Consider the following 57036-nt stretch of genomic DNA (forward strand, 5'->3'; position numbering starts at 1 on the left):
ACGATGTCCGGCAGATCGCCGCGGACATCTGCCGTGGCCTGGCAGCGATCCACGAGGCCGGCGTCCTGCACTGCGATCTCAAGCCGGCCAACCTGATGCGCAGCCGTGACGGGCGCATCCTGATCACCGATTTCGGCGCCGCCCTCATGCCCGGCCAGGCCACCGGCATCGCGCGCGGAACGCCACTGTGCATGGCGCCCGAAGTGCTGGAAGGCGCCCCCGGAACGGTGCAGTCGGATCTCTACAGCCTGGGCGTGGTCCTGTACTGGCTGGCAACGGCGACCCTCCCGGTGTCGGCGAGCAGTCTCGAGGAGCTGATCGCCCTCCACGGCCGCAGACATTCAGGAAAGGAGGGCAACGGCCTGGCGGGCGCATTGCCCTCCGGGCTGGCCGACCTGGTGCAGGCACTGCTCGATCCCGATCCCCGGCAGCGGCCGGCCAGCGCCGACGAGGTCGGACGCGTCCTCGCCGAGCGCGTGCCGACCGCACTGGCGGTGACGCCACGACGGCTTCCGACCCATGCGGCGCCCTCCGGGCCGGCGCGCTTCGACCGGCTGGTGGCACGCGACACCGAGCTCGCCTACCTGCGCCAGGAATTCCAGCGTGCGGTCGCCGGCCATGCCTTGCCGGTGCTGCTGGCGGGCGAGTCCGGCGCCGGCAAGAGCTCGGTCATCGCGCACCTGGGCGACTGGCTGTCCGTGCGCGGTGGCGTGCTGCTGCGCGTGGCGGCCGCGGCGCATCCGGCACCGGAACGGCTGGCGACGCTGGTGCGCCGGGCGCTGTCCATGCTGCCCGCTGCGGCGACGCCGCGATCCGACGACGCGGCTGAACTGGCGGCGGCGTTCCGCGGCGCCCGGCGACATGTCGTCCTCGCACTGGAAGACCTGCAGCACGCCGATGAAACCGACCGCGCCTGGCTGCGTCGCCTCACCGTCGAACTGCGCGGCCTGCCCGTGCTGCCGGTCGGACTGGTGCGCACGGACGCCGGCGAAACGCCGCCTGTGGCGTCGCTGTTCGGTGACGGCCCGGTCGGTGTGCTGCGCCTGCATCCTTTCTCGCCGCCTCAGGTCCGCCTGGCGATCGACGAGTTGCTCGGTGCACCCCAGTGCGGCCACGACGTCCCCGATGAGGTCAGCCATGCGCTGTACCGGCTGACCGGTGGGCGGCCGTTCTTCCTGGTCGAGCTGCTTCGGCACCTGATCGCCTGCGGCAGCCTGGAACTCCACGACACGCCACCGGCCTGGCACTGGCAGGGCATGCCTGAAACCTTGCCGTCCAGTCTGGAGCTGGCACTCCTCGAACGCTGTCGCACGCTTCCGGCCGGCCATGGAAGCGTCGTCGAGGCGGCAGCCGTTCTCGGCGAACGCTTCTCGCAGTCCCGCCTGGCCGCACTGCTGGACCGGGATGAGGAGGACGTGGCCACGGCGCTGCAGGCGGTGGCCGATCTGGGCATTGTCGAACAGGAGGCGCCAGGCCGATGGCTGTTCCGGCACGGGCTCATCCAGCAGGCGCTCTACCGTTCGCTGGCCGACGCGCATCGGGCGGACCTCCACCGTCGCTGCATGGGCATTTTCGCGGACGCCGGTTCCCGCGCCGAGCTGGCCGCGCTGAGCATCCACGCCGGTCATGCCGGTGATCGCGACCTGGCCTTCCGCGCGGGATATGCCGCCCTGCGTGAGGCGGGTCTGGAACAGGCCGATCCAGGCGAACTGCAGCGACTGCAGGAACTGGTCGACAGCGGGGTCATGGCCGGCGCCGAAACGCGCTGGGCCCTCGGTCTGGCGCGCATCCGCGCCCTTCGAGATCTCGGTCGCCTCTATCCGGCGCAGGAGGCTGCAGCCCGGCTGGGGACGGCGATGCGACCGCGCGCGGGCAGTCGATACGATGACCTGCTGCGCATGGAGCGCGCGCGCACCGCGTTCGCGCTCGGCGAGCACCGCCAGGTGCTCGACGAACTTTCACCGATCCTCCTCGCCGCCCGGCCCGGTGCGCCTTCGTCGACGCTGCGGCGTGCGGCGCGCCTGCTGGAGGTCCAGGCACAGGCGGCGCTGGGTGACTACAGGACGGCGGAACGCAGCCTGGCGGATCTGCTCGACGGCCCATCGGGCCGCGACCGGCAGGCGCAGACACTCGCGCTGTACGGATGGTGCCTGGCGCTGCAGGACCGCCTCGACGAAGCCGGCGAGGTCTTCCAGCGTGCTTTGGCGCGGCAGCGGCGCGGCCGTACCGCGGCGCGCGCGGACCTGTTGCGGCGCTACCACTGGGTGCTGCTGTGCCAGGGACGATACCAGGAGGCCTACCGGACCGCCCTCGATGCGCACGAGTCGTATCGCGGGCTGGGTGATGCCATGGGTCAGGCCAAGGCACGGATGGGCCTGGCGCAGGTGCGCCTGGAACAGGGCCTGATGGAGGAGGCCATCGGCTTCCTGCATCGCACGCTGCACGACCTCGATCGGGTCGGCGACCGTCACTGTCATGCCGAAACCCTGTGGCTGCTGGCAGCCGCGGATATCCGACTCGGCCGGCTCGCCGAAGCCGAAACGCATCTGCAGCGCGCGCTGGCCCTGATCGTCGAAATCGGCGACCGCGACGATGAATTCCGCTTCCTGACCGAGCAATCGCGACTGCGCCGTGCCCAACGGCGACCGGAGGCGGCCCTGGCCTGTGCACGGGAAGCCGCGGCCATCGCGACGGAACTGGGTAGTCCCACCGGCGTGGCCCTGGCGCAGGTGGAAGCGGCGGCGGCGCAGCTGGAACTGGGCGATCCGGAACCGGCGCTCGAAATCTGCGAACCGGCATGCGTGCAATTGCAGCGCCTCGGTGCCGGTGAGCGCTGGCGCGCGCACTGGATCGAGGCGCGGTGTCGGCTCGCCCATGCGCAGCCGTTGAAGGCGGTGGTCGCCTTTGCCCGGGCGCAGGCCGTGGTCGACGGTATCGTCGGCGAGTTCGGCCGTGGAGAACTGGCGCGCCGGCGCCGTTTGGCGCAGGCCTGGTCGCCGTTGCTCGAGGAACATGCCGCGGCGCTGTCGGCCCACGCCGATGTCGGCGTCGCGGAACGCCTGCGACAACGCTGGTACGCAGGCTGATCGTCGCAGCGAACGCTCAGAGCGCGTCGATATCCTCTTCGCCAGTGCGGATGCGCACGACGCGCTCCAGCGCCGTGACGAAGATCTTGCCGTCACCGATCTTGCCAGTGCGGGCGGCCTGGGTGATGGTCTCGACGACGCGGTCGGTGAGTTCGTCCGGGATCGCGATTTCCAGCTTGATCTTCGGCAGGAAATCGATGACGTATTCGGCGCCCCGGTACAGCTCGGTGTGGCCCTTCTGGCGCCCGAAGCCCTTCACCTCGCCGACGGTGATGCCCTGTACGCCGATTTCCGACAGTGCCTCGCGCACGTCGTCGAGCTTGAAGGGCTTGATCACGGCCGTCACCATCTTCATCGTGTGCCTGTCCTGCGCGGATATCGGAAAATTCCCAGGCCATTCTAGCCACGGCGCCGACGCCCGTGGTCCATCCTTCAAGCACGCTGTCCATCCCTGCGAGGCCGCCATGATCCGTCCCGACCACATCGAAGCCCTGAGCCAGCGCATCGGCGAGCTGCTTCCGCCAGGCCTCAAGGAAGGCGCCGGCGACCTGCGCCGCAACCTGCGCGCCGCCATCGGTGCGCAACTGAACCGGCTCGACCTGGTCAACAACGATGACTACGAGGTGCAGCGGGAAGTCCTGCTGCACGCGCGCGAGCAGCTCGACCAGCTGCGCGCGCGCGTCGATGCGCTGGAGGCGGAGCTGTCCCGCCTCCGCGGCGGCGACTGACCGCATGGGCCTGGCCGTCGTCGCCAGCCGGGCGCAGCTCGGCGTCCAGGCCCCACCGGTCGCGGTGGAAGTCCATCTCAGCGGTGGACTGCCCAGCACGACCATCGTCGGCCTGGCGGAAACGGCGGTGAAGGAAAGCCGCGACCGCGTCCGCGCCGCCATCCAGAACGCGCGGCTGGAATTCCCGGCCGGCCGCGTCACCGTCAACCTGGCGCCTGCCGACCTGCCCAAGGACGGCTGCCGCTTCGACCTTGCCATCGCCCTCGGCATCCTTGCCGCCAGCGGGCAGATTCCCCGCGAGCGCCTGGATGGCCACGAATTCCTCGGCGAGCTGGCGCTGTCCGGTGCCCTGCGGCCGGTGCAGGGCGTGCTGCCGGCCGCGATCCGCTGCGGCGCCGAAGGCCGCACGCTGATCGTGCCGGGAGGCAACGCCGGGGAAGTGGCGCTGGCCCGCAATACCCAGGCGCGGGCGGCGGACAGCCTGCTGGCCGTCTGCCGCTATCTGCGGGACGGCCTTGGCCTGCCGGACGCGGCATCGCTGGAGGCGTCGACGGTTGTCGATGACAGTACGCGGGCGGCGACGGACATGGCCGAGGTCCGCGGCCAGTTGCGCGCCCGCCGTGCGCTGGAGATCGCTGCCGCCGGCGGTCACAACCTGCTGATGATCGGGCCGCCCGGCAGTGGCAAGACGCTGCTGGCGTCCTGCCTGCCGGGCGTGCTGCCGCCGCTGGGCGAAGACGCGGCCCTGGAAGTGGCCGCGATCGCATCCGTCGCCGGGCGTCCGCCGCGCGACGCGCGGTCTTTCCGGCAGCCGCCGTACCGCGCGCCGCACCACACCGCTTCGGCGGTCGCACTGGTCGGCGGCGGCAGTCGGCCGCGGCCGGGCGAGATCTCCCTGGCGCATCAAGGCGTGCTTTTCCTCGACGAGTTGCCGGAATGGAACCGGCAGGCGCTGGAAGTGCTGCGTGAACCACTGGAATCCGGTCGCATCGTCATTTCGCGGGCGGCACGGCAGGCCGAATTTCCGGCCGCGTTCCAGCTGGTCGCCGCGATGAATCCCTGTCCCTGCGGTTATGCCGGCGATCCCGCTGGACGATGCCGTTGTTCCGCGGATGCCATCGCCCGCTATCGCGGACGCGTCTCGGGCCCGCTGCTGGATCGCATCGACCTGCATGTCGAAGTACCGCGCCTGCCGCAGCAGGAACTGCTGGCGCCAGGCATGCGCGGGGAATCCTCGCAGTCCGTGCGCGATCGCGTCTGCGCCGCGCGGCAGCGGCAACGGGCGCGCGCGGGCGTGGCCAACGCGCGCCTGGGCGGCGCCGACCTGCGTCGGGATGTCGTGCTCGATCCAGCGGCGACCGCGCTGCTGGAACAGGCGGCGGAGAAGCTGGAGCTGTCGGCACGCGCCTGCCATCGCCTGATGCGCGTGGCGCGCACGATCGCCGACCTGGCCGGCGCCGCAAGCGTGGACCGCGCGCACCTGGCGGAAGCGGTCAGCTACCGCAGCCTGCGGATGTCGCCGAGCCGGGTGTAGAGGCGGAAGCGCAGTGGCCCTCAGGGCAACTGCGCGCGCAGCTTCGCCAGGTCGACGTCGTCCGGATAGAGCTGTGCCAGCTTGTCGATCAGCGGCCGGGCCGCGGCGACGTTGTCGAGGCGGAACGCCAGCAGACGCGCCAGGCGCAGGCCGGCGTCACGATGCGCCGCATGGGCGCGGTGCCGGTTCACGAACGCCAGCAGCAGGTGGCTGGCCGGTTGCGGCTGTTCCGCCGCGACCAGTTGCCGGGCGACGGCCAGGGCGGCGTCCGGGCGATCCATCAGGAAGCCCTTGTCACGCTTCAGCCCGAAGCGCACCAGCCAGGCCAGATCGTCGGCGCGGCCGGCGGCCTGCCACTGCGAGGCCAGGTCAGCCAGCTCCGGGAGCAACGCCGCATCCGCCGGCAGCACCTCGACGGCGGAAAGGAAATCCGGACGGCCCAGCCGCCGCTCGCGCAGTGCGGCGACCAGCTCGCGCGCGGCGGCGTCCACGTCGCCCGCGTCAACCAGGGCGCCGGCCCGTGCGCGCGCCAGTTCCGCCGCCGACGGGGCAGCCGGCGGTGCTGCGACGGCCGCGGTCACGTCGCCTTCGTTCGCCGGCACGGCCGCTGACATTGCCGCCATCGCGGCAGGTGCACTGGCGACAACAACGCCAGCCGCTTCGACGTCGTCCACCGGATCGAGGTCATCCTCGACACCCAGCTGCGGACGCAGGGCGCGCTCCATCACGAACCACCACGGCAGCGAGATCAGGCTCAGGATGCCAACCACGATCAGCACCACCGACGCGGCATCGCGGGCGGCCAGCATGATCAGGTTCCCGCCCACCATCTTGATGATGGCGTGGATGACCACCAGCAGCGACGAGGTGATGGCCAGGGACGATTTCACGAACCGTCCTGCCTGCCCGAACACGACGCGGAAGCTCTGAACGAACAGGTCCGCAATCGGTTCCTTGCCTCGCAGCGCTGCGATATGCGCCATCACGCCGGTGGCGGACAGCATGAATATCAGGGGCGAGAAGATCAGGGTGAAGAGGTAGACGCCATAGACGTCGAACCGGAACAGCAGCCGGATGAAAAGCTGCGCGATGAAGGGGGTGGAGAGGATCTCCCGCAGCAGCAGGCCGATGACCCAGGTGATCGCCGCCCACGCGGCGGTGACAATGGCCACGCGGACCAGCGCCGCTTGCGGTGGCAGCAGGGCGCCGACACCCCAAGGCCGCCCTTCGCTGCGCGCCAGAACCGCGAAACCGGTCATCATCACGCCGGTCAGCAGTGCGTGCTGGAGGATGTCGTCGAAGACACTGCGCCAGCCGTCGTCGAACGGGCCGGCCAGCCGGATGTGTGGCGTCAACCATGTCAGCAGCACGACGGCCGCGGCAAACGGCGCGATCTGCCTGAAGCGTCGACCCAGCAGCTGGAACGTCGGCGCCAGCCACTGCAGCATCGGCGTCTCGTCCAGCTCCAGGTCGAGCGGGTGCGTGCCGACACGCTCTGGTGTGTCCATCCCTGTACTCCCTCGGGGGGCATCCCTGCAGCGGCGGAGTGTAGGCGGCCTCAACGGGGCCGACAAGCGGATCGCGTGATCGCGCAGGCGCCGTCGCGCGGCCGGATTTCCGCCGCTCAGCCGGTGTCCACGGCCGACTTGCCGCGGGCGCCGCGCCAGGGTTCGTAGAACGCGCGCAGCGTCGCGATGTCCGCTTCCATGTCGTCACCCGGCCACAGCATCGGCCCCAACCCGATGCGCTTGTCGGGATAGTGGAAATAGGCGGGAATGATGGGCACGCCGGCGGCCTTGGCAATGCGCCAGAAACCCGTCTTCCAGCGCGGCACGACCTTGCGCGTACCTTCCGGCGCAACACCCAGCCAGAACTTCTCGTTCTCGGCGAAGCGTTGGACCGCACTCTCGATCAAGGCGCTGCCGCCGCTGCCGCGGTCGATGGGGATGATGCCGAAATGGCGGAGGATCGATCCCAACGGCCACCAGAACAGCTGGCGCTTGGCCAGGAAGCGCGCATCGAGACCGAGCACCTGCTTGACCGCCAGTCCGTGCAGGGCATCCATGTTGCTGGAATGCGGCGCGGCGATCACCACGGCTTTCGGCACGTCCGGAAACGCGTCCACCATGCGCCAGCCGGACAGGCGCAACCACCACGCACCGAGCCGGCCGGAGATGGGCGCGCGCACGCGGGGCGCCTGCGGCGGCAGGGGTGGCGCGTAGGGCAGCGGCAACTTCGAACTCATTCGTCAGTCATCCAGTCGCGGTCGGCCGCGATTGCGTTTGATGGCGCCACGTCCGACCTTGCTGTCGACACGGCGTTGTTGCGAGGCGCGCGTGGGCTTTGTGGCAATGCGCGCCTTCGGCACGTGCAGTCCGGCGCGGATGAAATCCGCCAGGCGCTCGCGGGCGTCCTCGCGGTTGCGCGACTGGTCGCGATAGCGCTGTGCCTGGATGACCAGCACGCCGTCATCGGTCAGTCGCCGGTCGCGCCGGCGCAGCAGGCGTTCGCGCAAGGGTTCGGGCAGCGAGGGCGACAGGCGGATGCTGAAGCGCAGCTCGACCGCACTGGCGACCTTGTTGACGTTCTGGCCGCCCGGTCCCGAGGCGGTGACGAAGCGTTCCGACAGCTCGCCTTCCGGAATCGCAATGCCCGGCGCGATGTCGACGGCATCAGTACCCATCGCCGCTGGCCTCAACAAATGCGGCGCACCGACGCCGACGCGGCGCGCAGGACGCGCTCGCGGGAGCGAAGGGCTGGCGGAACCGGCAGGACATGGCCGCGCATGATACGCGACGCGGCTGCGCGGACGCCGCGGGTGCCGGGCATGGCCCATCGTCGTGGCCCGCGACGGAAACGGCTCATGGCATTCCATCCAGTCCTTCGCTGACGGTCGGATCGGGAAATCCACCCGGTGTCGCCGGGGTTTTCATCCAGGCCGCCCGGCACGCCTGCCGGCTCTGGCTTGCATGCCGACGCCGGCGCCCCGGTGCCGGCACGGCGGGCAGGTTCCCAGGTGCCGTCGGCCGGCCGTCAGTGCGTGGTCGCGTCGTCGCCGGCGAGCGCCGACGTCCAGCCGAAGCGCTCCAGCAGTCCCGTCCAGGTCGCATCCAGCGGTGCTTCAAGCCACAGCCGGGTGCCCGACACCGGATGTTCGAACGACAGTTTCCAGGCATGCAGCAGCATGCGGTGGCAGCTGAAATGTTGCCGGAACAGCCGGTTGTGCTCGCCACGGCCGAGCGTGCTGTCGCCGATGATCGGATGGTGGATGTGGTGCAGGTGCCGGCGCAGCTGGCGGTAGCGACCCGTCTGCGGCGACAGCGCCAGCAGTGCATAGCGTTGCTGCGGATAGCGTCCCAGCGCGATCGGAACTTCGACCGTCGCCAGCCGGCGCCAGCGCGTCAGCGCCGGCTTGCGTTCGCCGGTCATGCCGCCGACGCTGAGCGGATAGTCGATCTCGCCGGCCTCGTCGGGCCAGCCGCGGACCACGGCCAGGTAGGTCTTGTCGACGCTGCGCGACATCAGCTGTTCGCCCAGCGCACTGGCCACCTCGCGCGACCGCGCCACCAGTACCAGGCCGCTGGTCGCGCGGTCCAGGCGGTTGACCAGGAACAGAGGTCCCCCGGCCTGCGTGCGCAGGCGGTCCATGAGGTAATCGCCGTCGCGCGCGACCATCCGGCTGCGGTGTACGGCCAGTCCAGCCGGCTTGTCCACGGCCATCAGTCCGCCGTCCTCGAAGACCAGCGTCAGGGGCGGATCGGGGAAGTCCATGTCGACGTGTAGAACCTGCAGGTATGCGCGCCGGTCCGGCGCGATGGCCGGCAGTGTAGAGGTGATTCCGCCGGCCCGGGCGGATGCCGGGATCGGGGGCGGTGCCGCACTTCAGGGTGGCCCGGCGGTGCTAGCATCGCCGCATGCCCCGCGATCGCCGTGACGCCGATGACCTCGCCGTGGACCAGTTGCGGCTGGCCCTGCTTGTGGATGCCGACAATGCCTCGCCGGCAGTGATCGAAGGCGTGCTGGCGGAAGTCGCGCGCTTCGGCATCGCCAGCGTCCGCCGCCTCTACGGCGACTGGACCTCGCAGCGGCACGCAGGATGGAAGAAGGTGCTGCTGGATCATTCGCTGGCGCCGGTGCAGCAGTTCGCCTACACCACGGGCAAGAACGCCACCGACAGCGCGATGATCATCGACGCGATGGACCTGATGTACACGCGCCGCTTCGGTGGTTTCTGCCTGGTGTCCAGCGACAGCGACTTCACGCGCCTGGCGCAGCGACTGCGCGAGGAAGGCCTGCTGGTCCTGGGATTCGGCGAGCGCAAGACGCCGGCGCCGTTCGTCGCCGCCTGCGACAAGTTCATCTACACGGAAGTGCTGACTGCAGGGCGCGACGCGCCGGCTGCCGCGACGTCCGGAGAAAGCGACGGCGACGCCGCGCCAGTGGCAGCGGACTCGGCCATCGCCAGGCCAGCGGCGCAGAAGGCGCCAGTGCCCTTCGACCTCATTGAGCGCGCCATCGGCGAATCCGATGACGATGACGGCTGGGCGCACCTCGGTCCCGTCGGCGGCTATCTCACCAAGGTGCGCCCGGATTTCGATCCGCGCCTCTACGGCTTCAAGAAACTGAGCGACCTGCTCCGTGCCCATCCGCAGCGCTATGAACTGCGCGAGCTGGTCCAGGACGGCGCCGGCAGCCGGATGATCCATGTTCGCCTGGCGCGGCCGGTGAAGAAGGCGGCGCCGGCGCGTCGCGGTCGCGCCGCCAAGAAAGCGACGGCACCCTGACGGATGCGTTCATGAGCGATGTCATCGTCATCGGCGCCGGGCACAACGGCCTGGTCTGCGCCGCGTACCTGGCTGCCGCCGGCCTGAAGGTGACCGTGCTGGAGCGCCGCGATGTCGTCGGTGGCGCCGCGGTCACCGAGGAATTCCATCCCGGTTTCCGCAATTCGGTGGCGTCGTACACGGTGTCGCTGCTGCAGCCGAAGGTGATCGCCGACCTGCAGCTGCACCAGCACGGGCTGCGCATCGTCGAGCGGCCGCTGGCGAATTTCCTGCCGCTGCCGGACGACCGCTACCTGAAGGTCGGCGGTGGGCGCACCGCCTCGGAATTCGCCAGGTTCTCACGCCGGGATGGCGAGCGCCTGGCGGCCTACGGGGAACGCCTCGACGCCATCGCCGACGTCCTGCGCGCGCTGGTGATGGAGACCCCACCCAACGTCGTCGAAGGTGGCTGGCTGCAGGCGCTGCCGCAGCTGTTGAAGTCGGCGAAGCTGGCCAGGCGGCTGCGGCCGCTGGGGTTGGATGGGCAACGCGAGCTGCTCGACCTGTTCACGCTGTCGGCGGCCGAGTACCTGGAACGCTGGTTCGAGAGCGATCCGGTGAAGGCGGTATTCGGTTTCGACGGCATCGTCGGCCACTACGCCAGTCCTTATACACCCGGCTCCGCCTATGTGCTGCTGCACCACGTCTTCGGCGAGGTCAACGGACGCAAGGGCGCCTGGGGCCACGCCATCGGCGGCATGGGCGCCATCACCCGGGCGATGGCGCGCTGCTGCGTCGCGCGCGGCGTCGACATCCGCACCGGCACCGGCGTGCGCGAGGTCATCGTCGAGCGCGGCCGCGCCACCGGCGTCGTCACCGCCGGGGGCGAAACGCTGCGTGCGTCGCGCGTCGTCTCGAACCTCAATCCGCGCCTGCTGTTCGAACAGCTGGTCGATCCGGCAGTCCTGCCGGCCGATTTCCGCGTGCGCATCGGGCAATGGAAATGCGGTTCCGGCACCTTCCGAATGAATGTCGCGCTCAGCGAGCTGCCCGATTTCCGCGCGCTGCCCGGCAAGGTCGCCGCCGAACACCATGGCTCGGGGATCATCATGGCGCCCAGCCTCGACTACATGGATCGCGCGTACCTGGATGCGCGCGCGCATGGCTGGTCGCGCCAGCCGATCGTCGAGATGCTGATACCTTCGACGCTGGACGATTCGCTGGCGCCGCCCGGCGCGCATGTTGCCAGCCTGTTCTGCCAGCAGTTCGCGCCGCAGCTGCCGGACGGGTCGAGCTGGGACGACCACCGCGAGGCGGTCGCCGACCTCATCATCGACACCGTCAACGACTACGCGCCGAACTTCAGGGCGTCGGTGATCGGCCGGCAGATCAACAGCCCGCTGGACCTGGAACGCACCTTCGGCCTGGTCGGCGGTGACATCTTCCACGGCGCGTTGTCGCTCAACCAGCTGTTTTCAGCGCGGCCGATGCTGGGCCATGCCGACTACCGCACGCCGATCGCCGGCCTCTACCAGTGCGGTGCCGGCACCCATCCCGGGGGCGGCGTCACCGGCGCGCCCGGACACAACGCGGCGCGCGAAATCCTCCGCGACCGCCGCCGTTGACGTTGCCTGCGCAGGCCGTCGTCCACCGGACCGTCCATGGGCACCTTGCGTTCCTTCGGCGGGCGCCAGCCGGTGCCGTAGGCGCGCGCTCGACGGCGAGGTCTGTGGGCTTGCGCGGTGGCGTCAGGCGCCGAGCGCGAGCTGCTGGTGCAGGAACGCCTTGGCCGCGCGCGTGTCGCGCTTGATGGTCGGCTCGGACACGCCCAGCAGCTCGGCGATGTCCTTCACTTCGAGGCCGGCGAAGAAACGCAGTTCGACGACCTTGACCAGGCGTTCGTCCAGCGCCGCCAGTTTCTCCAGCGCCTTGTCGATGGCGAGCAGCTGCTCGGCCTGCGCATCGACCGGCAGCGGCTGGCCTTCCAGCGCATCCAGCGCGACGTGTTCGGCGCCGCCGCCCCGACGTTCGGCCAGTCGTGCGCGGGCATGGTCGATCACCACCTGGCGCATGGCGCGCGCGGCGGTGGCATAGAAGTGCCGACGGTTCTCATAATCCAGACCGGCGCCTTCGAACAGCTTGAGGTAGGCCTCGTTGACCAGCGCGCAGGTGTCCAGCGTGGCGCCGCGGCGATGCCGGTTGAGTTCAGCGCGCGCGATGCGCACCAGGTCGTTGTAGACCAGTCCGAGGAAACGTTCGCGGCCGGCCGGCTGGTCGGCTTCGGCCAGGGCGAGGGTGATCGCGGGCGACGGATCGATCATGGGTCGATCATAGCTCGGTCGGCGCGCAGTGGGTGTGCGCGCGGCCTCAGTCGCCGCGGCGGCGGAGGGCCAGTGCGAAAGCGGCCAGTCCCGCGCCCAGTGCCGACAACGGCAGCAGCGGCAGCCCGTTCCAGGACGGTCCGCCGGCATCGCCGGCCAGGAGAACGGCCGCCGCCACCAGCAGCCCGGCGCCGCAGATCGCCAGCACCTGGCGGCGCAGCAGCGACTGACGTTGCTGCTGCGCCTGGGCCTGCGCCACGGCGACCAGCGCCAGTTGCTCGCGCTGGCGCTCCAGAGATTCGCGTGCCAGCCGCGGCAGCGATACCGCCTGTTCCATCCAGTCCGGCATGCGGATCTTCGCCGCGCGCAGGAGCGAACCGACGCGGCCGTACTGCTGGCGCATGATGTCGTCGAGTACCGGTTGCGCGACCGACCAGATATCGATCTGCGGATCCAGCCAGCGGCTCAGGCCTTCGACATTGAGCAGCGTCTTCTGCAGCAGGATCAGCTGCGGCTGCAGCGTGAGCTGGTAGCGCTGCGCCATGCGGAACAGCTTGAACAGCACTTCGCCGAGATTGATCTGCGACAGCGGCCGCGTGAAGTACGGTTCGCAGACCGCGCGCACGCCGGCTTCCAGCGCCTCGACGCGGATGTGCCGCGGCATCCAGCCGGCTTCCAGGTGCAGCTCCGCCACGCGCCGGTAGTTCATGGTGAACATCGCCATGAAGTTCTCGGCCAGGTAGCGCTGGTCGGCCGGCGACAGCGTGCCGACCATGCCGAAGTCGAGCAGCACGATGCGTGGCGGCGCACCCTCGCGAGGCTGCACCAGCAGGTTGCCCGGATGCAGGTCGGCATGGAACAGGTTGTCGCGGAACACCTGCGTATAGAACAGCTCGATCAGCCGCCGTGCCAGGGCCGGTTTGTCGATCCCGGCGGCATCCAGCGCGGCGCCATCGGCGATCGGAATGCCGTGCATGCGTTCCTGGGTCAGCACCGTTTCGGCGGTCAGGTCCCAGTTCACCCGCGGCACGGCCACGGCGCCGCCGGCGTTCCAGATGCGCCCGATGGCGCTGGCGTTGGCGCCTTCATGCTGCAGGTCCAGTTCGTTCGCGAGCGTCGCCTCGACTTCCGCCACGACTTCGCGCGGCCGTATCCGGTCGGCGCGCGGATGGCGTCTTTCGGCCACGCGTGCGATGGCGTGCAGCAGTTCCATGTCGCGCTGGACCAGCCCGTGCACGCCGGGTCGCAGCACCTTGACGACGACATCGCTGCCGTCATGCAGGCGGGCTGGATGGACCTGGGCGATCGAGGCCGCCGCCAGCGCGGTTTCGTCGAAGGCCGCGAACAGTTGCGACACCGGCCTGCCCAGTGCGCGCTCGACCTCGGCGCGCGCCTGGTCGCCCGGGAACGGCGCGACGCGATCCTGCAGCGCGGCCAGCTCGTCGGCCACCGCCGGCGGCAGCAGGTCGCGGCGCGTGGACAGGATCTGCCCGAACTTCACGAAGATCGGACCCAGGTGTTCCAGTGCCAGGCGGGCACGCTGCCCGGCCGGCAACGCGTCGATATCGGGTCGCGCCTTGCCGACCAGCGGTTTGAGCAGGCGCAGCGGCCAGGGCAGCTGGCGATCGCCAAGCAGGCCGTCGAGCCGGTAGCGCAGTGCCACCACCAGCAGGCGCATGACGCCGGTTGCCGCGCGGCGACTGCTCATGCGCGCGGCAGCCCGCGTTCTATGCGGCCGACGCGCGCCGCCAGGCGCTCGACATCGTCACGCAGGCGGTCCACCGCATCGACGAAGGCATCGATCTCGCTGCGCGGGGTGATCACGCCGGCTTCCTCGGTCAGGAACTCGGCGCCGCTGGCCGCCAGTTCGCCGGCCTGGCGCCGCGCCCAAGCGAGCGCGCCAGCGAATCCGCGCGCGATCTGCGGACCCAAGGTGCCGCCGAACACCTCGACGAACGGCAGTTCCCAGTCCGGATCGAAGTCGCGCAGCGCGCTTTCAAGCAGGCGCGCCAGTTCGAGGTCGCCATCGATACGGACGCCACTGGGCAGGCCACGATCCGCGCCCGGCGTCGCCAGCCAGGTCACCAGGCCGGCCGGCTCCAGCGCCAGGCCCAGGTCGGCGTCACCGTCATGGTCGGGAACCGGCCGCACGCGTCCGCTGGCGATGCGCAGGCGCAGGCCGCGACGGGCGCCACGCAGACGCAGGCGCAGTTCCCGCCCGTCCAGGCGCTGCAGGGTGCCGGTCGAGCCCGGATCCAGGCGCAGGAAGCGGTCCAGCGCGGCCTCCACCACGCCGGCCAGCGCATCCAGCGCGCGTTGCGGCACGTCGCGATTCAGGGCGTCCTCGTTCATGTCCGCGATTGTACCTGCGCGCCGCCAGCCTTAACCGCGACGCGCCCGCGGCTGGCGCGCGGCGGTGAACTGCGGTAAACCGTCGCTTCACTTTGAGCGGAAGTACACCGTGCACCTTCGTCACGTTTCCGGTCTCCTCCTGCTGGCAGCGCTCGCGCTGGCGGCCGGGGTGGCGCGAGCGGCTTGGGAGCGGCAGGGACAGACGCCGTCCGGCGCGGTCTACCGGATGGCCGTGCCGGAAGGCTGGCGGTCCGGAGATGGCCTCGTGGTCTTCCAGCGCGATCTGAGTTTCGAACTGGACCTGGCGCCCGACCTCGGGCCGCTGGCGCAGTTGCAGCTGGAGCAGGGCTACGCGGTGGTGGCGTCCGGCTACAGCCAGGCCGGCTGGGCCGTTTTCGCCAGCGGCCGGGACAATGCCGAGCTGGTCGAGCGCTTTGCGGCCGATGTCGGCGAACCGGGGCGGGTACTCACCTACGGCACGGCGATGGGTGGGTACATCGCCCTGCAGATGGCCCAGGATCCGCGCATCGCCGTGGACGGCGTGCTGGCGCTGTGTCCGCTGGCAGCCGGCCACCGTCGCTGGGATGAGGCGCTGGACCTGCGCGTCGTCTATGACGCGGTCTGCAATGGCGTGCCTGGTGGCGGACTGCCGGCCGCCGCCGACCAGTCCTGGCTGCTGGAGGCCGGCCAGATCTCCGCCGCCGGACTGGCCGACATCGTCGGCCGCGCCGGGGTCTGCCTCGGCATCGACGTGCGCCCGGAACAGCGCGAGCCGGCGCAGCAGGCGCGGCTGGACGTTCTCAAGGCGCGCAGCGGGCTTGCGGACGATGCCGCCGTGCTGCCGCGGCTTGCCTGGGCCACCGTCGGGCTGAGCGACCTGCTGCGCGATCGCGGCAAGCTGGCGGGCGCGGCGGCGGTCGGCAATAGTGGCGTCGACTATGGCGATGCCGCCATCAATGCGCGCGTGCACCGGGTCGCCGCCGACGCCTTCGCGGCCCTGGAATTCCGCCTGCAGTCCGGGTTGCGGCCGGGCGGGCAGGCGCGCGTGGTCAGCCTGCATGGCCAGGCCGACGAAGTGGTCGGTGCCGCGCACCAGGCCTCGCTGCGTGCGCTGTGGCCGGATGCCCGGCTGCTGTTGGCGCATGCCGCCACCACCGAGCCGGCGGGCTGCGGCCTCTCGGCCGCCGAGATCGAGTCGGCCTGGGACACCTTGCTGGCCTGGGTGGACGCGCCACAGGCACCGGCGCCCGATGCCGTCGAGCTGCAGGCGCGTTGCCTGGAACGCATCGCCAATGGCGACTCGTCCGGCGAGTGCCGCATCGATCCCGCTTTCGAGGGCGACGTGGACGGTGCCGCTTTCCGCTCGCGCGGACTGGCCGTCGACCGTCTTGATGCACGTTTCAGCGGCGACTGGATCGATACGGACCATCCCGGGGAGCAGTGGTCGCTGGAACTGCTCGAGGGTGGCGGCGCCCTGATCTATGGACTGACCTTCCCGGCTGCCGGCGAAGGGGGCGAGCAGTTCTGGCTGATCGGCAGCGGTCGCGCCGATGGCAACGGCATCGCCTTCGACGAGGTGCACAGCCTGCAGGGCGGTGGTTTCGGTGAGGATTTCGATCCCTCGCACGCGCGCTTCCGGCCGTGGGGAATGCTGCGCATGGTGTTCGACGATTGCGGTGTGGCACGCCTGCGCTACAGCGCCGGCGCAAGCTTCGGTCGCGGCGAGCGGCGCCTGCTGCAGGCACGCGGACTGGCTGGCGGCGACTGCGACAACGATGGGGCGAAGGCCGCGGAGGGCCTGGCCGCGCTCAGCGGCAGCTGGTACGACCCGCAGCGTCCGGGCCAGGGCGCGACGCTGAACATCGACGTCAATGGCAGCGCCCGCCTCGTGCTGATGGGCTACGACCCGCGCCAGGGCCAGCCGGCATGGCTGCAGGCGGGCGGGCACATCGATTTCCTCGGCCGCGCCCGCTTCGAACGCGTGCAGCGCGCGCTGGGTCCGCGCTTCGATCGCGAACAGGGCGGCACGCTGCAGCTGCGGGACTGGGGCCGCATCGAGATCGACTTCCCGGACTGCGACCACGCCGTCCTGCGCTATCGCGGCCCGGACGCGGAGTGGGGCAGCGGCCGCCTGCAACTGCAGCGGCTGACCCGGCCGCTGGGCGTCGGCGACTGCGGCCTGTAACCGCGCGTCGCCGCCGCCCGGAATCAGGGCATCGGCACCTGGTAGAGGCGATTGCCGCGCAGGATGGTCAGGTTGACCAGCGGCGGCTTGCCGGCGAGCACATCGCGCAGGGCTTCCAGGTCGGCGATCTCGGTGTCGTTGACGCGCACGACGATGTCGCCGCGGCGGAGGCCGGCACGCGCCGCGCGCCCACTCGCCGCGCTGACAGCGGCGCCGGTGATGCCGTTGGCCACGTACTGCTGGGGCACCGGTACGAAGTGCGCACCCCCCAGGCGGGCATCGAGGTTGTCGCCCAGCAGCTCGCTGAGCGTCGCCACAAGGCGCACGCGCAGCTGCCGCGTCCGCGTGTCGCGCAGCACTGAGACCGGCAGGTCCTGCTGCACCGGCAGCAGGCCTTCGATGTTGCGCAGGTCGCGCACGGTGTTCACCGCCTGCCCGTCCACCCCGGTGATCACGTCGCCGACCTGCATGCCGGCGCGTGCGGCGGCACTGTCGGCGCCGACGCGGGTGACCACCACGCCGCGGCCGGCGCGCACGCCCAGCGTGCTGGCCAGCGACTCGTCGATGTCCTGCACCTCGATGCCCAGGCTGCCCCGCTGCACGACGCCATGCTCGACCAGCTGCCGCATCACCTCGCGTGCCAGTGTCGCGGGAATGGCGAAGCCGATGCCGGCGCTGTCGCCGCTGCGCGAGTAGATCGCCGTGTTGATGCCGATCAGCTCGCCGCGCAGGTTGACCAGGGCGCCGCCGGAATTGCCGGGATTGATCGAGGCGTCCGTCTGGATGAAGTTCTGGTAGCCGGCGCCGCGCAGGCCGCTGCGACCCAGCGCCGAGACGATGCCGGAGGTGACGGTCTGGCCGAGGCCGAAAGGATTGCCGACGGCGACGACGAAATCGCCGACGCGCAGTTCGTCCGACACCGCCAGCGGCAGCGCCGTGAGGTTCTCGGCCGGCACCTTGACGACGGCGATGTCGGTGCCGGGATCGGCGCCGACGCGCTCGGCGGTCAGCGTGCGGCCGTCGGCGAGCGTGATCGAAATGTCATCGGCGCCCTCGATCACATGGTGGTTGGTGACGATCAGGCCTCGCGCCGCATCGACGATCACGCCCGATCCCAGCGAGCGCTCGATGCGTTCGCGCGGCATGTCGGGAATGCCGAAGAAGTGCCGGAAGAAGGGGTCGTCGAACATCGGCGACTGCCGTACCTGCACGCGGCTGGCGGTATAGACGTTGACCACCGCCGGCATCACCCGTTCGAGCATCGGCGCCAGCGACGGCAGCGGCTGGCCATCGATGCTGGCCGGCAGTCCGGCGGCGTGGGCGGGCGCCGCGACCAGCGACTGCAGCGGCGCCGGCGCGCGCCCGTCGTGCAGCGCCGCGCCCAGCCAGCCGAAGCCGGCGGCAACGAGCGCGAAGACCAGAGTGGGGAGACGTGGGCGGTTGGCGGTCATGGCGGATCCTGGCGGGCAATGGAAAGCAGGCTGCACGGACAGGCGGGCCGGTTGCAAGGTTCCGGACGCCGGGCTTCCGGGTCAGTGTGCGTTGCCGACGGTGGGGCCGGCGTCGCGCATTGCAAGTCGCCGCGGAGCGGCACTTTCGTCCAGATCGTTGACGCGGTCCCCGGAGCAGCGTAATGTCCCGTTCCGCCCCAACATCTAGTGGCGCTCCCGTCGGGCCGACACTAGAAGTTGTGAGAACAAGTTAAAGCATTGTCTTGAATACAGGGAGCCCGCCCAGACATGAGCACCGTCCGCCTGGAAGCCGTTGCCTCGTCGCGTACCGTCCCCATGCAGCCCGCTTCCTGGGACATCTGGGACAAGAAGTACCGGCTGAAGAGCAAGCAGGGCGAACCGATCGACGGCAGCATCGACGAGACCTACCAGCGCGTCGCCAAGGCCCTGGCCGAAGCCGAGGAAGGCAGCGAGAAGCAGGCCTACTGGGCCGAGCGTTTCCTGTGGGCGCTGCGCCGCGGCGCGATTCCCGCCGGCCGCATCACCTCGAACGCCGGTGCGCAGGCGCACAAGCCGGCGACCAGCACGATCAACTGCACGGTGTCCGGCACCATCGAGGATTCGATGGACGGCATCCTCGAGAAGGTCCACGAGGCCGGCCTGACCCTGAAGGCCGGCTGCGGCATCGGCTACGAGTTCAGCACGCTGCGCCCGCGCGGCGCGTTCGTGGCCGGCGCCGGCGCCTACACCTCCGGCCCGATGTCCTTCATGGATATCTACGACAAGATGTGCTTCACCGTGTCCTCGGCCGGCGGTCGCCGTGGCGCCCAGATGGGCACCTTCGACGTCTCGCACCCGGACGTGAAGGACTTCATCCGCGCCAAGCGCGAGGACGGCCGCCTGCGCCAGTTCAACCTGTCGCTGCTGATCACCGACGACTTCATGAAGGCGGTGGAAAGCGACGGCGACTGGCCGCTGGTGTTCCCGGTGCACGTCAAGGAGCGCGACGAGCTGGACCTGGAAGACGCCAGCCAGGTGGTGTGGCGCGACTGGCCGACGACGCGCAACTACGTCACCCGTGACGACGGTCGCGTCGCCTGCAAGGTGTACGGACATATCCGCGCCCGGCACCTGTGGGACATGATCATGGTGTCCACCTACGACTACGCCGAGCCGGGGTTCATCCTGATCGACCGCGTCAACGAGATGAACAACAACTGGTGGTGCGAGACCATCCGCGCCACCAATCCCTGCGGCGAGCAGCCGCTGCCGCCGTATGGCGCCTGCCTGCTCGGCTCGGTGAACCTGACCACGTTCGTGCGTGATCCGTTCACCGACAAGGCCTCGTTCGACTGGGACGAGTACCGCGAGGTCGTGCGCGTGTTCACGCGCATGCTCGACAACGTCGTCGAGGTCAACGGCCTGCCGCTGCCGCAGCAGCAGGCGGAGATCCGTCGCAAGCGCCGTCACGGCATGGGCTTCCTCGGCCTGGGCAGCACGCTGACGCTGCTGAGGATGAAGTACGGCTCGCCCGAGTCGCTGGCCTTCACCGAGCAGGTCGCCCGCGAAATGGCCGTCGCCGGCTGGGAAATGGGCCTGGAGCTGGCGCGCGAGAAGGGTCCGGCGCCGATCATGGACGAGGACTTCGAAGTCACCGCGCAGATGCTGCGCCAGCGGCCGGAGATGGCCGCCGACGGTTATCGCGTCGGTGACCTCGTCAAGGGCCGCGTCCTGCATGCCAGGTATTCGCGCTACATGCAGCGCATCGCCGGCGTCGCGCCGGAGCTGGTGCACGAGCTGGCGGAAACCGGTGCCCGCTTTACCCACCATTCCTCGATCGCGCCGACCGGCACCATCTCGCTGAGCCTGGCCAACAATGCCAGCAACGGCATCGAGCCCAGCTTCGCGCACCACTATTCGCGCAACATCATCCGCGAAGGCAAGAAGTCCAAGGAAAAGGTCGACGTCTACAGCTACGAGCTGCTCGCCTACCGCGAGCTGGTCAATCCGCGCGCCATGCCGCAGGGTGAAGACCCGCAGTCGCGGCTGCCGGACTATTTCATCGCCGCCGACGACATCAGCCCGAAGGAGCATGTCGACGTGCAGGCCGCGGCGCAGAAGTGGGTGGACAGCTCGATTTCCAAGACCGCCAACGTCCCGACCGACTATCCCTACGAGGATTTCAAGGACATCTACACCTACGCCCACCGGCAGGGCCTGAAGGGCTGCACCACCTTCCGCTTCAATCCCGCCGCGTTCCAGGGCGTGCTGGTCAAGGAAACCGACCTGGAGAACACGGTGTACCGCTTCGAGCTGGAAGACGGTTCGGTCATCGAGGCGCGCGGCAACGAGGAAATCGAGTACGACGGCGAGATGCACACCGCTGCCAATCTCTTCGATGCGCTCAAGGAAGGCTATTACGGTAAATTCTGATCGCCCGACCGATCAGGGCGCGGCCGGCAGCTTCGCCGGTCGCCCACGCCACTGCCAGGAGTCGCCGACATGGCTGCACGCAAGTCAAAGGACAAGGTTGAACCCGCTGTTGCTGCAGAGGAAGAGGTTGCACACGGAACCGACGCGATCAAGGAAGCCCTGGATCACGCCAAGGCTTCGCTGGGCCTGATCGCTGGCAGCGTGCGCGACGTGGCCGTCACCGCGGCGACAGCCGTCAAGGCCCAGGTGAAGTTGCGCAAGGCACAGGTCGAGGACAAGGCCGATGACGTGCGCGAAGCGGTCGAGCCCACCGTGCGCGCGGTCGCCGGCAAGGCGCGCGAGGTCGGCGAAGCCGCCGCCGGCGCCGTCGCCAACGTGGTCCGCAAGGTGCGCGCCCGGGTCACCGGCGATGCCGCAGCGGCGGCCGAAGACGCCGCCGGCGCCGTCGGCAAGGTCGCCAGCAAGGTGCGCAAGGTGATCACCACCAAGGTCGCCGCCAGGAAGGCGGTCGCCAAGGGCGTCAAACAAGCGGCGGCGACCAGGGTCGCGGCGGCGAAGAAGGCCGGCAAGGCGGTGAAGAAGGCGGCGGCGAAAAAGGTCGCCAAGGCCGGCAAGGCGGTCAGCAAGGCCGGCGCCACCGTCGTGGCAAAGGCGACAAAGGCCGCCAAGGCAACCAGGGCGACGCGGGCGGCGAAGCCGGTGAAGAAGGCCGCGAAGAAGGCGATCGCCAAATCCACCGCCACGGCGCGAAAGGCGACGGCGGCGGCGAAGAAAGGCGCCGTCCGCAAGGCGGCGACCTCAAGGTCGCCGGTGAAGAAGGGCGCCGCGAAGAAGCCAGCCGCCAGGAAGGCGGCGGTGAAAAAGGCGGCACCGAAAAAGGCGGCACCGAAAAAGGCGGCGGTCGCCAGGACGCCGGCGCGCAAGGCCGGCGGTGGCCGGCCCGCGGCGAAGAAGGCGCCCGCGCGCAAGAACTCCGCGACACGTGCCGCCAGCCGGCCGGCGAAAAAAGCCGGCAGCCGGCGGCGCTGATTCCACATCGACCGGGACAGTCCCGGCCAACGCGCGGCCGCCCGCCAAGGGCGGCCGGGCAGGAAAGAGACCATGAGCATCAGGATCGACAAGAAGATCAAGGCATACACCGTCGTCAAGCCGGACGACGCCAAGGCCGCCGTGCCGCCCACCGTGCAGCCGGATCCCGCCGACAGCATCGACGTGCCCTGCGCCGAGGTCATCCAGATGCACGAGCGCGTCGAGCGCCCGGAGCGGCTGGAAGGCCACACCTACAAGATCAAGTCGCCGCTGTTCGAACACGCGCTGTACGTCACCATCAATGACATCGTGCTCAACGAGGGGACCGAGCACGAGCTGCGCCGGCCCTACGAGATCTTCATCAACTCCAAGAACATGGAGCACTTCCAGTGGACCGTGGCGCTGACACGGATCATCTCGGCCGTGTTCCGCAAGGGCGGTGACGTCACCTTCCTGGCCGAGGAGCTGAAGGCCGTGTTCGATCCCCGCGGGGGCTATTTCCGCGCCGGCGGCGTGTACATGCCGTCGATCATCGCCGAGCTCGGCGTGGTCATCGAGGACCACCTCAAGAAGATCGGCATGATCGTCGGCGACGAGCTGACGCCCGAGCAGCGCAAGCTGATCGCCGAGAAGCGTGCCGCCTACGAGGCGCGTTCAAAAAAAAACAGTAACGCCGCCAGCGCGCCCGCTGCCGCCGTGAGCGAAGAAGCGGAAGGCGGCTCGGGCGAGGTCTTCCCGCCGTCCGCCACCGTCTGCAACAAGTGCAGCGCCAAGGCCGTCGTGATGATGGACGGTTGCGCCACCTGCCTGTCCTGCGGCAATTCCAAGTGTGGCTGAGCGCCTCGTGCCGTGATGGCACGGGCGCATCCTCGAGCGGACGCTGCGGCGGCTGAGCTGGATGCACGCGAGGGCCGCCGGCTTTCGCGCGTTCTGGCCCGCCGTTCCTCCCCCGGAACGCATCGTCCCGCATGGCGCCCCGTCCGCAGGGGCCCATTCCGGTGCACCGGAATGCGCGGCGGATCCTCGCCGGTACGCCGTCACTATGGCGGTCGGGAACCCGCCTCCACCGTTGTTGCCGCGATGCCGGCACCCCCGCTGCGGCGCTTCAGGTCGCTGCTGCCGTCGCCGTGCCGGTTTCGGGATTCCGACCCTCCGGCAGCGCTGCCTGCGTACGACCGAGCCGCCAGGCGCCGTAGCCCATGCCCAGCGCGGTGACGATGCCGGCGCCGAATACGACGGTGGAACCGCCCATCGCCAGCAGCTTGTGCAGCCAGACGAAGCTGAGGTCGCCACCGCGATAGACCACGGTGTCGATCATCGCCTTGCTCTTGTAGCGCAGCTCCGGTGACACCCGCGTGTAGATGGTTTCGCGCGCCGGCTTGCCGATCGAGAACTCGCCGGCGCGGGTGACGATCTGCACCAGGGCGACCATGGCCGGCACCGGCGATGCCGTCAGCAGGGCGAAGCCGGCAAGGATGGCCAGCGGCGGAAGCAGCAGCACGCGCGCCACGCCCAGGTGGTTGAGCAGGCTGCGCGTCAGCAGCAGCTGGATGCTGAGGCTGACGATGTTGATGGCCAGGTCGATGCCGGCATAGAACGCCGTCCGGGCGTCGCTGTCGGGATAGAAACGCTGTGCGATCGCCGCCTGCTCGTTGTACAGCAGCGTGCCGACGCCGACGCCGAAGAACATCAGGATGGCGAAGGCGCGCATCACCGGTTCGCGGAACGCCAGGCGGATGCCGGCGAGGACGCCGCCGCCCATGGCGAAGTCCTGGCCGCCACGCTCGCCACGCTCGCGTTCGCGCTGCCTGGCCCACCAGCGCAGGCGGATGATGCAGAACAGGCACAGGCCGAGCAGGGCGGCCGAGATCAGCAGCAGGTTGGCCGTGCCGATGCGCTCCGCGAGCAGGCGCGTGATGCTCGGGCCGGTCACCGCGCCGATGGTGCCGGCGGCGCCGATGTAGCCGTAGATGCGTTTGGCCTGGACGTTGTCGAACACATCCGACATGAAGCTCCAGAACACGGTTACGGCGAACAGGTTGAAGACGGCGACCCAGACGAAGAACAGCACGCCGCGGCCGGACATGCCGCTGTCGAATATGAAGTAGAAGCCGACCAGGCAGGCGATGAAGAACAGGTAGATCACCGGCAGGAACACGCGCCGCGCGTAGCGGCTGACCAGCGCGCCGTAGGCCGGCTGGATCACCAGCATGACCAGGAAGGTCAGCGTGAACAGCACCTGCAGGGTGAATTCGCCCAGGGCGATGCCGCGTTCGGCGAACCACTCGACCACGCCGGCGGGAAACACGGCGGCGACCTCGCTGGTCGCGCCCATGGCGTCGCGCACCGGACGCAGTACGTAGTAGCCGGTCAGCAGGCAGAAGAAATACAGGGCCGACCACCACAGCGGCGGCATGGACAGCAGCTCGCGCAGCTCGGCCACCAGGCGGCGGGTGGCGATTCGGATCGACAGCATGTGTCGGGCGGTCTCCGGACGGGTTCAGGTCGGGCAGGCGGCGAATGTAGACCCGGCAAGGGCCGGCAGACCGGTGGCAGCGTCAGGTGGACGGGCGATCACGCCGGGGCGAACGGGCCACGGCGAAGTGGACGGTATCATGCACGAATGGCAGTCTCCCCGAAAATCCATCCGACCACCCCGGCGGGGTTGCGGCGTCAGTTCTGGCTGCTGCATACGCTTGGATGGCTGGGCTACGGTGCCCTGCATTATCTGTCGGCGTTGAGCTACGGCAAGCACTGGAGCTATTTCGTCGTCAGCCTGGCCTCGGCGGCGATGGGCTTCGTGCTGACCCTGGGCCTGCGGGCGGCCTGGAAGCGCTTCTGGGGAGCGCCACCCGGCTGGCTGGCGACCGCGGTCGCGGTCGGCGTGCTGGTGGTCTCGACGATCTGGGCCGTCGCCTATGTGGAGGTGGCCACGCCGTACTGCCTCTGGCTGCACCCGGCCAACGAATGCGTGATGAAGGCGCCGTGGGGCTACGTCGGTTACATCGGCTCGCTGCTGTATGTCTGCCTGAGCTGGACCGGCCTGTACCTGGGCATCAAGTACTACCGGCAGATGCGCCAGCAGACAGAGCAGACGCTGCGCGCCAACGCCACCGCGCACCAGGCGCAGCTGAAGATGCTGCGCTACCAGCTCAACCCGCACTTCCTGTTCAACACGCTGAACGCGATCTCGACGCTGGTGATGGAGCGGGACACCGATACCGCCAACCAGATGGTCACCAGCCTGAGCGCCTTCCTGCGCCATTCGCTGGACAGCGATCCCATGCAGCGGGTGACGCTGAAGCAGGAACTGGACGCGCTGAACCTGTACCTGGGCATCGAGAAGATCCGCTTCGCCGAACGCCTCAGCCTGCGTTCGTCCATCGACGAGCCGGCCTACCGCGCGCTGGTGCCCAGCCTGATCCTGCAGCCGCTGATCGAGAACACGATCAAGCATGCCGTCGCCCATCGCATCGAGGGTGGCTGCATCGACGTCAGCGCCCGCGTTGAAGGCGACCGCCTGGAGATCACCGTCGCCGACGACGGACCGGGCGTCGTCAACCTGCCCGCCGACGGCGGCCTGCCGCCGGGCAACGGCGTCGGCCTCGCCAACATCAGCGAGCGCCTGCGCGTGCTCTATGGCGAACGCAGCAGCTTCACCATCCGGAATCGTGAACAAGGTGGCTGCGAAGCGACCATCGTGCTGCCCTACGAGACCGGCTTGGTGGCATGATGGCTGTCATGAGCGACCAGACCCTTAGAACCCTGATCGTCGACGACGAGCCGCTGGCCCGTCGTGGACTGCGCCTGCGCCTGGCGGGCGAAACCGACATCGACATCATCGGCGAGTGCACCAACGGCGAGGAAGCCGTGCGCGTGATTGCCGCCGAGAAGCCCGACCTGGTGTTCCTGGACGTGCAGATGCCCGGCCTGGACGGATTCGGCGTGCTTCGTCGCCTGCCACTGTCGAACCTGCCGATGGTTGTCTTCGTGACCGCCTTCGACCATTACGCCATCGGTGCCTTCGAGGCCAGTGCCGTCGATTACCTGCTCAAGCCGGTCGAGGAGGCGCGCCTGAGCCAGGCGCTGTTCCGCGTCCGCGAACAGGCGCAGGCGAGGGCCGCCAGCGAGCAGCGCGACCAGCTCCTGGAGCTGCTCGGCAGCGTGACCGGTCGTCCGGAACTGAGCCTGGAAGACGCGCTCGCCGCCGGCGCCGCGCTGCCGGATTCGCGCCGGCCGGTGCGCCTGGCGATCCGCGACGGCGGCAAGACCGTCCTCGTCGAGGAGACCGACATCGACTGGATCGATGCCGCCGGCGACTACATGTGCATCCACGCCAAGGGTGACACGCACATCCTGCGCGGCACCCTGCGCGAGCTGGAAGCCAAGCTTGATGCCGACCGTTTCGCGCGCATCCACCGTTCCACCATCGTCAACATCGCCCGCGTGCGCGAGCTGCGCCCGCACATCAATGGCGAATACTTCCTGACGCTGGATGGTGGCCACGAGGTCAAGCTGAGCCGCAGTTACCGCGACCAGCTGCGCCGCTTCCGCGACTGAGTTGCAGCCGCGCCGGCCACCTTCGCCGATCCCTGCCGGTCACCCGGGCGCGGCCGGGATGCGCCGGCGCCCATGACGTTCCTTCGCTGCTGCCGGGCGGGCGGTGGCGCGGCGTGCGGCACCGGCATCGCGCAGGCGGTCGAGGAATCCCTGTCGCCATTGCTCGAGCGAATGTCGGCGAAGCGTGTCCATCGCCGCCGTCCAGCGCTGCTGGCGCTCCGCCTGCGGCATCGCCAGTGCCGTTTCGACGGCGTGCGCCACCCCGGTGAGGTCGTGCGGGTTGACCAGCAGCGCCGAATCCAGCTGCCGTGCCGCGCCGGCCATCTGCGACAGCACCAGCACGCCGGGGTCGGCGGGATCCTGGGCGGCGATGAACTCCTTGGCCACCAGGTTCATGCCGTCGCGGAATGGCGTGACCAGGCCGACGCGCGCCATGCGGTAGAAGCCGGTGAGCGTGCTCTGCGCGAAGCTCTTGTTGACGTAGCGGATCGGCACCCAGTCCGGATCGGCCCAGGCACCGTTGATGGCGCCGGCCAGCTGGTTGAGTTCGTCGCGGATGAGCCGGTATTCGCGCACGTCGCCGCGCGATGGCGGGGCGATCTGCAGCAGCGACACCTGGCGCTGCCGTTGCGGGTGCCGCTGCAGGAATTCGCCGAAGGCGCGGAAGCGCTGCGGGATGCCCTTGCTGTAATCGAGGCGGTCGACACCGATGGCCATCTGCCGCTCGCCCATGCTGCTGCGCAGCCGCTGCACCGCCGGCAGCCGTGGCGCGCGCGCGGCGGCGGCCTGCACGCTGTCGACGTCGATGCCGATCGGGAACGCGTCGCACTGGAAGCGCTGCCCGCGTGATTCGTACAGGCCGGACTCGCGATCGAGCAGGCGGGCGCCGAGTTCACGGGTGACGTAGTCGTGCAGCGCGTGCAAGTCGGCATCGGTCTGCACGCCGATCAGGTCGCAGGCGGCAAGGGCGCCGATCAGTTCGGTGTGCCGCGGCAGGGCGCGCAACTGGTCGACACCGGGCAGCGGCGTGTGCAGGAAGAAGCCGATGGCCTGTTGTAGTCCGCGCTCGCGCAGGCGTTGCGCCAGCGGCAGCAGGTGGTAGTCGTGGATCCACAGCGTGTCGCCGGGTTGCAGGCGTTTTTGCAGCACATCGGCAAACAGATGGTTGACGTCCTGGTAGTGGCTGTATTCCTCGCGCTGGTAGTCCACCAGGTCGCCGCGGGCATGCAGCAGCGGCCACAGCACGCGGTTGGCGAAGCCGTTGTAGTAGGCCTGTCCCTGTCTGCGGGCCAGTGCGAAGGTCACGAACTCGATGCCGTCGTCGCTGTAGTGCTGCGTCGTGCCGGCGCGGGCGTCATCGAAGCGGCCGTTCCAGCCGAGCCAGACGCCGCCGCGTTCGCGCAGCGCCGCCAGCATCGCCGTCGCCAGGCCGCCGGTGTTGGCCTGCCGCGGATCGCCGACGCGGTTGGAGACGACGACGAGCCGGCTCACAGCACATCTTCCCAGCGCCGGCTCAGGCGGATGGCGGCGTGGATGAGGCCAACCATCGAATACGCCTGCGGGAAGTTGCCCCACAGTTCGCCCGACGCCACGTCCATGTCCTCCGAGAGCAGGCCGAGGCGGTTGCGACGCGCCAGCATCGATTCGAACAGTTCGCGCGCCTCGTCGCGGCGGCCAATGGTGGCCAGCGCTTCGATGTACCAGAACGTGCAGAGGATGAACGAGGTTTCCGGCAGGCCGAAGTCGTCGGCCTCGACGTAACGGAACAGGCTGTTGCCACGGCGCAGCGCGCTGCCGATCGCTTCGACGGTCGCGATGTAGCGTGGATCGTCGGCGCTCACCAGGCCGACGTCGGCCATCAGCAGCAGGCTGGCGTCGAGGCGCTGGCCGTCAAAGTCATCGGTGAAATGGCCCCGCTCCGCGTTCCAGGCGCGCGCCAGGATGGTCTGCCGCATGCCGTTGGCGACGCCTGCCCAGGCCTCGGCCTCGTCCTCGAGCCCGAGATGGCGGGCGATGCGACCGAGGCGGTCGCAGGCGACCCAGCACATCGTTGCCGAATAGGTATGGGTCTGCGCGCGCTCGCGGTATTCCCAGATGCCGGCGTCCGGCTGGTCGAACAGCGCCGCCGCGGCATGGCCCAGCGGCACCAGTCGCCGGTATTCCGGTTCGCCACCGCGCTGGATCAGGCGGTGGTCGAAGAAGCGCTGCGTCGATGCCAGGATCACGCTGCCATACACGTCATGCTGGCGCTGCGAATAGGCTGCGTTGCCGACGCGAACCGGACCCATGCCGCGATAGCCGGCCAGGTGCGGCACGCTGGTTTCCGTCAGGCGGCTGTCGCCGTTGAGCGCATACATCGGCTGCAGCGTGTCGGCATCGACAGCGATGTTGAATACGTAGCGAAGGTAGTGCTCCATGCTGTGTGTCGCGCCCAGCCGGTTGAGCGCGCGCACCACGAATGCGGCGTCGCGCAGCCAGCAGTAGCGGTAGTCCCAGTTGCGCCCGCTGCCGGCGGCTTCAGGGATCGAGGTCGTCGGCGCGGCGATGATGCCGCCGCTGTCCTCGTCCTGGCACAGCTTCAGCGTGATGGCGGCGCGGATCACCGCGTCCTGCCAGTCCACCGGCAAGGCCAGGTAGCGCACCCAGTCCTGCCAGTAGGCGATCGTGCGTTCCAGTTCGTGGCGGCCATGTTCGGCGACGCTTTCGCGCAGGGTTTCGTCCGGTCCCAGCACCATCCAGCATTCGCGGTCGAGGACGAACGGAGATTCATCGACGATGTACGACACCGGGATGTCGGTGCTCAATCGCATGCACACGCTGTCGAGCAGGAAGCGCACATGGTTGCTGCCCCAGGTCCGCTCCGGGACGCGCGCGCCCCAGCCGGTCAGTGGCCGCAGCTGCACGCGGATGCGCGGCGTGCCGGCGCGCACGCGCAGCCGCCGCAGCAGCGCCAGCGGGTGGTAGAGACGTCCGTACTGCCAGTGGCGAGGAGCGAAGTCGAGCACTTCGACAATGCCGCCGTCGCGGTCTTCCAGCTCGCTCACGAGGACGGCGGTGTTGTCGATGTAGTACTGCCGGCTGGCGACCAGGTTTTCCAGGACGACGGCATGGACGCCATGGCCATCGTGAGCCGGTTGCATCAGTTCGCAGAAGGCCGGGTCTCCATCCATGCGCGGCAGGCAGGACCAGACGATGCGGGCACGGCCATCGACCAGCGCGGTCAGCGTGCCATTGCCGACGATGCCCAGTTCCAGCGAACTCATCGGCGACTCTCCTGAAGCGGTTGCGCCATGTCGGCCAGCCAGGCACGGACAGCGGCTGGATCGGGCAGGCGGAAGCGTGCCGCGCTGGGTTGCCGATGGCCAACCAGCACGCCGTGTCCACCCAGCGTCGCCGCCATGTCGAAGGCGTGTTCATCGGTCAGGTCGTCGCCGACCATCAGCGGAACGCGGCCGTCGAAGGGCGCCTGCCTCATCAGTGTTGCCAGTGCCGTGCCCTTGTCACGGCCGACGGGCCGGATCTCGACCACCGCCTTGCCGCGCTGGATCTCCCAGCCCGCGCCGAGCGTGGCCAGCCAGCCTCGCGCCAGCGCATCGACGGCACCTTCCGCATCCGGCGCCAGCCGGAAATGCACCGCCAGCGTGTGCCGCTTGTCCTCGACGATCACGCCCGGTCTGCCCGCCGCGAAGGCGAGGGCTTCCGCGCGCACCGGACCGGCCAAGGCTTCGCCGGCTGGCGACGACCGCGTGCCATCGGGCAGGCGGATCTCCAGGCCGTGCAGGCCGGCAGTGGGCAGTTGCAGCGGCGCGAAAAGGCTGTCCAGTTCATCGATGGCGCGGCCGCTGACCAGCGCCAGCGCGCCATCCAGGCGGTCCGACAACCGGGCCAGCACGGTGACGAGTCCGGCCGGAACCCGTATCGCGTCCGGCCGCGCCGCGATGTCCAGCAGCGTGCCGTCGACGTCCAGGAACAAGGCGCGGCCATGCAGGTCGGCCACAGGCGCCGGCGCCGCCGACGGGGCGGCCCGGCGCATGATGGCTGGCGTGACAGTGGAAATGCGGTTCACCTCGTCGCACGGGGTCGTTTCCACCTTATCGCAACAATGCTGCGTCCCGGAAACGCGGCGCCGGAAACTGTTCAGGCGTGGCGGTGGTAGTACCAGCTGCCTATCGCCAGCAGCAGCACCGCCGGCAGCGCGTTGATCAGTGGCAGGCTGTAGCCATAGACGTCGGCGACATTGATCAGCGATCGCTGCAGGAAGAAGAAGCTCACGGCGATCACGATGCCGAGGAACAGGCGCTTGCCGAAGCCGCCGGAACGCAGCGCGCCGAAGGCGAAGGGCGTGATCGCGAATACCAGCGCCAGCGTGGTCACCGGGGTGAAGCCGCGCGCCCAGAACGCCGAGCGCACGGCCTGGGTGTTGAGCTGGTTCGCCGACAGGTAGCGGTACTGTTCCCACAGCGCCCACATGCCCTGGTAATGCGGGCGGATGGCGCCCTGGCTCACCACTTCCGGGTCCAGCGTCGAACTCCAGCTTTCCTCGTCGGCCAGGCCGGCGGCGATGCGCGTGGATTCCAGGCCGAAGCTGCGGACCTTCTCCAACCGCCATGCGCCCTGGTCGTACATGGCGCGCTCGGCGCGCGTGATACCGGCGAGGCGGCCGTCGGGTTCGAAGCGGAACAGGCGCACGTCGCGCATCTGCAGCTTGCCTTCGATGACCAGTACGCTCTTGGCATTGACGACGGTCTCGCCGTCGCGGGCCCACAGGCCGATGCCGGACACCGCGTAGTCGCGGTTCTTCGCCTGCACCGCCATGGTCTGGGCCCAGCGTTCGCCTTCCGGTGCCACCGTTTCGCCCATCACGAACACGACCAGCGCCAGCGCCGCGACGGTGCCGGTCGCCGACAGAGCGATGCGCCGCTTGGAGAGGCCGGCGGCGCGCAGCGCCGTCAGTTCGCCCTGGCCGGCGAGCATGCCCAGGCCGAGCAGCGTGCCGACCACGGCGGCAATGCCGAACAGCGTATGGATGCGTCGCGGCACCGTGTAGGCGACATGGACGATCGCACTCAGCGCGGTGTAGTCGCCATCACCGATGTCCTGGAATTCCTCGTACAGCGCCTGCAGCACGTCGAAGCCGACAAGGACCGCCAGCACCGCGCCGATGCTGCCGGCGATGCTGCCGGCGATCAGCCAGTCGACGCGCTTGACCGCGAACACCGACATCAGCCTACGCCTCCGCCGGGAATGCGCGCATCGCGCCGGTACAGCCAGGCGATCAGCGGGATGGCCAGGGCATAGATCCACCACAGGCCCAGGCCGGTCGGCAGCAGTCCCTGTTGCAGCCAGGCGCGGCCGAGGCTCAGCAGATTGGTCAGCAGCAGGTAGACCAGCAGCGCGAACAGGATCTTCCCGTAGCGGGCGCGACGTGGCGCCGCCCGCGACAGCGGCAGCGCCAGCCAGGCCAGCAGCAGCGGTGCGATCAGCGCGCTGAGTCGCCAGTGCAGCTCGGCGCGCGCGGCCGGCGTGGGATCACCGAGCAGCGTCAGCGTGTCCTGCTCGGAGGTCGGGTTCTTCAGCGGCGTTTCCGGTGCATCGGGAATGCGCAGCGTGTTGCGCTCGAAACGCATCGTGCGGAAGGCGGCGTTGTCCAGCGTGCCCTCGACGCGGAAGCCGTTGTCCAGCTGCAGGTAGCGCTCGTCGATGGCATCGCGGAAATAGTGGCCGGATTCGGCGGTGATGATGTCGACGCCTTCCTCGTTCTCGGCATACACGAACAGCTGCCCGAACTGGTTGCCCTCGGAATTCATCGAGCCCATGTAGATCACCGCCTCGCGGCCGGGGATTTCGACGAACCGCCCCGGCTCCAGTCCGGCAACCAGCATCGAGCGGCTGGCCTCCTGGATCATCCGGTTGCCGGTCTTGGCGGCGCTGGGCGCCAGCCAGAACGCCAGCGCGCCCAGGACCAGTGCGACCGGAATGGCGACCAGCGCGATCGGCCGCAGCAGCTGCCGTGGTCCGTAACCCGCAGCCGCCAGCACGGCCATTTCGCCGTCGCGATACAGGCGGCCCAGTCCCAGCAGCACGCCGAGGAACAGCGCCAGCGGCAGGATCAGCACCAGCGCCTCAAGCGAACGCAGGCCGATCTGCGACAGCAGCAGTGTCGCAGCCACCTTGCCGCGCGCGATCTTGCTCAGGGTGTCGGCCATCACGCCGCCGAGCACGACGACCAGCATCACCAGCGTGACCGCCAGCAAGGCCTGGAACAGCTCGACGAGTACGTAACGATCAAGGCGACGCAACATGAAAACGACCTGTGCAGCGGGCGGAATCCGGCCCGGTGGGCGGCGGCGTGGCTGTTAGACTGTGGCGAAGCCGATCTGTCCGGCTCGACTGGCAGCCCGCGCCGCCAGCTTCCACCGTCTTCCGTTCACCGTAGCGCCGACCCGGTGTCGACGCCAAGTCAGGTACGCCATGTCCATTGAATTTGCATTGAGCCAGGCCCGTCCTTCCACTGCCGCCGTCGGCGCCGTGATCGTGGGCCTGTACGAAGACCGCAGCCTTTGCCCCGCCGCCCAGGAACTGGATCAGGCCGCTGGCGGACGCATCAAGGCGCTGGTCGACGCCGAGGATATCAGCGGCAAGGCCGGCAAGGTGAGCCTGCTGCATCGCCTGGACGGCATCGCTTCACCTCGCGTGCTCGTCGTCGGCCTCGGTGACCGCGGAAAGTTCGACGGCTTCGCCTTCCAGAAGGCGCTGCGCGCCGCGGTCGCGGCCGTGCGCGAAACACCGGCCGCCGATGCCTTTCTGGCCCTGGTCGATCTGGACGTGAAGAGTCGTGACCGGGCCTGGGCCGTGGCCCAGGCCGTGCAGCTCGGTGCCGCCGGCATGTACCAGTACAGCGCCACCAAGAAGCCGCGCAACTTCGCGCTGAAGCGCATCGACCTGCCCGGCCGCGAAGGGGACGATGCCGCCATCGCCCACGCGCGCTCGATCAGCGCCGGTATCGATTTCGCCAAGGAACTGGCCAACCTGCCGCCGAACCTCTGCACGCCGGCACACATGGCGGCGCAGGCGCAGGCCCTGGCGAACGAACTGGACGGCGTCACCTGCGACATCCTCGACGAGACGCAGATGGATGCGCTGGGCATGGGTTCGCTGCTGGCGGTCGCCCGCGGCAGCGCCAACCGGCCGCGCCTGATCGTGCTCAACTGGCGCGGCGGCAACGACGGCGACGCGCCCTACGTACTGGTCGGCAAGGGCATCACCTTCGATACCGGCGGCATCTCGCTGAAGCCCGGCGCCGGCATGGAGGAAATGAAGTACGACATGTGTGGCGCCGCCACCGTGCTCGGCGCTTTCAACGCCGTCGCCCGCGCGCGCCTGCCGGTCAACCTGACAGTGGTCGCGGCGGCGGTGGAGAACATGCCCGACGGCGCCAGTTATCGACCCAGCGATGTCCTCACTTCGATGTCCGGCAAGACCATCGAGGTGCTCAACACCGATGCCGAGGGCCGGCTGATCCTCTGCGACGCGCTCACTTACGCGCAACAGACCTTCAAGCCCAAGGTGCTGATCGACTGCGCGACCCTGACCGGCGCCTGCGTGGTCGCCCTCGGCAAGTATCCGCACGGCCTGTTCACCGCAGACGACGAACTGGCGCGCGATCTGCTCGACGCCGGGGACCATGCACTGGACCGCGCCTGGCGCATGCCGCTGTGGAGCGACTACCAGGACCAGCTGGATTCCGTGGTCGCCGACATGGCCAACCTCGGCGGCAAGTGGGGTGGGGCGATCACCGCCGCCTGCTTCCTGTGGCGCTTCACCGAAGGCCAGCGCTGGGCGCACCTGGACATCGCCGGTACCGCCTGGGACGAAGGCCGCAAGGGCCTGGCGACCGGACGCCCGGTGCCGCTTCTGGTGGAATACCTGAGCCGCCAGGCGCAGGCCTGAGCCGGTCCGGGTTGCAGCCATGGCGCAGACGCGCGTCGAGTTCCATGAGGGCGCCGATGCCGTGACCACGGCGGTGGACCTTGTCGCCGCCGTCGCCGCCGAAGGGGGCGACGCGCTGGTGCTGGCGGCCGATCCGGCGCAGGCACAGGCGCTGGATGGTCGTCTGTGGGACGTCGGCGCCGACGTCTTCGTTCCCCATGCTCTGGCCGATGATCCCGACGTCGCGGCGGCGCGTGTCGTCGTCGCCGCACCCGGCCATCCGGTCGCTCCGTGCACCGTGGTGCTCAACCTTCGCCAGGACGCCGTCGAGGTTCCGTGCTCGCGGATCATCGAGCTGATTCCGGCCGACGAGGCCGGCAAGGCGGCGGCGCGTGCGCGCTGGCGCAGCTACCAGGCGCGGGGCCTGAAGCCCGAAAAGCGCTGAGCGGCCGCCCTGCCCATGCCCGGCGGGCATGACGGCAGCGGCCGGTCAGTCCTCGCCGATGTCCTCGTTCCAGATCTCCGGATGCCGGGCGATGAAATCGCCGAGCAGGTCGATGCAGGCCTGGCTGTGCAGGTCGACCACCTTTACGCCCAGCGACTGCAGCCAGTCCATGCCACCCTGGAAGGTCTGCGATTCGCCGACGACCACAGTGCCGATGCCGAACTGCCGCACCAGGCCACTGCAGTACCAGCAGGGCGCCAGCGTGGTGACCATGATGGTGTCGCGGTAGCTGCGCTGGCGCCCGGCCTTGCGGAAGGCATCGGTTTCGCCATGGATGGAAGGATCGCCTTCCTGGACGCGGCGGTTGCGGCCGCGGCCGAGCAGGCGGCCATCGCGGCGGAACAGGGCGGCACCAATGGGAACACCGCCTTCGGACAGCCCGGTGCGGGCTTCCTCGATGGCGGTTTCCAGCAGGGCGGCGTAATCGACGGTGACGGGAGTGTTCATGCCCCGAGCATACGCGATCGCGCCCTCGCCGCGACGGTCACGAAGACCGTTTCGGCAACACCGCCATGCGCGTGTCGACCAGCGTGTCGTGCAGCGCGCGCCGGTCACGGTCGACCAGGCAATACAGCATGCCGGTGCCGGCCAACAGCAGGCCGAGGGTGGCGTAGAGGTAGCGCAGCCAGGCCAGGCCGAAACCGATCGTGCCGGCGCCGGCGCGTTCCAGTTGCAGCCGCCAGGGCCGCATGCCGAGCGTCTGCCCGCCGTAGCGCCAGGACAGGGCGTAGTAGAAACCCGTCGCCACCCACAGGCCGGCGTAGAGCGCAGCCTGCGCCCACCAGTTCTGCACGCGGACTTCGCCGTCGACGATCGCCGCGCCCACCGGACCGTGGTTCAGCGCCACCGCGATAATGGTGATGAACACCCAGATGCCGATCAGCGCCAGCAGGTCGTATCCGAAGGCGCACAGGCGGCGCCAGAGCGGGGCAGCAGGGAGACGTTCGTCCACGGGACTTGGCAAGGGCAATGCGGGGCGGGGACCATACTGCAGAAGTATCCCGCCTGCACGCGCGGCCGCGCCGCGCGAACGACACATCCTCCGGACATCGCGCATGGTCCAGCTCCACGACAAACCGGCGTTGCCGCTGCCCCCGCTGCCGGATGACCAGGCGGCGCTGGTCGAGCGCTTCCTTGACCAGTACTGGGCCGAAACCGGCGCCAGCGCCAATACGCTGGCCGCCTACCGCCAGGACCTGGGTGGTTTCGCGCGCTGGCTCAGTGGCCGTGGCCGTTCGCTCTCGGGCTTCGAACGCGCCGATCTCTACGATTTCCTCGCCGCCCGCCTCGAGGCCGGCTACCAGGCGCGCAGCAACGCCCGCCTGCTGTCCGGCCTGCGCCGGTTCTGCCAGTGGCAGTTGCGGACCGGCGCGATCAGCGTCGATCCCACGGCGCTGGTGGACGGGCCGCGCCTGCGCCGCGGGCTGCCCAAGGCGCCCGGCGAGGGCGAGGTCGAGGCGCTGCTGGCGGCGCCGGACCTCGACCAGCCCGAAGGCCTGCGCGACCGCTCGATGCTGGAGCTGATGTACGCGACCGGATTGCGCGTCTCGGAGCTGGTCGGACTGGAACTGGCGCAGATCAACCTTCGCCAGGGCGTGCTGCGGGTCACCGGCAAGGGCGACAAGGAGCGACTGGTGCCGGTCGGAGACGAGGCGGCGCACTGGTTGCAGCGCTATCTCGCGGAGGCGCGCCCGAGCCTGGCCGGGCGGGCGGCCAGCCAGCAGCTGTTCCTGGCCGCCGGGGGCAAGGCGCTGACCCGCCAGGCTTTCTGGGCGGTGGTGAAACGCAACGCCGCCGTGGCCGGCATCCGGGGCGACCTGTCGCCGCACGGACTGAGGCACGCTTTCGCCACCCACCTGCTCAATCGCGGCGCCGACCTGCGTGCACTGCAGCTGCTGCTGGGCCACGCCAGCCTGTCGACCACGCAGATCTACACCCTGGTGGCGCGGGAAGGCCTGAAGCGCCTGCATGCCCGCCACCATCCGCGTGGCTGACGAAGGCGCGACACCCGTCGGCCGGCGCCGGACGGGACCGCCGGGGCCGAGCCGGACTAGAATCCCCTTGTTCGCCGCTGCGGAACCATTCCGGCCCGCCGCTGTCCGACGATTTTCACGACCCTCCGGAATCCTGCACATGATGAAGCCCCTTGTCCTGGCCAGCCTGTTCGCGGCCGCCTCTTTCTCCGCCCAGGCCGATGACAAGGTCGTGCGTGAAGCCATCCAGACCCTGGTGCCCAACGCCAGCATCGACAGCATCGCCGAGTCGGCGCTGCCGGGCTTCTATGAAGTCAGTCTCGGCGGCCAGCTGATCTACGTCACCACCGACGGCCGCTACCTGGTCCAGGGCAACGTCTACGACATCGCCAACAAGGTCGACCTGACCGAACAGAAGCGCAACGGTGCCCGCGTCGCGGCCCTGGCCGAGGTGCCGCGCGACCGCCGCATCGTCTTCGAACCGAAGGAAGTGAAGCACCGCATCACGGTGTTCACCGACATCGACTGCGGTTACTGCCGTCGCCTGCACCAGGAAATGGCCGAGTACAACGCCCGCGGCATCGCCGTCGAATACCTGTTCTATCCCCGCGCCGGGCTGGGCAGTGAATCCTTCCAGAAGGCCGTCAACGTCTGGTGCGCACCGGACCGCAACGCCGCGATGACGCGCGCCAAGGCCGGCGAGACGCTGGAAAAGCGCGAGTGCGACAATCCGGTGTCCGTCGACTTCCAGCTCGGCCAGCAGATCGGCCTGACCGGCACGCCGGCGCTGATCACCGAAGACGGCACGCTGCTGCCGGGCTACATGCCGGCCGACGCGTTGCTGCAGCGCCTGGACGGCCTGAAGCAGGCCGCCACACAGTAACCCTGGCGCGTCGGGCAACCGCCCGATGCATGAAGAAGGCCCGCTTCGGCGGGCCTTCTTCTTTTCTGTTGGCGTGGACAGCATTTACCTGGCATGTCCCTGACAGCATCCGGGCGCGCCTGACGTATCCATGGAAGTGCGTCGAAGCCAGGAATCCGCCTGGGTTCCGCCGGCCCGTGGCCGCGGCCGCGAAGGACAGGAGACTGTATGGTCACGCCATTTCAACGCCGCCCGACCCCGCTGTCGCTAGCGGCAGTCCTCGTGCTCGCAGGGCTTGCATCCGTTGCCCAGGCCGGGGTGACCGTCCGCTCCGGCCATGCCGGCCACTGGTTCGTCCCCGAGCGCAGCGGCGAGGGCTGGGTGCTGGAAATGCTCGATGCCCGGACCGCTTGGCTGTACTGGTTCACCTATGACGAGCAAGGTGGCCAGCGCTGGATGACTGCGACCGGCCAGGTGGTCGACGGACCGGACGGACAGGCCATCGAATTCCCGCAGCTGGTGGCGACGCGTGGTGCCCGTTTCGGTGCCGGCTTCGATCCTGCAGACGTAATCCGCGAGGACGTCGGTTCGGCACGGCTGGTCTTCGTTGACTGCGAGCATGGCCGTTTCAGCTATGACGCATTCGGGCAGCAGCAGACCTTCCCGGTTTTGCGGCTCGCCCGCGTCCTCGGCACGCGCTGCGAGGCGCCGCATGGCTACACCGGGCGCGACGAGGGTGTTTTCAGCGGTACGTCCGGCTCGTTCTACGATCCGGCACACAACGGCGAAGGTTTCGCCGTGCACTGGACTTCGGCCGACCTGGCCATTCTCACCTGGTACAGCTACGACAGCGAGGGCAACCCGTACTGGATGCTGGGCACCGGGCAGCGCGATAGTGAAGGAATCATCCGCTTCGATGACCTGCATGCCACCCGCGGCGCTCGATTCGGCGCCGCCTTCGAGGACGACGATGTCGAGCGCTTCGCCTGGGGTCACGTCGAATTCAACGCCGATTGCCTCGGCGGCAGTGCGGCGTACGAATCGGTCCTGCCCGACTTCGGCAGCGGCGGTTTCAGTCTCGCCCGCCTCACGGGCCTGTTCGAAACCGCCTGCATGTGGCATCCCACCGTTCGCGCCCTCACCGATCTCCACGACCTGTCCCTGCAGGTCCTGCCCGCCGCCATCGAGGCTCTTCCGGCGAACTCGTTCCAGGTGCAACGGGTGACGGTCGATGCCGAGGGTGGGCTGTGGGCCTCAACGCCCGTCGACGGCGCGCAACGCGTCATACATTTGGCCCCGGGCGCCGGATCATGGATGCTGGTCGGAGAGCTCCGGCAGCTACTGAGCCATCGGGTCTGGGTCGCGGATGCCGACATCTTCGCAACGGGCTCGCTGGACGGCACCCATCTACCGTTGCCAATGCGCAGGCGCGCAGGCGCGCAGGCGCGTGGACGCCAGCCGCCGCCGGTATTCCGCCGAATTCAGTCCTTACCGGCGTAGGTCCCGATGGGCGGTTGCTCGGCGCAACCGCGGGCGCGACCGGCGTGGCAGCCTGGCAATACAAAGGGGCGCGCGGCTTGCTGAAGCTGCCGGCTCCCGATGACAGCGCGGGAACAGGCGAGCTGTTGCCGCGCTTCGCCAGCACGGATGGTGGCCTGGTGATCGGCAGCCATGCCGACATCGGTGTCCTCGAACCACGGGAAACCCGCGTATGGCGCGGGCCTTCGGCGCCTCACCTCGTCGCCGGCGGCGCGGGCCACGCGCTGGAGGGAGCGGCTGCCGCAGGCCGCGACGGACGCGTCGTGTTCGGGGCCGGCACCAGTGCGGGCCGGCGGCCGTGGTACTGGCTTGCTGATCACGACCACGCCGCCTTCATCGATGGCGCGCCGGCGGGCACGCGCTTCCGGATCGGCGGAGCCAGTGCTGACGGCAACCTGCTCGCCGGCTCGCTGCAGAAACCCGCGGCAGGATCGGGCGCGGAATCGTGGGAAACCTTCGTGTGGACTCCGTTCACCGGGCTGGTCGAGCTGCGAGCGCCCATCAACGGGTTGGAACCGGAGGTGGCGGCGTGGCAGGACCTCGCCGTACTCGGAGTCAGCGCCGACGGTCGGCGCGTGGTCATCGGCGATCATCCGGATTCGGTGAACGGCGGGGCCGGCCGTCTGGCGCTGCTGCGGTTGACGCCACGGAACTGGTGAACGGGGCAAAGGTATCGGCCACCCGATCCACGTTGGCCGCTGCGATGGGCGCGCGGGAGTGTCTTTTGGTGCCGAACATGCCTCCGGTTTCCTGGATCGACCGGCTGTCGATCAGACCGTCGCCATCGCTTTGAGTTTTCCTGCGGTCGTGCCCGGCAAGTGCATGCGCCGGGAAGCTTCGGTCGCGGCCATGCCTCCGGATTCAGCGATTGGGCAATCCTGGCAATTCTGCTCTTCGCGCCGATGCGAGATGGATCGGCGCGGAACATCCGCCACTGCACTGATGTACACTCATTGCAAATGCATGGTGTGCATGCCGCAACGGCAAGGAGGAAACATGTCTGCCAGTCACGTTCCGATGCCACGACGCCTGCGCAATGCCTTGGTGTCGGGCCTGCTGCTCTGCGCCGCGCTGGCGCGGGCCGATGCCGGCATGTCGATCCGCTCGGGCCATGCCGGGCACTGGTTCGCGGCGGATCGCAGCGGTGAAGGCTGGGTGCTGGAACTGCGCGATGCGGGCAATGCCTGGATGTACTGGTTCACCTATGACGAGACCGGCGGGCAGCGTTGGCTGACGGCGGCAGGGCAGGTGGTGGACGACGGTGAAGGCGGCCAGCGCATCGAGTTTCCGCAGCTGGTCGTGACGCATGGCGCCCGCTTCGGTGCCGCGTTCGATCCGGAGGATGTGGTCCGCGAGGCGGTCGGTTCGGCCAGCCTGCGCTTCGATGGCTGCGACAGCGGCGAGTTCAGCTACAACGCCTTCAACCAGAGCCAGACCTTCGCCGTCCAGCGCCTGGCGCGGGTCATGGGCACGCGCTGCGAGACGCCGCACGGCGTTGCCGGTCGCGAGGCCGCGGCCTTCGCCGGCGAAAGCGGCTCCTGGTTCGATCCGGCGCACAACGGCGAAGGCTACGCGCTGCACTGGTCGACGCCGGAGCAGGCGATCGTCACCTGGTACAGCTACGACGACCAGGGCCGGCAGTACTGGATGCTCGGCACCGGCCATCGCGATGGCGACGGGCGGATTCTTTTCAGCGATGTGCATGCGACACGAGGCGCGCGATTCGGCACGGCCTTCGATCCGGCCCATGTCGAGCGCTTCGCCTGGGGTGAACTGACCTTCCAGCTTCAGTGCGGCAGCGGTGCGGTGCGTTACGAATCGGTGCTGCCGGCGTTCGGCGAAGGTATCCTGGACCTGCAGCGCCTGACCTCGCTGCACGAAGTCGGCTGCCCCTGGCAGCGGCCCACCCTGGCCGATCTCTACGACATTGATGTCCAGGCGCTGCCAACGACCATTGACGGGGCGTCAGGCGAGCGGGTTTACGCTTTCGATGCGCTGGTCGATGGCCATGGCACCCTGTGGACGGATTCCTCCAGTATCGGTTTCGGGCTGCCGCTCAGGCTCGAAGCGGGCGAGCCGCACTGGCGGACGGCGGGCGAGCTGCAAATGGAAAGCCTGCATTTCAACCGGTTGATGCTGGCCGAGGATGACACCGTCTATGGCAGCGGCAGGCTGCCGGGCGATGCTGACAGCCTGCTGCCGGTGCACTTCGTGGACAACGCGTGGCGGCCGCTGGACATGTCCCTGCCTGACGGGGCGTACATGACGGGAATCAGCGCTTCGGGTGCGCACCGCGTGGGGATGGTGTCCACGGCGGGCGCGCTTCGACAGCCCTGGCAATGGGCTGCCGACACCGGTCTGGACTGGCTGCGTGGGTCCGACGCCGGCGACCCGTCCACGCCACCGCTGCTGGTGCCGTTGTGGACCAATGAAGTCGGGTCTCTTGTCGTGGGAACAGTCGGCGGCCTGCCTCCAACCGCTCCAATTGATGCTTACCGGACATTTTTCTGGCGCGATGACGATACGCCGCGAATGCTGACCGACGACGACTGGTGGCTGTTGGCGCCACGAGCCTGTGCGCGGGACTGCGGGCTCGTGTTCGGTTCAGCGGCGGGGCGGGGGGATCCGGAGTCGCCTGCGGGGGGCGAGCTGCGCAGGGAACCCTGGGTGTGGGATTCGGCGTCGGGGGAAACGCGGTATCTGGGCCGGCTGGGCCCGGTCGAACATCCGCCTGCGTTCCGCATTGCGGCCGTCGCCACTGACGGCAGCGTTGTCGCCGGCAGCTATGGCAGTTTTGCGACCTTCTCCGGCGACGGAGGCGGCCCCGCCTCAGACAGACGTACGCTGGACGGCTATGTCTGGACACCGTTGACGGGACTCGTGTCGATCGGGGACATCCTCGATCCTGCCGGTGCCGCGCCGTCGCAATGGGAAGTGCTGGATGTGGCAGGCATGTCGCGGGACGGGCTGCGCCTGGTGTTGACGAACGGCCGCGGCGCCGGACCCGATTTTCCGCGTCGGCTGGCGCTTCTGGTGCTGTCCCCGCGCCATTGGCTCTGACCACCCGGGATCCGGGTATCCCCGGGGAACGCAGGTTTGAGGCCGGCGGGAGCCGGCCTCGGCTATCCTATTGCGCCTTCCCGGCCCGACCCTGCCTGAATGATCGTCCTGCACGGCGCCGAAGCGCTTTCCCCGTTCCGCCTCGAGCGCCTGAACCTGGCGCTCGAACAGGCCGGCCTCCTCGTGCGTGTCGCCGGGACGTACTGGCGCTACTACGTCGATCTTGAAACCCAGGAGGATGCCGGGCCGCTGGCGCGCATCGGGCGGATCGTCGAAGGCCGCCCGGTGCAGGCCGATGACGACCAGGCCGGCGATGTCCATGTGGTGCCGCGGCTGGGCACCATTTCGCCCTGGTCATCGAAGGCGACGGACATCCTGCGTGGCTGCGGCCTGCCGGTGCGGCGCATCGAGCGCGGCCTGTGCCTGCGCCTGCGCGGCGTCGTCGGAACGCTGCCCGCGGCGGCGCCGCCGATCCTGCACGACCCGATGACGCAGACGCTGCTGGTGCAGGCGCCCACCGCGGCGGAGCTGTTCGCCAGCGAGGTGCCGCGGCCACTGGTCTCGATCGCGCTGGCCGACCTGGCGACCGCGAACCGGACACTGGGCCTGGCCTTGAGCGCGGACGAGATCGACTACCTGCGCGACCGCTACGCCGAACTGGGGCGCGATCCGTCGGATGCCGAACTGATGATGTTCGCGCAGGCCAACTCCGAACACTGCCGCCACAAGGTTTTCAACGCGACATGGACGCTGGACGGCGAACCGCAGTCGCAGTCGCTGTTCGGCATGATCCGCAACACGCACGCGGTGACGCCGGATGGCACGCTGTCGGCGTACAGCGACAACGCCGCCGTCATCGAAGGCCATGTCGCCGCGCGCCTGCGCGTTGATCCGGACTCCGGCGAGTTCGTGCGCCAGCGCGAGGCGGCGCCCTACGCGATCAAGGTCGAGACGCACAACCATCCCACCGCGATCGCCCCACATCCGGGTGCCGCCACCGGCGCCGGCGGCGAGATCCGCGATGAGGGCGCGGTCGGTCGTGGCGGCAAGCCGAAGGCCGGGCTGGTCGGTTTCTCGGTGTCACACCTGCGCATTCCCGGGCAGCCGGAACCCTGGGAGCAGGCGCGTCCGACGCCGCCGGGTTACGCCAGCGCCTTCGAGATCATGCGCGACGGCCCGATCGGCGCCGCCGCCTACAACAACGAATTCGGCCGGCCCTGCCTGGCCGGCTATTTCCGCAGTTTCGAGCAGGCGGACAGCGGCACGCTGGTGCGCGGCTACGACAAGCCGATCATGATCGCCGGCGGGCTCGGTGCCGTGCGTCCCGGCCATGTCGCCAAGCGGCGCGTGCGACCCGGCGACGCCGTGATCGTGCTGGGTGGCCCGGCCATGCTGATCGGCCTGGGCGGTGGCGCCGCCTCGTCGAAGGCGGCCGGCGAAAGCGCCGAACTCGATTTCGCGTCGGTGCAGCGCGACAACCCGGAAATGCAGCGCCGCTGCCAGGAAGTCATCGACGCCTGCATGGCACTGGGTGATGACAATCCCATCGTCGCCATCCACGACGTCGGTGCCGGCGGTCTCAGCAACGCCGTGCCGGAGCTGCTGCACGACGCCGGCGTCGGTGGCCGCCTGGACCTGGCGGCCGTGCCCTGCGCCGATCCCGCGCTCAGCCCCATGGAGCGCTGGTGCAATGAGTCGCAGGAACGCTACGTACTGGCCGTGGCACCCGCCGACCTCGAACGCTTCCAGGCACTGTGCCGTCGCGAGCGCGCGCCCTTTGCGGTGCTCGGCGAGGCCACCGCCGAGGAACACCTGCTGCTGCGGGATGACGTCGCCGGTGTGGTGATCGACCTGCCGATGCAGGTGCTGTTCGGCAAGCCGCCGAAGATGCATCGCGACAGCCGGCACGGGGCGGCGGCCAGGGGATCGGCCGATCTGGCCGGCATCGACCTTGCCGAGGCGCTGCCGCGCGTGCTGTCGCTGCCGACCGTCGGCCACAAGGGTTTCCTCGTCACCATCGGCGACCGTACTGTCGGCGGGCTGTGCGCCCGTGACCAGATGGTCGGTCCCTGGCAGGTCCCGGTGGCCGACTGTGCCGCCACGCTGGCCGATTTCGACGGCCATGCCGGCGAAGCCATGGCGATGGGCGAGCGCACGCCGCTGGCGCTGATCGACGCCGCAGCGAGCGCGCGCATGGCGGTCGGCGAAGCACTGACCAACCTGATGGCGGCACCGGTGGTCCGCCTGCAGGACGTCAAGCTGTCGGCCAACTGGATGGCGGCGGTGTCGCATCCGGGCGAGGACGCCGCGCTGTACGACGCCGTGCGCGCGGTCGGCATGGAACTGTGCCCGGCGCTGGGCCTGTCCATTCCCGTCGGCAAGGATTCGATGTCGATGCAGGTGCGGCACGGCGATGCCGCGACGGTGTCGCCGGTGTCACTGGTCGTGTCCGCATTCGCCCGCATCGGCGACGTCCGCGAGGTGTGGACGCCGCTGCTGTCGGTCGATGCGCCCAGCGACCTGTGGCACATCGACCTGTCGGCCGGTCGCGCCCGCCTGGGCGGCTCCTGCCTGCTGCAGGCCTGGGACCGCCGTGGTGGCGAGCCGCCGGATCTGGATGAACCCGAGCGCATGCGCCGCCTGTTCGCCCTGCTCGCGCAGGCGCGCAGCCGTGGCCTGGTGCGTGCCTACCACGATGTCTCCGACGGTGGCCTGCTGGTGGCGCTGGCGGAAATGGCCTTCGCCAGCCATTGCGGACTCGACATCGACCTTTCGCATGCCGGCGCGAACAGCCTGGCGGCCGCCTTCGCCGAAGAGCTGGGCGTTGTCGTGCAGGTACGGCGCCAGGATCGTTCCGCATTCGAGCGACTGCTCGGCGAGCATTCGCTGTTCGATCTGGCGCGGCCGGTGGCGACGCCGATCGCCGAGCCGGTGCTGCGCCTGTCCGCTGGCGACCGCGTCGAGCAGTGGAGCTGGACCTCGCTGATGCAGGCCTGGACGCGCACGACGCACGCCATGCAGCGACTGCGCGACGAGCCCCGCTGCGCCGACGAGGAACAACTGGCGCGGTGTGACCTCACCGAGCCCGGCATCCAGCCGCTGCTGACCTTCGATCCCGACGAGGACATCGCGGCGCCGTACATCGCCCGTGGCGTCCGGCCGATGGTCGCGATCCTGCGCGAGCAGGGCGTCAACGGCCAGGTGGAAATGGCGGCGGCGTTCGAGCGTGCCGGCTTCAGGCCGATCGACGTGCACATGAGCGACCTTGCCGAAGGACGGCGCGATCTGTCCGCTTTCGCCGGACTGGCCGCCTGTGGCGGTTTCTCCTACGGCGACGTGCTCGGTGCCGGTCGCGGCTGGGCGACGGCGATCCTCGAGAACCCGGCGCTGCACGACATGTTCGCGGCGTTCTTCGCCAGTCGCGACCGTTTCGCGCTGGGTGTCTGCAACGGCTGCCAGATGCTGTCGCAGTTGCGCTCGATCATTCCCGGCAGCCGCCACTGGCCGGCGTTCCTGCGCAACCGCTCCGAACAGTACGAGGCACGCCTGGCGCAGGTCGAAGTCGCGGAGTCGGCTTCATGGCTGTTCCACGGCATGGCCGGCAGCCGCCTGCCGGTGGTCGTCGCCCACGGCGAAGGCCGGGCCGATTTCAAGGCCACGGGGGCCAATGCAGCGCAGGCGCAGGTCTGCCTGCGCTACGTCGATGGCCATGGCGCGGTGGCTTCGGCCTATCCGGCCAATCCGAACGGATCGCCAGCCGGCATCACCGGCCTGTGCAACGAGGACGGCCGCGTGACGATACTGATGCCGCACCCGGAGCGCGTGTTCCGCAGCGCCCAGATGAGCTGGGCGCCGGCCAGCTGGGGCGAGGCGTCGCCGTGGCTGCGCCTGTTCCGCAATGCCCGCAAGGCGGTGGGCTGATGACGAACACCGGTACCCGTCCCTTGCGGCGACTCGTCCTGGCGGCCGCGCTCTGGCTGCCGGCGATGTTCTTCGTCTGGGTGTACTGGTCCAGCGTCTTCGCCCTGCCGGCGACCTCGATGGCGCGCACCGTCCTGGAGCGCGGCTTCGGCGACATCTTCCACTCCACCTACCTGGGCATGCCCCGCGGCGTCGTCGCCGCCGGCGCGCATTTGCCCGTCCAGCCCGGCACGCCGATGGAGGGCGCGACCGCGCGCGATGACCACATCGTGGTGGTGCGCTTCGCCGAGGGCGCGATGCCGGCGCCCATGCTGGCGGAAAAGCGCAGGAGCGGCGAGGAGCCGCTGGCGATGGTCAATTCGATGATCTTCGGCTACGGCCTGGCGCTGATCTGGGGCCTGGTGCTGGCGACGCCGCTGCCGGCCCGGCGGCGCTGGCTGCAGATGGCGATCGGCTGGCTCGCCATTGCGCTGGTACAGGCATTCGGCGTCGTTACCGGCGCGCTGGCCAATGCCCTGCAGTTCCTCGGCGCCGACAGCCTGCGCGCCAACGGTCTGAATCCCGACCTTGTCGCCGGGCTCTACCAGTTCGGCTACCTCATCCTGCCGGCAGTGGTGCCGGTGGTACTGTGGATGCTGATGAACCGCCGGTTCATCGAATCGATGGTCGCCAGCGCGGAACCCTTGGCGGCGCGGCCGGTCAATGTCCATCCCGATGGCGGACCCGTGCCCGCCGCCGATGTCGAGAAACCCTGATATGTCGGCAGTCCTGCCTGAATCCGAGTTCCATCCGGCGCCGCCCGGCACCGGCGAGCACGAGGCGCACATCTGCGCCGTGCTGGTCGAACGCGGCCGCCTGAAGGAAACCGACCTGGCCCGCGCGCGGCGCCTGCACGAGGAATCGGGCGGCAGCCTGGTGGCGCTGCTGACGCGGCTGGGCCTGGCGTCGGAACGCGACGTCGCCGAGGCCATCGCCACGGTGCTCGACCTGCCGCTGAAGTCCTCGAAGGATGCGCCGGAATCGCCGCCGGAGAACATCCAGCTGCCGCTGCGGTTCCTCAAGCAGCACCATGTCGTGCCCATCGCCGAGGGCGAGAACACGGTCGAGCTGCTGGTCGCCGATCCGCAGGAAGACTATCCGGTGCAGGCGGTGGGCCTGGCCACCGGGCGCACGGTGCAGGTGGCGGTGGCGCTGCGTTCAGAGATCGACGACCTGATCGAACGCTACTACGGCCAGGGCCGCTCCGCGCTGGGCACCATCGTCGAAAGCCTCAGCGAAGACGGCTCGCGTGGCGAGGATGATGTCGAGCACCTGCGCGACCTCGCGTCCGAAGCGCCCGTCATCCGCCTGGTCAACATCATCATCCAGCGCGCGGTCGAAGGCCGTGCCAGCGACATCCACATCGAGCCGTTCGAGAACCGCCTGAAGGTGCGCTACCGCATCGACGGCGTGCTGCACGAGGTCGAGTCGCCCCCGGCATCGAGCACGGCCGCGGTGATCTCCCGCGTCAAGATCATGGCCAAGCTCAACATCGCCGAGCGCCGCCTGCCGCAGGACGGCCGCATCATGCTGCGCGTGCAGGGCAAGGAGCTGGACCTGCGCGTGTCCACGGTGCCGACCGCGCATGGTGAAAGCGTGGTCATGCGTATCCTCGACCGCGAAAGCGTGGTCTTCGATTTCAAGAAGCTCGGTTTCACCGACCACTTCCTGCCCAGGTTCCTCAAGGTGCTGGAGCTGCCGCACGGCATCATGCTGGTGACCGGCCCGACCGGCTCCGGCAAGACCACGACGCTGTACACGGCGCTGTCGCAGCTGAACACGCCCGACGTGAAGATCATCACCGTCGAGGATCCGGTCGAATACCAGATCGAAGGCATCAACCAGATCCAGGCCAAGGCGCAGATCGGCCTCGACTTCGCGCAGGCGCTGCGCTCGATCGTGCGCCAGGACCCGGACGTCATCATGATCGGCGAAATGCGCGACCTGGAAACGGCGAAGATCGCCATCCAGTCGGCGCTGACCGGCCACCTGGTGCTGTCGACGCTGCACACCAACTCGGCGGCCGGCGGCGTCACCCGACTGCTCGACATGGGCGTCGACGACTACCTGCTCGCCTCGACCGTCAACGGCATCCTCGCGCAGCGCCTGGTGCGCCGCCTTGACGCCGAGCACGCACAGGCATACACACCGTCGCCGGAAGTCATCCAGCAGTACCAGCTGGAGCGCTACTGCGAGGGCCGCACGCCGCAGCTCTACCGTCCGATGCCCTCGGCGCTGACACCGACCGGCTATTTCGGCCGGACGACGATCATGGAGTTCCTCACCATGACCGAACCGCTGCGCCGGCTGATCATGCAGCACGCCGACGAGCTGAAGCTGCAGGCCCAGGCGCAGGCCGACGGCATGCGCACGATGTTCGAGGATGGCGTCGCCAAGTCCCTGGACGGGCTGACCACCATCGAGGAGGTACTGCGTGTCACGCAGGAATCCTGATCGCCGCCTTGACCGGAACGCGCCATGACGCTGTACCGCTACACCGCCGTCACGCCAGCCGGCGACACCCTTGAAGGGCAGATGGAGGCGGCGAGCGCCGAAGAGGTGATCGCCAAGGTCCAGGACGCCGGCAACATCCCGTTGTCCGCCGTCGAGGCCGATGCCGCCGGCGGCGCGGGCATCGGCGGGCTGCTGCGCAAGCAGGACATGTCGCCGAAACAGATCACCGCGTTCACCGACCAGCTGGCGACGCTGATGGGTGCCGGCCAGCCGCTGGACCGTGCATTGCAGATCCTGCTCGACCTGCCGGAAAGCGAAAAGGCCAAGAAGCTGATCGGTCGCGTGCGCGACCAGGTGCGCGAAGGTTCGTCGCTGTCCGATGCACTGGAAGCCCAGCACAGCTCGTTCTCGCGCCTGTACATCAACATGGTCCGTGCCGGTGAGATCGGCGGCACGCTGGAACGCACGCTGCGCCGCCTCGCCGAGTACATGGACCGCGCGCAGAAACTGCGCAGTTCGGTGATCAGCGCGCTGATCTACCCGGCGATCCTGGTCGTTGCCGTGCTCGGCGCCATCTTCATGCTGCTGATGTTCGTGGTGCCGCAGTTCGTGCCGATGTTCGAGGACATGGGCGCCGAGCTGCCTCTGATGACGCGCATCGTGCTGGCCTTCGGCGACCTGCTCACCGGCTGGTGGTGGCTGCTGATAGGCGGTGTCGTCCTGGTCGCCGTCTGGTTCCAGCGCCAGATGGCGCAGCCGGACAGCCGGCGGGCCTGGGACGAGCGCTTCCTGCGCATGGGCATGTTCGGCACGCTGGTGCTGCGCCTGGATACGGCGCGCCTGGCCAGGACGCTGGGAACTTTGCTGCAGAGTGGCGTTCCATTGCTGCAGGCCCTGTCGATCGCGCGCAACGTGCTCAGCAACACGGTGCTTGCCGAAGCGGTTGACGAGGCCACCGAACTGGTCAAGACCGGTGACGGCCTGGCCTATGCACTGGGCCAGCAGAAACGGTTCCCGAAACTGGCGCTGCAGATGGTGGCGGTCGGTGAGGAGTCGGGCGAGCTGGACACCATGCTGCTGAAGGTCGCCGACACCTTCGACAGCGAGAGCCGCGCCACCATCGACCGCCTGCTGGCGGCGCTGACGCCGGTGCTCACCCTGGTCATGGCGCTGACCGTCGGCCTTATCATGATGGCTCTGCTGTTGCCGATCATGACCATCATGTCCACCGTAGGAGCTTGAACATGCGACATCCACTGCCCCGATTCCAACGCGCCGCGGGCTTCAGCCTCATCGAAATGATCGCCGTTCTGGTGCTGATCGGCATCGTCGCCACACTGGTGGTGCGCAACGTGATGCCGGGCTTCACCGGCGGCCAGGTCAATGCCGCCAAGGCGCAGGTCAACACCGTTTCGACGGCGGTCGAGGCCTACTACATGGAGAACGGCCGCTATCCGGAAACCCTGCGCGAGCTGGTCGGCAAGGGCCTGAAGGAAGCGCAGCTGAAGGATCCGTGGAAAACCGACATCGTCTATCGCCGTCCCGGCGAAGGTGGCCGCGATTTCGACATCATTTCCTATGGCCAGGACGGCAAGCCTGGCGGTGACGGCAACAACGCCGACATCGGCAACTGGTAACCGGGTTGTCCTTCCGCCCCGTCCCGTCAGGTCATCACCATGAGCGAGCCGAGGCGAGAGCAGCGGACGCCGGCCACCGCATCCGCGCGCTGGCCCGGCTTTCCGGGAAAGGGGCACGGACGCGGCCGGCACGGTCCGGCTGAGCGGGTGGCCGCCCGTTCCGGCGACCGTGCGGAAACGTCACGCTGCCCGCGCGGCACGACGCGACCGCTGCCGACCCCACGCGGTTTCACGCTGATCGAGGCGATCGCCGCCTTCGTGCTGCTGGCGTTGTTCCTCGGCGTGCTGATGTCGTCCCTGAGCGTGTCGATGCGCAACACCATCCGCGCCGAACAGGAATCGCTGGCGGCGCAGTGGGCGCAGAGCAAGCTTGACCTGGTCGGCATCGGCGAGAAGCTGGAAGAAGGCTCGACGCGGGGCGAATTCGACGACGATTTCCGCTGGGAAATGAACGTGGAGGAGTACATCGCCGAACGCGAGGTCGAGTCGGAGATTCCCTTCGACCTGGATTCTCTGGGCATGCGCCTGTACCGCGTCGATCTGGATGTCATCTGGGGGGATCGCGACAACGCCCGCAGGGCGCGCTTCACCACCTTGCGCGCGTACTCGCCCGACCAGGCCGTGCTGTTCAATCAGCTCGACGGCGCCGCCGATGCGGCCAGTGCGTCCGGCAGGTCGGGCACGGCCGGCCAGGCGCGCAGCGGCAACAGCCGTCCGGTCCAGGGAGGCAACGACGGGACCGCCCGGAAATGATCGCGCCGCGCTCCCGCCGGATGGGCTTCACGCTGATCGAGATGATCGCGGTGCTGGCGCTGGTCGGCATCATCGCGGTCGCGATGTCGGTCAGCCTGGTCCGGGGCCTTTCCAGCACCAAGGTGAAGGCCGCCAGCCGCGACCTTGCCGCCGCGATGCGCTACACCCGCGGGCAGGCGATCATCAAACGCCAGGAGCGTGCGCTGGAGGTCGATGTCGAGAACAAGACCTACACGGCGCCGGGCAAGCGACCGGTAAAGCTGCCCGACGACATGCACCTGCGGCTGCTGACGACCCGACAGGAGCTCAGCCACGCGGGCGAGACCGCCGGCCGCATCCGCTTCTTCCCGGATGGCAGCTCCACCGGTGGCCGTGTCCGCCTCAGTTCCGGCACACGCGAATGGATCGTCAACGTCGCCTGGCTGACCGGCGAGATCTCGCTGGAGGAAGCGCAATGACACTCGCCGGCAGCAACGGCCGTGGCAACCCGGCAGGGCGCCATCGCAGCGCGGGCTTCACGCTGATCGAGGTGATGCTGGCGATGATCCTCGTCGGCCTGATCATCGGCATCGGTGTCGGCGGCATCCGCATGAGCCGCAAGGCCGCGGAAACCGGCGAACACCGCATCGAGGCGATCAATGCCGTGCGCACCACTCAGGAATTCCTGCGCAAGCAGCTGGCGCGTGCCCTGCCGCTGGCCTTCGACGTCGACCGCACCGAAGGCAGAAACCATGTCTTCGTGGGTGAAGACCGCGAGGTGACGTTCGTGGCGCCGATGCCCGGCTACCTGAGCAAGGGCGGGCCCTACGTCCAGCGCCTGGCGCTGGAACGCGACCGCCTCAACTTCTACCACCGCATGCTGATCAGCGAGGACGACGGGGAAGAGGAGCCGGTGACGTTGCTCGACCGCATCCGTCGCGGCCGGTTCGAATACCGGGGCATCGACGAGGAAGGCAAGCTGGGCGACTGGGAAGACGACTGGGAAGATCCTTCGCGCACGCCGATGATGGTGCGCCTGAGCCTGGAGTTCCAGGACGGCACCTACATGCGCTGGCCGGTCCTCGAGGTGCCGCTGCTGATCGACGTCGGCGGCGTCAACAACGCCTACCGCTTCTTCGGCCCCGCCGAGGACAACAGCGGGCTGATGGGTGAGGGCCAGTTCGTTCCGGGCGCATCGCCCGCCACTTCCACGGGGAACCGCGGTGTCCGTCGCTGAGCGCCGAGTCGCCATGACGCACCAGCGCGGCGCCGCGCTGCTGTTCGTCGTCTGGGCCACCGCGTTGCTGGCGCTGGTGATCGGCGGCTATTCGCTGATCGCGCATACCGAATACATGCAGGCGCGCAACCTGTTCGACACCACGCGTGCGCGCTATCTCGCCGAGGCCGGCCTGCATCGCACCATCCTGGAAATGCGGCTGCCGGATCCGACCATCCGCTGGATCGCCGATGGCCGTCCGTATGTGTTCCAGCTGGACGAGGCCGAGGTCGAAGTCCAGATCACCGACGAGAGCGGCAAGCTGGACCTGAATGTCGCCGATGAGAGGACGCTGGTGAATTTCCTCAAGGGCAAGGGCCAGGAGGAAGAGCAGGCGGTGGCGCTGGCACAGGCGATCATCGACTGGCGCGACCCGGACGACCAGCCGCAGCCCTTCGGTGCCGAAGACGGCGACTACCGCTCCGCCGGCTATCCCTACGGCGCCAAGGATGCCTATTTCGACACCGTTGCCGAGCTGCAGCAGGTGATGGGCATGGACTACGAGCTGTTCAGGAAACTTGAGCCGGCCGTGACGGTCTACGCCGGACGCAATCAACCGAACGCCGCCTACGCCAATGCCGATGCCCTGCTGGCCCTGCCCGGAATGACCCCCGAATCCGCCGCCGAATTCGTCGAACAGCGCCGCAGCCTGCCCCTGGGTGATCCCTCGATGGCCGGCCTGCTGACCCTGCCCGACGGTACCCCGGTGATGGCGGGCGGCGGCGGTTTCACCTACAGTGTGCGGTCCAAGGCCACGCTGCCCAATGGCGCGACCGGGCTGCTGGAGGCCACGATCCGCATCGGCGGTGCCGCGGCGAACGGCCGTCCGTTCGTCATCCTGCGCTGGCGCGACAACGAAAACGCCTGATGCCCCTGTTCGACTCACTCAAACCCGTCGTGGCCCAATGGACGGCCCGTTACCGACGCTCGGCGATCCCGGCCTTCCTGGCCTGGTGGAAGGCCGAACTCGTCGGTTGCCTGCCGCCGAAATGGCAGGTCTGGTTCCAGGATCGGCGCGAAACCTGGTTCGCCGTGCTCGACGACGGGCAGTTGCGCTTCCAGAAGGAAGGGCAGGCCGAACCTTTCGCACGCTTCGAGCTGGGCGGGCAGCCGGATGACATCGTCCGCGCCGACGTCAATCGCCTGCTGGGCGCCGGGCCCAGCCCGGAACGCCGGCTGCTGCTGGCGGCGCCGTCCACCGCGGTGCTGAGGCGCAGCCTGCAGTTCCCGGTCGCGGTCGAGCCCAACCTGCGCCAGGTGCTGGCCTTCGAGATGGACCGGCAAACGCCGTTCAAGGCGGACCAGGTGCACTTCGATTTCCAGGTCGAGCCGCTGCCGGGTGGCAAGCAGATCCGCGTGGACATGGCGCTGGCGCCGAAGCCGGCGCTTGATGCCGTAGTGGAACGCAGCCGCGCCCTGGGCCTGGCGCTCGACGGCATCGATCTGACCGGCGGCGGTGCGGCGCCCGTGCGCCAGGGCTTCAACCTGCTGCCCGAATCGCAGCGCGCGCGCCATCGTGATCCGCAGAGACGCCTCAACCTCATTCTCGCCGCCAGTGCGGTGCTGCTGCTGGTGATGGTCATGCACCAGTCGGTCGCCAACCGCGCGCAGGCGCTGGAAGGCCTGCGCGCCCAGGTGGAGGAGGCGCGAACCGAGGCGCGCGCCGTCGTCGCCCTGCGCAACCAGCTTGAAAACGCCGTCAACGGCGCCGGCTACCTGGCGGCCCGCAAGGGCACGGTCGCCTCGGTGTTCCGCGTCCTCGGCGACCTCAGCGGCCGCCTGCCCGACGACACCTGGCTGGAACGTCTGACCTTCCGCGACGGCAACCTCGAGGTTGCCGGCCAGAGTTCCGAATCGACCAAGCTGATCGCGCTGCTGCAGGATTCCAAGGTGCTGGTCAACCCGGCCTTCATGGGCCAGATCTCTCCTGACGCGCGCACCCAGAAGGAGCGTTTCACCCTGGGCGCGCGCTACCAGCTGCGCCCCGGGGCCGATCTGCCGCCGGAACCGGCGCCGGCCGCGCCGGAGAAGCCCGCCGACGACGACAAGGAGACCGCCAATGCGGATGCTGCCGCCGCCGGGTGAGGGCCGCCTGCTGGCGCTGGTCCTGTTCGCGATCGCGATGATCGCGGGCTACTTCCTGCTCGTGCACTGGTGGTTCGTCGCGCCCCACGCCGAGATGGCGGGCGAGATCAGCCAGCTCAAGGAACAGGAAGCGACCTTCCGCGCCGCGATCGCCAGCCGTCAGCAGATCGAGGAGCGACTGCGCGAAGTCTCGGCCTTCGAATCGGGCAGTCCTTCCTTCCTGCCGGAAGCCGATTTCGATTCCGCGGCGGCGGCGCTGTTCTCGCGGCTGAAGGCGCTGGTCGCCGAAAAGGCGGAAGTGGTGGAGCGTTGCCAGGTCGCCAGCCACAATCCCAAGCGCACCAGCATCGCCGATGAACTGTACGAGCGCGTCACCATCTCGGTGCACCTGCGCTGCGACATCGACGACTTCGGCGAAGTGCTGCACGCGCTGGAAAGCAGCAAGCCGCTGCTGTTTGTCGACGAACTCAACATCCATCGCCAGCAGGAAGGCCGCCGTGCCGGACGCACCTTCCCGGCACGGCCGCAGACCGGCGTCGAGCCAGGTGCCTACCGCCTGGACATCCGCTTCGACCTGTACGGCTATCTGCGCCGACCGGGCCCGGGCGCCGGGAGGTCGACATGACGCGGACGCAGGCGCAACAGATGACCCGCGTGCTGATGGTCGCCGTCGCACTGCTGGGCGCGCTTTACCTGCTGCTGTTGGCGGGCTTCGGTCGCGGCGTGCCGGGCGTGGGCGCCGGCGAGATCGAGCCGATCCCGGCCCTGCAGCTGAGCGAGGCGCAGGTCGAACTGCCCGGCCTGGATGTCTTCGACGACATCGTCAATCGGCCACTGTTCGCCGATGACCGTCGTCCGCACGCCAAGGAGACGGCGCAGGAGCCCGAAGCACCCGTCGAAGCGCCGCCGGCGGTCGCGTTGAACGTCGCACTCACCGGCATCATCCATACGCCCGGCACGCGCGTGGTGCTGGTGCGCGACAACATGACCGGACGTTCGCTCAACCTGACCGAGAACATGCCCTTGCCGGGCGAGCAGGGTGCCTGGATCGTCAAGTCGATCGAACCGCGCCGCGTCGTCTTCCAGGAAAGCGGCAGCGACAACGAAACCGTGCTGGAACTGGCCATTGGCGCCGCACCCAGCAATCCGGCGCCGGCGCCGCGGGCCGCGGCGGCGCCTGCGGCGTCGAACGCACGTGGCGCGCCGCCGCAGCCCAGCGCCGGTACACCCCAGACCGCAGATGCGGAGGATGAGGTGGCGCGTCGCGCCGCCGAGATCCGTCGCCGAATCGAAGAGCGCCGCGCGCAGTTGCGCCGCGAAGCCGAGAGCCAGAAACGATGACCGCAATGAATCCCCACCGTCTCCCATCCGGCCTGGCCGCGCTGCTGGCACTGGTGACCTTCCTGGCCGGCTGCGCCACGCAGCAGGCCAAGCCGGTGCCGCCGCCGTCACAGGACTGGAACCAGCCGCGGCGTGCCCTTTCGTATGCCGGCGGCAGCGAACAGGACGCCGCCGAATCGCGCGCCGCCGAGTTCGACGACGGCGGCATCCGCCTGGACGGCGAAGAGGGCGGCGCCGGCGACGACGAGGACATGATCCGCGAGGAGGTCATCCAGATCGGCACCTCCGACCTGTTCAACCGCCAGGCCGCCAGTCGCTCGCTGCCGGTGCCGCCTGCGGACGGTGAGGTCAGCTTCAACTTCCAGGAGCAGCCGATCCAGGCGGTGGTGCAGGCCATCATCGGCGAGATCTACAACGAGAACTACATCATCGCCCCGGGCGTCGCCGGCAACGTCACCTACGTGACCCAGAAGCCGATCCGCGCCGAACAGGCGATGGGCGTCCTCGAATACCTGCTCGCCCTCAACAACGCCAGCATCGTCTTCAAGGACGGGCGCTACGAGGTCCTGCCGGTGGCTGCGGCGGTGCCCGGCAACCTGTCGCCGCGCATGGGGCCGATCCCCACCGGCCGCGGCTACCAGGTGCAGATCGTGCCGCTGCGCTACATCTCGCCGTCGGAAATGCAGCGCCTGCTGGCGCCGTTCGCGCGCCCGACCGCCGTCGTCAGCGCCGACAACTCGCGCGGCATCCTGGTGCTGGCCGGCACGCGCGAGGAATTGCAGAACTACTTGCGCACCATCGAGATCTTCGACGTCGACTGGCTGAAGGGCATGTCGATCGCGTTCTATCCGCTGGAGAACGTCGAAGTCGGCGAAGTGATGCCGGAGCTGGAGAAGCTGTTCACCGATCCGAACAGCTCGCCTCTGGCCGGCATGTTCCGCTTCCTGCCGGTGGAGCGCCTGGGCGGCCTGTTCGTCATCACCCAGAATCCCGAATACCTGGAAGAGGCACGACGCTGGCTGAAGCGACTGGACCGCAACAATGCGTCCATCGCCGGTTCCCAGCTGTACGTGTACAACGTCAAGAACATCAAGGCCGTCGACCTGGCCGATTACCTCGGCGCCATCTTCACCGGCGGCGGCACGCCGTCCGGACCCAGCCAGCGGCGCGCGCCTCGCGCCAATGTCGCGCCGGGCCAGGAAGCGGTCGAGATCAGCAGCACCGGCGCGCCGGCCGAGCCG

At 69.1% G+C, this 57036-nt stretch carries 48 protein-coding genes (2 of these 48 cut by a window edge); 31 read left to right on the forward strand and 17 right to left on the reverse strand.

From position 1 onward, the window contains the following. Positions 1 to 3086, forward strand: partial view of a serine/threonine-protein kinase gene (locus tag EDC25_RS03410; protein ID WP_123522673.1) — the 3' portion only. 526 nt of this gene lie to the left of the window's left edge; the window shows 3086 of its 3612 coding nt (coding positions 527-3612); its start codon lies off the left edge, out of view; the stop codon is at positions 3084 to 3086. Positions 3087 to 3102: 16 nt separating this feature from the next. On the opposite strand, the gene EDC25_RS03415 is transcribed toward EDC25_RS03410, so the two are convergent. Continuing rightward, positions 3103 to 3441: a P-II family nitrogen regulator gene (locus EDC25_RS03415; RefSeq protein WP_123522764.1), complete on the reverse strand. Its 339-nt coding sequence runs from the start codon at positions 3439 to 3441 to the stop codon at positions 3103 to 3105. Positions 3442 to 3550: 109 nt separating this feature from the next. Between EDC25_RS03415 and EDC25_RS14635 the strand changes: the two genes are divergently transcribed. Continuing rightward, positions 3551 to 3814, forward strand: coding sequence for an accessory factor UbiK family protein (locus EDC25_RS14635; RefSeq protein ID WP_164484112.1), 264 nt, complete (start codon positions 3551 to 3553; stop codon positions 3812 to 3814). Between the two features lie 4 nt (positions 3815 to 3818). Further along, complete coding sequence (locus EDC25_RS03425) at positions 3819 to 5348, forward strand: YifB family Mg chelatase-like AAA ATPase (RefSeq protein WP_123522671.1); 1530 nt, start codon at positions 3819 to 3821, stop codon at positions 5346 to 5348. Between the two features lie 20 nt (positions 5349 to 5368). On the opposite strand, the gene EDC25_RS03430 is transcribed toward EDC25_RS03425, so the two are convergent. The 4 genes from EDC25_RS03430 to EDC25_RS03445 all read right to left on the reverse strand — a co-directional run bounded on the left by EDC25_RS03430 (position 5369) and on the right by EDC25_RS03445 (position 9119). After that, a complete protein-coding gene (locus EDC25_RS03430; protein ID WP_123522670.1) occupies positions 5369 to 6856 on the reverse strand; it encodes a hypothetical protein in 1488 nt (495 codons plus the stop codon). A gap of 116 nt (positions 6857 to 6972) precedes the next feature. After that, positions 6973 to 7593 (reverse strand): lysophospholipid acyltransferase family protein, encoded by a 621-nt coding sequence (locus tag EDC25_RS03435; protein ID WP_123522669.1) that lies wholly within the window; start codon positions 7591 to 7593, stop codon positions 6973 to 6975. A gap of 3 nt (positions 7594 to 7596) precedes the next feature. Further along, positions 7597 to 8031 carry an alternative ribosome rescue aminoacyl-tRNA hydrolase ArfB gene (gene arfB, locus EDC25_RS03440; protein WP_123522668.1) on the reverse strand — a complete coding sequence of 145 codons (435 nt, stop codon included), beginning with the start codon at positions 8029 to 8031 and terminating at the stop codon, positions 7597 to 7599. A 350-nt stretch (positions 8032 to 8381) separates the two neighbouring features. After that, complete coding sequence (locus EDC25_RS03445) at positions 8382 to 9119, reverse strand: pseudouridine synthase (RefSeq protein ID WP_123522667.1); 738 nt, start codon at positions 9117 to 9119, stop codon at positions 8382 to 8384. A 143-nt stretch (positions 9120 to 9262) separates the two neighbouring features. On the opposite strand from EDC25_RS03445, the gene EDC25_RS03450 reads away from it, so the two are divergent. Continuing rightward, positions 9263 to 10132 carry an NYN domain-containing protein gene (locus EDC25_RS03450; RefSeq protein ID WP_123522666.1) on the forward strand — a complete coding sequence of 290 codons (870 nt, stop codon included), beginning with the start codon at positions 9263 to 9265 and terminating at the stop codon, positions 10130 to 10132. Between the two features lie 11 nt (positions 10133 to 10143). Further along, positions 10144 to 11736, forward strand: coding sequence for a phytoene desaturase family protein (locus EDC25_RS03455; protein WP_123522665.1), 1593 nt, complete (start codon positions 10144 to 10146; stop codon positions 11734 to 11736). A 123-nt stretch (positions 11737 to 11859) separates the two neighbouring features. On the opposite strand, the gene EDC25_RS03460 is transcribed toward EDC25_RS03455, so the two are convergent. The 3 genes from EDC25_RS03460 to EDC25_RS03470 are packed head-to-tail and all read right to left on the reverse strand — an operon-like array spanning position 11860 to position 14784. Beyond that, entirely contained in the window at positions 11860 to 12432 is a 573-nt protein-coding gene (locus tag EDC25_RS03460) for an ECF-type sigma factor (protein ID WP_164484111.1), read from the reverse strand. Positions 12433 to 12478: 46 nt separating this feature from the next. Next, positions 12479 to 14140 (reverse strand): 2-polyprenylphenol 6-hydroxylase, encoded by a 1662-nt coding sequence (ubiB, locus tag EDC25_RS03465; RefSeq protein ID WP_243695095.1) that lies wholly within the window; start codon positions 14138 to 14140, stop codon positions 12479 to 12481. Then, entirely contained in the window at positions 14137 to 14784 is a 648-nt protein-coding gene (locus EDC25_RS03470; protein ID WP_123522663.1) for a ubiquinone biosynthesis accessory factor UbiJ, read from the reverse strand. The genes ubiB and EDC25_RS03470 overlap by 4 nt, the downstream gene beginning before the upstream one ends. 109 nt (positions 14785 to 14893) lie before the next feature. Here EDC25_RS03470 and EDC25_RS03475 point away from each other — a divergent pair, with 109 nt between their 5' ends. Further along, positions 14894 to 16969: a hypothetical protein gene (locus tag EDC25_RS03475; protein WP_132577234.1), complete on the forward strand. Its 2076-nt coding sequence runs from the start codon at positions 14894 to 14896 to the stop codon at positions 16967 to 16969. Between the two features lie 23 nt (positions 16970 to 16992). On the opposite strand, the gene EDC25_RS03480 is transcribed toward EDC25_RS03475, so the two are convergent. Then, entirely contained in the window at positions 16993 to 18420 is a 1428-nt protein-coding gene (locus tag EDC25_RS03480) for a Do family serine endopeptidase (protein ID WP_123522661.1), read from the reverse strand. Positions 18421 to 18708: 288 nt separating this feature from the next. On the opposite strand from EDC25_RS03480, the gene EDC25_RS03485 reads away from it, so the two are divergent. From EDC25_RS03485 to EDC25_RS03495, 3 genes are all read left to right on the forward strand, one after another. Further along, positions 18709 to 20853: an adenosylcobalamin-dependent ribonucleoside-diphosphate reductase gene (locus EDC25_RS03485; protein ID WP_123522660.1), complete on the forward strand. Its 2145-nt coding sequence runs from the start codon at positions 18709 to 18711 to the stop codon at positions 20851 to 20853. Between the two features lie 69 nt (positions 20854 to 20922). After that, the gene (locus tag EDC25_RS14640) at positions 20923 to 21882 is read left to right on the forward strand and encodes a hypothetical protein (protein WP_164484110.1); all 960 of its coding nucleotides are present in this window, start codon (positions 20923 to 20925) and stop codon (positions 21880 to 21882) included. 72 nt (positions 21883 to 21954) lie between these two features. Further along, positions 21955 to 22719: a TSCPD domain-containing protein gene (locus EDC25_RS03495; RefSeq protein WP_123522659.1), complete on the forward strand. Its 765-nt coding sequence runs from the start codon at positions 21955 to 21957 to the stop codon at positions 22717 to 22719. Between the two features lie 268 nt (positions 22720 to 22987). Here EDC25_RS03495 and EDC25_RS03500 read toward each other — a convergent pair whose 3' ends face one another. Next, positions 22988 to 24358, reverse strand: a complete 1371-nt coding sequence (locus EDC25_RS03500) for an NTP/NDP exchange transporter (RefSeq protein WP_123522658.1) — start codon at positions 24356 to 24358, stop codon at positions 22988 to 22990. A gap of 147 nt (positions 24359 to 24505) precedes the next feature. On the opposite strand from EDC25_RS03500, the gene EDC25_RS03505 reads away from it, so the two are divergent. Further along, positions 24506 to 25615, forward strand: coding sequence for a sensor histidine kinase (locus tag EDC25_RS03505; RefSeq protein ID WP_123522657.1), 1110 nt, complete (start codon positions 24506 to 24508; stop codon positions 25613 to 25615). Between the two features lie 8 nt (positions 25616 to 25623). Continuing rightward, positions 25624 to 26442: a LytR/AlgR family response regulator transcription factor gene (locus EDC25_RS03510; RefSeq protein WP_132577236.1), complete on the forward strand. Its 819-nt coding sequence runs from the start codon at positions 25624 to 25626 to the stop codon at positions 26440 to 26442. Between the two features lie 39 nt (positions 26443 to 26481). On the opposite strand, the gene EDC25_RS03515 is transcribed toward EDC25_RS03510, so the two are convergent. Genes EDC25_RS03515 through lptF form a run of 5 tightly spaced genes read right to left on the reverse strand, consistent with a single transcriptional unit; the run spans position 26482 to position 32744 of the window. Beyond that, positions 26482 to 27933: an alpha,alpha-trehalose-phosphate synthase (UDP-forming) gene (locus EDC25_RS03515; protein ID WP_123522656.1), complete on the reverse strand. Its 1452-nt coding sequence runs from the start codon at positions 27931 to 27933 to the stop codon at positions 26482 to 26484. Continuing rightward, the gene (locus EDC25_RS03520; protein ID WP_123522655.1) at positions 27930 to 29705 is read right to left on the reverse strand and encodes a glycoside hydrolase family 15 protein; all 1776 of its coding nucleotides are present in this window, start codon (positions 29703 to 29705) and stop codon (positions 27930 to 27932) included. The genes EDC25_RS03515 and EDC25_RS03520 overlap by 4 nt, the downstream gene beginning before the upstream one ends. Beyond that, positions 29702 to 30532, reverse strand: coding sequence for a trehalose-phosphatase (gene otsB / locus EDC25_RS03525; protein WP_377599522.1), 831 nt, complete (start codon positions 30530 to 30532; stop codon positions 29702 to 29704). The genes EDC25_RS03520 and otsB overlap by 4 nt, the downstream gene beginning before the upstream one ends. Positions 30533 to 30579: 47 nt before the next feature. Then, positions 30580 to 31665: an LPS export ABC transporter permease LptG gene (lptG, locus tag EDC25_RS03530; RefSeq protein WP_123522654.1), complete on the reverse strand. Its 1086-nt coding sequence runs from the start codon at positions 31663 to 31665 to the stop codon at positions 30580 to 30582. Continuing rightward, positions 31665 to 32744 carry an LPS export ABC transporter permease LptF gene (lptF, locus tag EDC25_RS03535; protein WP_123522653.1) on the reverse strand — a complete coding sequence of 360 codons (1080 nt, stop codon included), beginning with the start codon at positions 32742 to 32744 and terminating at the stop codon, positions 31665 to 31667. Before lptF ends, lptG begins: the two co-directional genes overlap by 1 nt. Before the next feature lie 169 nt (positions 32745 to 32913). On the opposite strand from lptF, the gene EDC25_RS03540 reads away from it, so the two are divergent. Both EDC25_RS03540 and EDC25_RS03545 read left to right on the forward strand, forming a co-directional pair. Further along, positions 32914 to 34392, forward strand: coding sequence for a leucyl aminopeptidase (locus EDC25_RS03540; RefSeq protein ID WP_123522652.1), 1479 nt, complete (start codon positions 32914 to 32916; stop codon positions 34390 to 34392). 19 nt (positions 34393 to 34411) lie between these two features. Beyond that, positions 34412 to 34816, forward strand: a complete 405-nt coding sequence (locus EDC25_RS03545; protein WP_123522651.1) for a DNA polymerase III subunit chi — start codon at positions 34412 to 34414, stop codon at positions 34814 to 34816. 45 nt (positions 34817 to 34861) lie between these two features. On the opposite strand, the gene EDC25_RS03550 is transcribed toward EDC25_RS03545, so the two are convergent. Continuing rightward, positions 34862 to 35323, reverse strand: a complete 462-nt coding sequence (locus EDC25_RS03550; protein WP_123522650.1) for a nucleoside deaminase — start codon at positions 35321 to 35323, stop codon at positions 34862 to 34864. Between the two features lie 37 nt (positions 35324 to 35360). Then, positions 35361 to 35828 carry an RDD family protein gene (locus EDC25_RS03555; RefSeq protein WP_164484109.1) on the reverse strand — a complete coding sequence of 156 codons (468 nt, stop codon included), beginning with the start codon at positions 35826 to 35828 and terminating at the stop codon, positions 35361 to 35363. 103 nt (positions 35829 to 35931) lie between these two features. On the opposite strand from EDC25_RS03555, the gene xerD reads away from it, so the two are divergent. The 18 genes from xerD to gspD form a co-directional block, all read left to right on the forward strand. Next, positions 35932 to 36870 (forward strand): site-specific tyrosine recombinase XerD, encoded by a 939-nt coding sequence (gene xerD / locus EDC25_RS03560; RefSeq protein ID WP_123522648.1) that lies wholly within the window; start codon positions 35932 to 35934, stop codon positions 36868 to 36870. A 139-nt stretch (positions 36871 to 37009) separates the two neighbouring features. After that, positions 37010 to 37732 (forward strand): DsbC family protein, encoded by a 723-nt coding sequence (locus tag EDC25_RS03565; protein ID WP_123522647.1) that lies wholly within the window; start codon positions 37010 to 37012, stop codon positions 37730 to 37732. 207 nt (positions 37733 to 37939) lie between these two features. Then, positions 37940 to 39211: a hypothetical protein gene (locus EDC25_RS03570; RefSeq protein ID WP_132577237.1), complete on the forward strand. Its 1272-nt coding sequence runs from the start codon at positions 37940 to 37942 to the stop codon at positions 39209 to 39211. Between the two features lie 14 nt (positions 39212 to 39225). After that, the gene (locus tag EDC25_RS03575) at positions 39226 to 39909 is read left to right on the forward strand and encodes a hypothetical protein (RefSeq protein WP_123522645.1); all 684 of its coding nucleotides are present in this window, start codon (positions 39226 to 39228) and stop codon (positions 39907 to 39909) included. Between the two features lie 337 nt (positions 39910 to 40246). Next, a complete protein-coding gene (locus tag EDC25_RS03580; RefSeq protein ID WP_123522644.1) occupies positions 40247 to 42310 on the forward strand; it encodes a hypothetical protein in 2064 nt (687 codons plus the stop codon). Positions 42311 to 42409: 99 nt separating this feature from the next. After that, positions 42410 to 46231: a phosphoribosylformylglycinamidine synthase gene (purL, locus tag EDC25_RS03585; protein ID WP_123522643.1), complete on the forward strand. Its 3822-nt coding sequence runs from the start codon at positions 42410 to 42412 to the stop codon at positions 46229 to 46231. Beyond that, entirely contained in the window at positions 46231 to 46986 is a 756-nt protein-coding gene (locus EDC25_RS03590; protein WP_123522642.1) for an exosortase H-associated membrane protein, read from the forward strand. Before purL ends, EDC25_RS03590 begins: the two co-directional genes overlap by 1 nt. Position 46987: 1 nt before the next feature. After that, positions 46988 to 48724, forward strand: a complete 1737-nt coding sequence (gene gspE, locus EDC25_RS03595; RefSeq protein ID WP_123522641.1) for a type II secretion system ATPase GspE — start codon at positions 46988 to 46990, stop codon at positions 48722 to 48724. 24 nt (positions 48725 to 48748) lie between these two features. Continuing rightward, on the forward strand, positions 48749 to 49966 hold the full coding sequence (gene gspF / locus EDC25_RS03600; protein WP_123522640.1) for a type II secretion system inner membrane protein GspF: 1218 nt from the start codon (positions 48749 to 48751) through the stop codon (positions 49964 to 49966). A gap of 2 nt (positions 49967 to 49968) precedes the next feature. After that, a complete protein-coding gene (locus tag EDC25_RS03605; protein WP_123522639.1) occupies positions 49969 to 50361 on the forward strand; it encodes a type II secretion system protein GspG in 393 nt (130 codons plus the stop codon). Positions 50362 to 50508: 147 nt separating this feature from the next. Further along, on the forward strand, positions 50509 to 51114 hold the full coding sequence (locus EDC25_RS03610) for a type IV pilus modification PilV family protein (protein WP_164484108.1): 606 nt from the start codon (positions 50509 to 50511) through the stop codon (positions 51112 to 51114). Next, positions 51111 to 51572, forward strand: coding sequence for a GspH/FimT family pseudopilin (locus EDC25_RS03615; RefSeq protein ID WP_123522637.1), 462 nt, complete (start codon positions 51111 to 51113; stop codon positions 51570 to 51572). The genes EDC25_RS03610 and EDC25_RS03615 overlap by 4 nt, the downstream gene beginning before the upstream one ends. Further along, a complete protein-coding gene (locus EDC25_RS03620) occupies positions 51569 to 52330 on the forward strand; it encodes a prepilin-type N-terminal cleavage/methylation domain-containing protein (protein ID WP_164484107.1) in 762 nt (253 codons plus the stop codon). Before EDC25_RS03615 ends, EDC25_RS03620 begins: the two co-directional genes overlap by 4 nt. Before the next feature lie 13 nt (positions 52331 to 52343). Continuing rightward, the gene (locus EDC25_RS03625; protein ID WP_132577238.1) at positions 52344 to 53237 is read left to right on the forward strand and encodes a type II secretion system minor pseudopilin; all 894 of its coding nucleotides are present in this window, start codon (positions 52344 to 52346) and stop codon (positions 53235 to 53237) included. Beyond that, the gene (locus tag EDC25_RS03630; protein ID WP_123522634.1) at positions 53237 to 54454 is read left to right on the forward strand and encodes a PilN domain-containing protein; all 1218 of its coding nucleotides are present in this window, start codon (positions 53237 to 53239) and stop codon (positions 54452 to 54454) included. Before EDC25_RS03625 ends, EDC25_RS03630 begins: the two co-directional genes overlap by 1 nt. After that, a complete protein-coding gene (gene gspM, locus EDC25_RS03635; protein ID WP_132577239.1) occupies positions 54429 to 55079 on the forward strand; it encodes a type II secretion system protein GspM in 651 nt (216 codons plus the stop codon). Before EDC25_RS03630 ends, gspM begins: the two co-directional genes overlap by 26 nt. After that, on the forward strand, positions 55076 to 55795 hold the full coding sequence (locus EDC25_RS03640; RefSeq protein ID WP_132577240.1) for a hypothetical protein: 720 nt from the start codon (positions 55076 to 55078) through the stop codon (positions 55793 to 55795). The genes gspM and EDC25_RS03640 overlap by 4 nt, the downstream gene beginning before the upstream one ends. Before the next feature lie 5 nt (positions 55796 to 55800). Continuing rightward, positions 55801 to 57036 carry the 5' portion of a type II secretion system secretin GspD gene (gene gspD / locus EDC25_RS03645; protein WP_132577241.1) on the forward strand. 1101 nt of this gene lie beyond the right edge of the window, so only the first 1236 of its 2337 coding nucleotides appear in the window; the start codon lies at positions 55801 to 55803; its stop codon lies beyond the right edge, outside the window.

The organism is Pseudofulvimonas gallinarii (genome assembly GCF_004343305.1).
Classification (GTDB): Bacteria; Pseudomonadota; Gammaproteobacteria; order Xanthomonadales; family UBA2363; genus Pseudofulvimonas; species Pseudofulvimonas gallinarii.

What these genes read in the sequence shown, in the direction of transcription:
- EDC25_RS03415 (WP_123522764.1), bottom strand. Translation starts at nt 3,441, where the DNA reads ATGAAGATGGTGACGGCCGTGATCAAGCCCTTCAAGCTCGACGACGTG.
- EDC25_RS14635 (WP_164484112.1), top strand. Translation starts at nt 3,551, where the DNA reads ATGATCCGTCCCGACCACATCGAAGCCCTGAGCCAGCGCATCGGCGAG.
- EDC25_RS03425 (WP_123522671.1), top strand. Translation starts at nt 3,819, where the DNA reads ATGGGCCTGGCCGTCGTCGCCAGCCGGGCGCAGCTCGGCGTCCAGGCC.
- EDC25_RS03430 (WP_123522670.1), bottom strand. Translation starts at nt 6,856, where the DNA reads ATGGACACACCAGAGCGTGTCGGCACGCACCCGCTCGACCTGGAGCTG.
- EDC25_RS03435 (WP_123522669.1), bottom strand. Translation starts at nt 7,593, where the DNA reads ATGAGTTCGAAGTTGCCGCTGCCCTACGCGCCACCCCTGCCGCCGCAG.
- arfB (WP_123522668.1), bottom strand. Translation starts at nt 8,031, where the DNA reads ATGGGTACTGATGCCGTCGACATCGCGCCGGGCATTGCGATTCCGGAA.
- EDC25_RS03445 (WP_123522667.1), bottom strand. Translation starts at nt 9,119, where the DNA reads ATGGACTTCCCCGATCCGCCCCTGACGCTGGTCTTCGAGGACGGCGGA.
- EDC25_RS03450 (WP_123522666.1), top strand. Translation starts at nt 9,263, where the DNA reads ATGCCCCGCGATCGCCGTGACGCCGATGACCTCGCCGTGGACCAGTTG.
- EDC25_RS03455 (WP_123522665.1), top strand. Translation starts at nt 10,144, where the DNA reads ATGAGCGATGTCATCGTCATCGGCGCCGGGCACAACGGCCTGGTCTGC.
- EDC25_RS03460 (WP_164484111.1), bottom strand. Translation starts at nt 12,432, where the DNA reads ATGATCGATCCGTCGCCCGCGATCACCCTCGCCCTGGCCGAAGCCGAC.
- ubiB (WP_243695095.1), bottom strand. Translation starts at nt 14,140, where the DNA reads ATGAGCAGTCGCCGCGCGGCAACCGGCGTCATGCGCCTGCTGGTGGTG.
- EDC25_RS03470 (WP_123522663.1), bottom strand. Translation starts at nt 14,784, where the DNA reads ATGAACGAGGACGCCCTGAATCGCGACGTGCCGCAACGCGCGCTGGAT.
- EDC25_RS03480 (WP_123522661.1), bottom strand. Translation starts at nt 18,420, where the DNA reads ATGACCGCCAACCGCCCACGTCTCCCCACTCTGGTCTTCGCGCTCGTT.
- EDC25_RS03485 (WP_123522660.1), top strand. Translation starts at nt 18,709, where the DNA reads ATGAGCACCGTCCGCCTGGAAGCCGTTGCCTCGTCGCGTACCGTCCCC.
- EDC25_RS14640 (WP_164484110.1), top strand. Translation starts at nt 20,923, where the DNA reads ATGGCTGCACGCAAGTCAAAGGACAAGGTTGAACCCGCTGTTGCTGCA.
- EDC25_RS03495 (WP_123522659.1), top strand. Translation starts at nt 21,955, where the DNA reads ATGAGCATCAGGATCGACAAGAAGATCAAGGCATACACCGTCGTCAAG.
- EDC25_RS03500 (WP_123522658.1), bottom strand. Translation starts at nt 24,358, where the DNA reads ATGCTGTCGATCCGAATCGCCACCCGCCGCCTGGTGGCCGAGCTGCGC.
- EDC25_RS03505 (WP_123522657.1), top strand. Translation starts at nt 24,506, where the DNA reads ATGGCAGTCTCCCCGAAAATCCATCCGACCACCCCGGCGGGGTTGCGG.
- EDC25_RS03510 (WP_132577236.1), top strand. Translation starts at nt 25,624, where the DNA reads ATGAGCGACCAGACCCTTAGAACCCTGATCGTCGACGACGAGCCGCTG.
- EDC25_RS03520 (WP_123522655.1), bottom strand. Translation starts at nt 29,705, where the DNA reads ATGAGTTCGCTGGAACTGGGCATCGTCGGCAATGGCACGCTGACCGCG.
- lptG (WP_123522654.1), bottom strand. Translation starts at nt 31,665, where the DNA reads ATGTCGGTGTTCGCGGTCAAGCGCGTCGACTGGCTGATCGCCGGCAGC.
- lptF (WP_123522653.1), bottom strand. Translation starts at nt 32,744, where the DNA reads ATGTTGCGTCGCCTTGATCGTTACGTACTCGTCGAGCTGTTCCAGGCC.
- EDC25_RS03540 (WP_123522652.1), top strand. Translation starts at nt 32,914, where the DNA reads ATGTCCATTGAATTTGCATTGAGCCAGGCCCGTCCTTCCACTGCCGCC.
- EDC25_RS03545 (WP_123522651.1), top strand. Translation starts at nt 34,412, where the DNA reads ATGGCGCAGACGCGCGTCGAGTTCCATGAGGGCGCCGATGCCGTGACC.
- EDC25_RS03550 (WP_123522650.1), bottom strand. Translation starts at nt 35,323, where the DNA reads ATGAACACTCCCGTCACCGTCGATTACGCCGCCCTGCTGGAAACCGCC.
- xerD (WP_123522648.1), top strand. Translation starts at nt 35,932, where the DNA reads ATGGTCCAGCTCCACGACAAACCGGCGTTGCCGCTGCCCCCGCTGCCG.
- EDC25_RS03565 (WP_123522647.1), top strand. Translation starts at nt 37,010, where the DNA reads ATGATGAAGCCCCTTGTCCTGGCCAGCCTGTTCGCGGCCGCCTCTTTC.
- EDC25_RS03570 (WP_132577237.1), top strand. Translation starts at nt 37,940, where the DNA reads ATGGTCACGCCATTTCAACGCCGCCCGACCCCGCTGTCGCTAGCGGCA.
- EDC25_RS03580 (WP_123522644.1), top strand. Translation starts at nt 40,247, where the DNA reads ATGTCTGCCAGTCACGTTCCGATGCCACGACGCCTGCGCAATGCCTTG.
- purL (WP_123522643.1), top strand. Translation starts at nt 42,410, where the DNA reads ATGATCGTCCTGCACGGCGCCGAAGCGCTTTCCCCGTTCCGCCTCGAG.
- EDC25_RS03590 (WP_123522642.1), top strand. Translation starts at nt 46,231, where the DNA reads ATGACGAACACCGGTACCCGTCCCTTGCGGCGACTCGTCCTGGCGGCC.
- gspE (WP_123522641.1), top strand. Translation starts at nt 46,988, where the DNA reads ATGTCGGCAGTCCTGCCTGAATCCGAGTTCCATCCGGCGCCGCCCGGC.
- gspF (WP_123522640.1), top strand. Translation starts at nt 48,749, where the DNA reads ATGACGCTGTACCGCTACACCGCCGTCACGCCAGCCGGCGACACCCTT.
- EDC25_RS03605 (WP_123522639.1), top strand. Translation starts at nt 49,969, where the DNA reads ATGCGACATCCACTGCCCCGATTCCAACGCGCCGCGGGCTTCAGCCTC.
- EDC25_RS03615 (WP_123522637.1), top strand. Translation starts at nt 51,111, where the DNA reads ATGATCGCGCCGCGCTCCCGCCGGATGGGCTTCACGCTGATCGAGATG.
- EDC25_RS03620 (WP_164484107.1), top strand. Translation starts at nt 51,569, where the DNA reads ATGACACTCGCCGGCAGCAACGGCCGTGGCAACCCGGCAGGGCGCCAT.
- EDC25_RS03625 (WP_132577238.1), top strand. Translation starts at nt 52,344, where the DNA reads ATGACGCACCAGCGCGGCGCCGCGCTGCTGTTCGTCGTCTGGGCCACC.
- EDC25_RS03630 (WP_123522634.1), top strand. Translation starts at nt 53,237, where the DNA reads ATGCCCCTGTTCGACTCACTCAAACCCGTCGTGGCCCAATGGACGGCC.
- gspM (WP_132577239.1), top strand. Translation starts at nt 54,429, where the DNA reads ATGCGGATGCTGCCGCCGCCGGGTGAGGGCCGCCTGCTGGCGCTGGTC.
- EDC25_RS03640 (WP_132577240.1), top strand. Translation starts at nt 55,076, where the DNA reads ATGACGCGGACGCAGGCGCAACAGATGACCCGCGTGCTGATGGTCGCC.